Origin of the sequence: Hymenobacter plasmatis (assembly GCF_020711255.1) — a bacterium.
Taxonomy (GTDB): domain Bacteria; phylum Bacteroidota; class Bacteroidia; order Cytophagales; family Hymenobacteraceae; genus Hymenobacter.
Genome location: NZ_JAJFAW010000011.1, coordinates 1 through 55,240, shown reverse-complemented (window position 1 = coordinate 55,240; position 55,240 = coordinate 1). Strand labels below are relative to the sequence as shown.

The following is a 55,240-nucleotide window of genomic DNA, read 5'->3' as shown; positions in this document are numbered from 1 at the left end:
GTGGTGGAACTTGGCCAGCGTGGCGCTGGGCGAGAGCAGGTGCTCGAGCACGTCGCCCATGTAGGCGAGGTCAAACTGGTTTTCGTGGAAGTCCTCGGTGGTTTCGATGTTGCCGGTCACCACGGGCAGGTTGAGCTCGCGGCGGGCAAAGTCGGCGGCGTGCTCGGAGATTTCCAGGCCGTGCGCTTCCCAGCCCAATTTCTCCAAGCTTTTGAGGGTGTAGCCGGGCCCGCAGCCCACATCCAAGTAGCGGAACTTGCGGCCAGGGTACTTGGCCAGCATGTAGTTGGTGAACTTGTCGGGCCGAACCTGGTTTAGAGCGTTCTGCTTCTGGCCCTCTTCGATGAAAACGACGTCTTGCTGCGTGCGGTCGTAGTTGGGCCGCTCCGTGAAATAATCCTTGCCGTACAGCCGCTCCAGCTGCGCGGGTGTGGGCTGAGGGTCCAGAAACATCAGGTCGCAACTGCGACACTGGGTGCCTTGTAGCTTTTGGCCTTCAAATTCGTAGTAAAAGGGCAGCTTCTTAAAATCGGTGCCGCCGCACAAGTCACAGGTACGCATGGCGCAAAGGTAGGGGTGGGGCTTGTCCCCGCCCGGGCGTTTGTGCCAGTTGCACCGTTAATCAACGCTTATCGTTCAACGACGGGCGGGGACAAGCCCCGCCCCTACATCATATGCTCGACGTTCTCATTATTGGTGCCGGCCCCGTGGGCCTGGCCTGCGCCCTCGAAACCCAGCGCCGCGGCCTGCGCACGGCCGTGGTAGAAAAAGGCGCCCTCGTCAATTCCCTGGTGGGATACCCCACCAACATGGAGTTTTTCTCCACGCCCGAGCTCCTCGAAATCGGCGGGTACCCTTTCCCTACCAGCCACTACAAGCCCCTGCGCGAAGACGCCCTCGACTACTACCACCGCGTGGCCGCCGCCGAGAAACTGGAGCTGCGCCTGTACGAGAAAGTGTTGGCCCTGAAAGGCGAGCAAGGCAACTTCACCGTCGAAACCGACAAAGGCGAAATCCGCACCCGCAACGTCATCGTGGCCACCGGCTTCTACGACCTGCCCAACCGGCTCAACGTGCCCGGCGAAGACCTTCCACACGTCAGCCATTACTACAAGGAGCCCTACCAGCACGTCACCCAGCACGTGGTGGTGGTCGGGGCTAAAAACTCTTCGGCCAAAGCCGCCCTGCAGCTCACCCGCGCCGGCGCTAAGGTCACGCTCATTGTGCGCGGCCCCGCCGTGAGCGACTCCGTGAAGTACTGGATTCGCCCGGACCTCGTCAACCGCATCGCCGAAGGCCGCATCACGGCGCACTTCAACACCACCATCACCGCCATCCGGCCCGATGCGGTGGAAGTCCTCACGCCCGACGGCCCGCTCACCATTGCCACCGATTTCGTGTACGCCCTCACCGGCTACCATCCCGACGAAGCCCTGCTCGGCCGCCTCGGCATCGAGCCCAACCCCGACGACGAGGCCTGCGCCCCGCTCTTTGACCCGGCCACCCACCAGACCACCCGGCCGGGCCTGTTTGTGGCCGGTACCGTGTGCGGGGGCCGTGCCACTAGCCGCTGGTTTATTGAGAACGGACGCCACCACGCGCAGCTTATCGCGGCGCACCTGGCCGCTCAAGTGCCAGCTCAACTTGCGTAGGCCGACTGACGCTAGCTCAATTTTTGCTGCTCGCAAGGCCCCAAAACAAAAGCGCCTTCCCCAGCTAGGGAAGGCGCTTTTGTTAAATAAACCCGTTGTGCGTTAGCTTACTGGGGGAATACCACGCCGCGGAAGCTGTTAGGATTCACACCCTGGAAGGTGCTGCCGTACTTGGCGTTGATAACTTTCAGCATTTCGTTTGCAATAACGGCGTAGCCGCGTGGCGTGGGGTGCACGCCGTCCAGGCCGAACAGATTGCCCGATAGGTAGCCGGCCGTATTGTTCACGGCGTTGGTGGCGTAGCCACTCACGGCAACTGACCTGAAGAAGGTATTAGCATCGAACACGGCCAGGCCCCGGTTGGTGGCTGCCGTAGTTAAGGCAGTGTTGAAGGCGGTAGTAGCCGTTAGCACTTGACCTTGCTCCACATCGTCGAGGATAAAGGCGCTTGGAATAGGATTGGCGGCCGTTGTACCAAAAGCCTGGAGGGTGTCAATACCAAACGAAGCTAGATAAGGCCCAAGCGCAGCCTTTGGCTGGTTTGCCTGAGCCAGTAGATAGCGCCATGGAGCGCCAGTAGGACGGTTAAACAGGCCCAAAAAAGGCGAAGAAGTGAGGGTAAACAACTGACGGCCGTTGCCGGCGGCATCGCGAATATCTATTGTAGCAATCTGCTTGCGATTGCCCGAGGTAACACCACCAGCCGCAGCGCCGGTCAAAGCGACGAGGCCAGCCGCATTGTTGGCCGTAAGCGTGGCCTTAAAGGTGGGGCCCACGGTGGTAAAGAATGGAATGTTCGCCACGTCCGGAATGGTCGATACCATGCCCTTTGCGCCTCCAGCTATCAGCGCGTCCAGTATCAGGCCGGTGTTGGTGGTAAAGGTGGCAGTGGGTGTAATGGAGCTGGCGGCACCCCCGGCCGTGGCGTAGCCCAGCACGTCGTTGCTGCCCAGCCACTCGGTGAAGAACGTAGGATTAATCGATGCCACCGTAGCCTTCACGCGGTCTAGGTAAGTTTGGCTGCTACCAGCTGGGGTGATTCGTTCGAAGTTGGCGTTGAAGTTTGCCGCGTTAGACGTGCTGCTAAAGTTGCCAAAATCCGGAATTGTGATGCTCGACATGCGAATGCCGTCCACGCCCAGGTTGTTGATGGGGTCAAGATACTTGGTGTAGAGTGGAATTTGGGGGGTGCCGCCCCGCACTCCCAGGTTCGTCGTTACAGGAGCCGTGACGGGTAAGCCCGCCGCCGTGAAACCGGTCAGGCGCAGGTAACCCGAGCCGTTGGCCTGGGCTTCGCTGTAGAGAGGCTGCACAAAATCGCCGCCGCCCGCCAGGCGGAACTGACCGGCCAGGATGTTGGGGTACGAATTGAGCTGGCCTTCGCGGTACAGGCCGCCGTCGGTAACGCCGATGGTAAGCGAGTTGCCAACGGAAATGTAGCGCGCAAAATTGGCCGTACCTGCTGACACCGAAGGGGCCTCAATATCGGGCTGGCAACCCGCCAGTCCCAAGCCCAACAAGCCAAGTACGGGTGCCGAACGTTTGATAAACAATTTCATATAAGCAAAGACTTAGGTCGAGTGGGAGGGATTAGAATTTGTAGTGCAGGCCGATGCCGGGGATGTACACGTTGGTGCGGTAGGTGCCCGCTACCCGGTCGGTGGTGCCGTTGTTGAGCAGGTCCTGCTGGGTCTGGGTCTGCTTGCGGAAGGCCTCAAACATGAACGACGCATCCACGCCGAGGTGGTCGGTGACCTGGTACGACAAGCCGGCCGTGCCAATGGCCCGGTCAGCATCCGGCGTTTCGGGGCCTACGTAGCCCGCACGCACGGCCGAGAAGTCATAGGCGGCGCCGGCGCGCACCGCCAGCTTGTCGCTCACTTGGTACTGGCCGCCCAGGCGGAAGGCCAGCGCATCCTGGTAGTAGCGCTTCGACGTGCTGGTGGTGTTGCCGCCCACCAGACCGGTGTTCGCATCGGTGGCGGCCCCGGCGTTGCCGTTATTGCCGCTGAACTGGAAGTCCAGGGTGCGGTAAGCGCTCCAGAACGTAAGCGAAGCATCCACGCCGATGGTTAGTTTTTCGGTGGGGTTGATGCCAATGCCCGCGCTGGCCACGGCGGGCAGCGGCAGGGTGGCGGAGAACTTATCGGCCGTAAACCCGCGGTTGATGATGGCCGCGCTGGCGCCCGTGGGCAACCCGGAGAACGTAACCGAGCCGCTTTCCACGGTGGCGTCAATCTGCGAGCGGTAGCTCACGCCCGCGCTCAGCTTGTCGGAGGGCTTGAAGAAGATGCCAGCGTTGTAGCCAAAGTGCGTTTTGGTTTTGCCGTCGAGGGTGACGTGGCCGGGGCCGGTGGGCAGCGGCAAGTCCTTCTGCAGGTTTACCGAGCCGTGGGCCAGAATCATCAGGCCCGCGCCCACGCTCAGCTGCGGCGTGATGGCGTAGGAAAAAGTGGGCTGCACGTACACCGCTTCCAGGTCAATTTCGGTGAGGGCGTAGCGGCCTTCCCACCCTTCGGCGTACTTCAGCTTGCTGCCGTAGGGCGTGTACACACCCACGCCAAATTTAAATTTCCCCTCCGCGGGGCCAAAGCTGGCGTACACGTTGAAGGGCGTTACCACGCTATTGTCCAACGAGCGCAGCTCGCCGCCGTTTTCGCTGCGGTAGCTTACCCGGCCCAAAGCGGCATTGACGCCTACCTGCACGCCGTTTTCGCGTACCATGGCCAGGGCGCCGGGGTTATAAAACATAGCAGCCTGGTCCAGCGACAAGCCCACGCCCACGCCGCCCATGCCAATATTTTTCTGCCCGCCCAGGTTCACTTGAAAGCCGCTGGCCGACGCAGCCGACGCGCTGACTAGCAGCGTGCCCCCCGCAAGGAGTAGTGTTTTTACCGTCATATAAAAAAGAAGAATTAGGTGGGTTTGATTGTGGAGGCTAAAAGTAAGGAAAAATTCAAATCATTTGTTAGGCACGCCTACCATTGATTCTATATCGCGTGCGATTTGTACACCCTGCCTGGCTTGGTACAAGCCGTTACCTTTGTGCTTATGATTCTTCGCGCCGACCACCTCATTAAAAAATACAAAGCCCGCACCGTCGTCAACGACATGTCGGTCACGGTAGAGCAAGGGGAAATCGTGGGGTTGCTCGGCCCCAACGGTGCCGGCAAAACCACCTGCTTCTACATGATGGTGGGCATGGTGAAGCCCAACGGCGGCCGCATTTTTCTCGACAGCACCGAGATAACCAACATGCCGATTTACCAGCGGGCACGGCTGGGGGTGGGCTACCTGGCCCAGGAGGCCAGCGTATTTCGCGACCTGAGCGTGGAGGAAAACATCATGGCCGTGCTCGAGATGACCAGCATGCCCAAGCCGGCCCGGCGCGACAAAGTAGAGGCCCTGCTCGACGAGTTCAGCCTAACCCACGTGCGCAAGAACCTGGGCAAGGTGCTGAGCGGCGGCGAGCGCCGCCGCACCGAAATTGCCCGCGCCCTGGCCGTCGACCCCAAATTCGTGCTGCTGGACGAGCCTTTTGCCGGCGTCGACCCCATCGCCACCGAAGAAATTCAGGGCATCGTGTCCAAGCTCAAGCACCGCAACATCGGCGTGCTCATCACCGACCACGACGTGAACGCCACCCTCAACATCGTGGACCGCGCCTACCTGCTTTTTGAAGGCAAGTTGCTCAAAGCCGGCACGGCCGAAGAGCTGGCCGGGGACGAAACCGTGCGGCGCGTATACCTGGGCAAGAACTTCGAATTGAAACGGACCATCTAAATCATCAATGAGGAATGGAGAATGAGGAGTGAAGAATTAGCTCAACCCCTGATTCTTCCTTCCTCATTCGTCTTTCTTCGTTTCCCTCTATGCTCGACCAGCTACTCGCAACCGCCGTTCAATGGGGGAGCTTGCCCCGGCTGGCCCGCATTCGGCAGCAGCCGCACGAGGTGCAGGCACGGCTGCTGCGCCAGCTGCTGGCCCGGGCGCAGGCCACCGAGTGGGGCCAGCGCTACGGGTTCCGGGAGCGCATGGCGGCGGACGACTTTGCCCAACGGGTGCCCGTGAGCACCTACGAGCAATTGTATCCGGAGCTGGAAAAGGTATTGCGCGGGCAGCCCAACGTGCTGTGGCCCGGGCGGCCCCGCTGGTTTGCCAAGTCGAGCGGCACCACCAACGCCCGCAGCAAATACATCCCCGTCACGGCCGAGGCGCTGCACGCCTGCCACTACCGCGCCGGCCGCGACATGCTGGCGCTTTCTACGCATTTTTACCCGCAGGAGCGGCTGTTGGCGGGCAAAACGCTGTCGTTGGGCGGGGCGCACCTACCCAATCCCTTTCGGCCGCAGGAGCCGGCCTCCCGCATCGGCGACGTATCGGCCCTCATCATGCAGCAGCTGCCGTGGTGGGCCGAGCAAATGCGCACGCCGCCGCTCGCCCTGGCACTACTGGACGAGTGGGAGGAGAAAATTGAGCGCATCGCGGCCCACGTCCTCACGCAGGACGTGCGCACCCTGGCCGGCGTGCCCACCTGGATGGTAGTGCTGCTGCGCCGCGTGGTGGCCCTGGCCGGTGCCGCCGACATCACGCAGGTGTGGCCCAATTTGCGGTTGTTCCTGCACGGCGCGGTCGCCTTTGGGCCCTACCGGGAGCTGTTTCGCCAGCTGATTCCGGATGTGCGCATGCGCTACCTCGAAATCTACAGCGCCTCCGAAGGCTACTTTGCCCTGCAGGACCAGCCCGATAGCGAAGACCTCTTGCTCCTGCTCGACCACGGCATCTACTACGAGTTTCTGCCCGCCGACCAGTGGGCTGCGCCCGACCCGCGCCCCGTGCCCCTGGCGGAAGTGGAGCTGCACCGGCCCTATGCCCTGGTCATCAGCACCAACGCGGGGCTGTGGCGCTACCTCGTGGGCGACACCGTGCGCTTTACCTCCCTGGCGCCGTATCGGGTGCGCATCACGGGGCGTACTAAGCACTTTCTCAATGCCTTCGGCGAAGAAGTGGTCATCGAAAATGCCGAAGCCGCCGTGGCCGCCGCCAGCCGGGCCACCGGCGCGGCCGTGCGCGACTTCACCGCCGCGCCCGTGTGGTTTGCCGTGGATAGCGCGTCGTCGCGCGGGGGCCACGAATGGGCAATCGAATTTGCCTCCGATGCTTGCCTTCCGGACCTGGCCAAGTTCGGCGCCGTTTTGGATGCCACGCTGTGCGAGCTGAACTCCGACTACGCGGCCAAGCGCCACCGCAGCCTGGCCCTGGCGCCGCCCCGGCTGCGCGCTGTGCCTGCCGGCACATTTGAGGCGTGGCTGGCCAGCCAGGGAAAGCTGGGAGGGCAGCACAAAGTGCCGCGTTTGCTCAACTCCCGCGCTGTGCTGGAGGCCGTACTGCAGTCGGCGGCAGAAGCCACAACCAGGCAAGCCTAACGCCCACTTTCCCAACAGATAGCCGCCCTGGGGAAGAAAAAAGCACTCTATTAGTCAAAAAATATATTTGACTGGACAGTTGCGGCTTTATTTGGAGAATACTTAGTAATATTACGGTAATATTCCCGCCTATGTCCTACACTGCTACTGCACCTGCTTCGAAGAAATCGGCTTATCAGCGGCCGTACAAATCCCGCCACCAGCGCCGCGAAACCGACCGGCGCAAGAGCGACGAAGCCAGCGATTACAAGTTTCTAATCCGGGTAGGCGTGGCCATTGGCCTCGTGGTGGCGCTGGCCTTGGGCATTGCTGCCAAAGGCATGGTAGGCTAAGGCGTCGCCGACGATTGGCCAGCTTAATTTGATGAAGCCTCAGCTACTGAGGCTCCAGTTGTCGCGCCGTTTATTCGTCCATTAAGCTGCCCATCAGGCCGCCCAGTACGCTGCCGCTTTCTTTTTGCGCATTGCCGCCACCCGGGGCCAGGGCGCGGATGAGCTTCTTGACCGGCATGGATTGTATCCACACCCGGCCGGTACCGCGCATGGTTGCCAGGAGCAGCCCCTCGCCGCCAAAAATCATCGATTTTAACCCGCCCGCCCGGGCCACGCTGAAATCGATGCTCGGCTCGAACGCCACGACGCAGCCGGTATCGACGCGGAGCAGCTCATTATTCAGCCGTTTCTCGATGATGGTGCCGCCGGCGTGCACGAAGGCCTTGCCGTCGCCGGTGAGCTTTTGCAGGATAAAGCCCTCGCCACCGAACAGCCCGGCCCCGAACTTCTGATTGAAGTGCAGGCTGATTTTGGTGCCCCGCGCCGCTGCCAGGAAACCGTCTTTCTGCACGATAAGGCCGTTGGGCATGTCGCCCAGGTTGATGGGGATGATGGTGCCGGGGTAGGGGGCCGAGAAGGCCACGCGGCTCTTGCCGTAGCCGCCGCGGTGCGTAAAGTGCGTGAGGAACAGCGACTCGCCCGTAATGAGCCGGGTGCCGGCCGAGAACAGCTTGCCCATCAGGCCCTGGTCGGGCTCCGAGCCATCGCCCATCTTGGTTTCGAAGGCAATGCCTTCCTCCATGTATACCATGGCCCCGGCCTCGGCAATCACAGTTTCATTCGGGTCCAGCTCAATTTCGAGTACCTGAATGTCGGAGCCGAGGATGCGGAAGTCAACGTCGTGAGAAAGCATAGGGAGCAGAAAAGAGAGTTGGGCTGAATCAAAGGTAAAAGCGCCGGGCGATTCTATATCATTTCTTCTATACACATCCCGAAAGCCACAATAATTTGGGGAAGTAGCGTTGGGTAATTATCTTAAACTAAATTTATAGTTAAACCTAACGCCTTCTAATCATGCGTCTTCAGGTGTTTCTGTTGCTTCTCTGCTCGGCACTGCTGAGCGCCTGCGCGGCTAACAATGGGCCGCGCGGATTTTGGAAGCCGAACCGTTACGACCGCAACAGCCTGGCCAAAGGGCGCTGGCGCACTTACTACGATGCCGAGAGCAAACAGCCCTTCACCACAGGGAAGTACCGGCACGGCCGCCCCGTGGGCACCTTCCGCTACTTTGACCCCACCGGGGCCCTCGACCACTCCGAGCGCTACGGCCAGGACGGCCTGTGCGAGGTAACGTACTGGCACCCCGGCGGCCAGGTAGCGCGCCGCGGCCATGCGCAGTGGGTCACGGGGAAAAAAGGAGCGCGCTTCTATTGGTACGGGCCCTGGACGAGCTTCGACGAGAACGGCCAAATCACGTCCATCCAAACCTATACCAATGGCACCATCAGCCGCGCCGAAACCTACAACTTGGGCAAGCTGACTAAGGTAGAAACCTACGCCGGCAACCAGCTAAACCGGGTAGAGCTATACGACAATGGCTTGCTAATCAAAGTGGAGACCTTCGAAAACGGCCGCCGCACTGGCTCGTCTCTCACGCTGTAGCCAGCGGTTGGGCTACCCCCGGTTGAGCTATTCGTCGGGCGGCAGGTCGGCGCGGGTTTCGGCCGCGGCGGCATCGGGGTCCAGGGGGGCTTTCTTGCGCTTGGCTTCCCGGCTGGTGCGCTTCATGAAGTCTTCCTCGGTCTCTTCCGGCTCGGGGGCGTGCTCGGCGTCGGCAATGGGAAAGGCTTCATCCTCGGTTTCGCCTTCCCCGGGCTTTTCCCCAAACTGCCCGGCGCGGTCCACCAACTTCTTGTCGCGCACGTGGCGCCCCAGAAACTGGTTGATTTGCTCGATGCTGTAGTTGGAGGTGATTTCCCCCAGCGGGTTCACCCCGATTTCAAAGCCTTCCAACTCTTTATGGACGCGGGCTTTCTTGTCGGGGTCAGTTTTTTGCTTGGGCTTGACAGGTTTTTTGGCCATGATAAGGAGAGTTGATGCAGGTACCAATCTCCACGCTTTACGCGAATAAACGGCGACGGGTGGTGTGCGGCCCGCCTTATGCCCACAAAAAAGAGGCTGACCATCGGCCAGCCTCTTTTGGTTTGCTTATCGAGCTTACCAAGCTAAGAATTAGCCCAGGGTTTTCACCGCTGTCTGCAAGCGGGCCGCTACCTCGGCCGTGCCCAGAATGGCCAACGTTTCGAAAAGGTCGGGGCCCGCGGCTCCGCCGGTTACGGCTACGCGCAAGGTCTGCAGCACCTGCCCAGGCTTCATGCCCTGGGCCTCCACGGTCTGGTTAAACAGCGCTTTCAAGCCTTCGGCGGTAGACTCGGCAGTGCCAGCCAGCGCCTCGGCGTAGGCCGTGAGGGCGGCGGCTACCTGCGGGTTCCACTTCTTGCTGACGACCTGCTCGTCGTAGCTATCCGGGGCCTGGAAGAAGTATTTGGCCTCCTGCCAGAAGTCTTTGGGGAAGCTCACCCGCTCCTTCATCACGCTCACAATTCGCTCGGCCTTGGCCTGGTCGCAGGCAATGCCGTGCTCGGCTAGGGCCGTAAGTAGGTAGGGCGCCAGCTCGGCGTCGGACTTGGCGCGCAGGTAGTGCTCGTTGTACCACTTCACCTTGTTCTGGTCGAAGCGGGCCGGCGACTTGCTCACCCGCTCGATGCTGAAGGAGGCAATCAGCTCGTCCATGGAGAAAATCTCCTGCTGCGAGCCGGGGTTCCAGCCCAGGAAGGCCAGGAAGTTGATGAAGGCTTCGGGCAGGTAACCGTCTTCGCGGTAGCCGCGGCTCACGGTGGGCTCGCCGGTTTCGCCGTCGATGCCGTGCCACTCCAATGGGAACACCGGGAAGCCGAGCTTGTCGCCGTCGCGCTTGCTGAGCTTGCCCGTGCCGTCGGGCTTGAGCAGCAGGGGCAAGTGGGCAAACTGCGGCATGGTGCTTTCCCAGCCCAGGTAGCGGTACAGCAGCACGTGCAGCGGGGCCGAGGGCAGCCACTCTTCGCCGCGAATGACGTGCGAAATTTCCATCAAATGGTCATCCACGATGTTGGCCAGGTGGTAGGTCGGCATGCCGTCCGACTTCATCAGCACTTTGTCGTCGATGGCCGAGGAGTGCACCACCACCCAGCCGCGAATCAGGTCCTGGAAGCGCACTTCTTCCTTGCGCGGCACCTTCAGGCGAATCACGTACTGCGCGCCGCTGTCGAGCAGCTGCTTCACCTCGTCCTCGGGCAGGGTGAGGGAGTTGCGCATCTGGGCGCGCGTGATGCTGTTGTACTGCGGGTTGGGCACCTTGGCGGCCTGCAGGCGGGCGCGCATGGCGTCGAGCTCCTCGGGCGTGTCGAAGGCGTAGTAGGCGTGGCCGCTGGCAATGAGCTGGTCGGCGTACTGCTTGTACATGGGCTTGCGCTCGCTCTGGCGGTAGGGCGCGTGCGGGCCGCCGGTGCCCACGCCTTCGTCAATCACGATGCCGCACCAGGCCAGGGCTTCCAAAATGTAGTTCTCGGCGCCGGGCACGAAGCGGTTCTGGTCGGTATCCTCAATGCGGAGCAACATCTTGCCGCCCAGCTTGCGGGCCAGCAAATAGTTGTAAAGTGCCGTGCGGACCCCGCCGATGTGCAGCGGCCCCGTGGGCGACGGTGCAAAACGCACCCGAACTTCTCTCTCAGTCATAACGCAAAAAAAGCGCGCTCCGTAGGCCGAAGCGCGCCACAAAGGTAACGCCAGTAGTTAGTAGCACGAAGCACTGCGTCACGAACCGTTTCGCGCTATCACCAGGAGGGCGCGTAACGACTTATTGGCCTTACTCGCCCCACGGGTACAGGTCGGGTGGCCCTTTTTCCTCGGGATGAATCGCCAGCGGGTGTAGCGCCTTGGTGCGGTCTAGGAACATAAACGCGTCGTAGCGTTCGGGTATGACCGAGGGCACGTAGTTGCCAAACTGCTCGAGCTGGGGCCGGTACACCACGCCAATGGCCCGGTGGCCCTGCGACTGCCGCAGCCCCGTTTCCTGCTTTAGTTCTGATGAGAGAAGCAAGCCGTTGGCTCCTTTCAGCTGGCGGTGCAATTGCTCTTCCCAAGAGTTGCGGATAGCAGCCGGTACCGGCATGTTTTCGAGCGGCGCGCCCCAGGCCTTGCCCGCTACCACACTGCCCTGGTAGGAGCCAAAGCCGACGCTGAAGACCTGCTCGCGGCCCAGTTGCTCGCGGGTCAGTTGGCCGATGTTCACCATGTCTTCGCGGCGCATGTCGGTGTAGCGGGCATCGCCCACGTGCGTGTTGTGGGCCCAGATGATGGCCTTGCTGTTGGGCCCGTGCAGGTTGAGCAGGCGGGTCAGGGTCTCCATCATGTGCGTGTCGCGCACGTTCCAAGACGCACCGCCGCCGCGTATCATGGCCTTGTAATAGCGTTCAGCGTTTACGGCCACCAAGGCATTCTGTTCGGCCCCGAAGGCTTGCTCGCGTTCGGGCAGGTTGGCGGGCTGGCGCTCCTGTGCTTGGTGGCGCAGGGCTTTGAGTACCGCAATTACTTCGTCCTGGCAATCTTCCGACACGAAAGCGACGGCCCGGGCGTATTCCTGCGGGTCGGTGCTGTAGGGCTCAAAGCAGTGGAAGGCCCGGCGAGCGGCGGTCACAGCCCCATCGCCTTGCTTCTCCACGTAGTGCAGCACGGCTTCCAACGACTCCCAGAGGCTGTACACATCCAGGCCGTAGAAGCCCACGCGGCGCTCCATGGGCTGGGCCTGATTGTGGCGGTGCAGCCATTCCACCAGCGCCGCAATTTCCCAGTTGCCCCACATCCAGGTGGGCCAGCGGTTGAAGGTTTGGAGCAGCTTGGCGGCCGAGCCGTGCGCCATCTGTTCCTGCTTAATAGCGGCGTTTACCTCGAAGCAGTCGGGCCAGTCGCCTTCCACGGCAATAAACTGAAACCCTTTCTCCTGAATCAGCCGCTTGCTCAAAGCCGTGCGCCACGTGTAATACTCGTGGGTGCCGTGTGACGCTTCGCCGAGCAGCACCACGCGAGCGTCGCCAATGGCCGCCAGCAGGGTATCAAGGTCGGCCGGGGAGTGCAGGGGGTGGGTGGGAAGTATCGAAGACATGGCCAAGAGCGAAATGGCGCGGGGTGCGCCACGCCTGAACAAGCCCGCCACGTGTTGCTGGAGGGGCTTGTCATGACTACGCCCTTATATGCCAATTGGTTAAGGCCGAGCATAGTCTGTGCTCGGCCTTAACCAATTGTTTGTTAGCGCTTGCTCTTCAGTACCAACTGATGCATCGAGGCACAATGGACACTGATTGCTCCCTAGTCGCGGTTTCTAAAACCGAGCCAGAGCACGAGCCCTACTAAGGTGATACCGCCTCGTATGCCCCAAGCTACTGTCGGGCCCCACTGGTCAATCCACTTCAGAAAAACATAGTGCACGTTGGGGTTGATGAGCGGCAATACCAGCGAAATGAGCCCAATAATGAGCAAGCCTAGCCCAAGTTCTTTCATGTGCCGGGAGAGTAAGAGGTGAGGGGTAAGGCAGGCAGCCGTACCCGGGTTAGTTATTATGCTTCAATTATTAAGCTCCAACTGCAATGCAGGAAATTTCTACGTCCACGTCACGTGGCAAGCGGCTCACCTCTACTGTTTCGCGGGCTGGGGCCGTGGCATCGTCAAAGTAAGACCCATACACTTGATTGATGGTGGCAAAGTTGCCCAGGTCTTTGACGAAGATGCTGCACTTTACTACATCGGTCAGGCCAAGGCCGGCGGCTGCCAGTACGGCCGTCAGGTTTTTAAGAACCTGGTGGGTCTGAGCAGCTACATCGCCATCAACCAGTAGCCCAGCGGCATCCAGGGGTATCTGGCCCGAAACGTACACGGTGTTGCCCGCACGTACGGCTTGCGAATAAGGGCCAATCGGCGCCGGGGCCTGGTCAGTAAGAATAATCTGGTGGGGCATGAGCGGAAGAGGTTAGGGTATCTTTGGCGCCAAAGTAACAACCGAAACCATGCATATTCTGGTCCTCGACGGCAACCACATAGAAACGGAGTTCCGCGCAAAGTTTGGCCCAGCACATGAGTACACATTTCTGGAAAACGCTTTGGCCGGTAGCGCGACTTCCGACGAGAATTTTCAGGAACGTGGCCAAGCCGCCATGGCCAGTGCCAATGTCGTGTTCAACTTCAGTAACTCAACTTCCCATTTTCTATTGGCGAAGCCAACGGCCGTACCGCTTTTTCAGGAGGCAACGACATCGGCGATGTACTCCCGACATCCCCAGCTTTCTGGTTTCGGTTTTTGCGGCCTGCCCACCCTGCTGAACCGTCCTCTGCTGGAGATTGCCCTCTCCGACAAGGCCGATGCCACCAAGCTAGCCGAAGTGTGCGCGGCCCTTGGCACCGACTACCGCGTAGTGGAAGACCGAGTTGGGCTGGTAACCCCGCGCGTGGTTTGCATGATTATAAACGAAGCCTGCTACACCGTGCAGGAAGGTACCGCTACCATGCAGGATGTGGACCTGGGAATGAAGCTGGGCACCAATTACCCCAAAGGCCCTTTCGCCTGGGCTAATGCCATGGGGGTGGAACGGGTCTATGCAGTACTAGAAGCCCTGTGGAACGATACCCACGACGAGCGCTACAAAATATGCCCCCTTCTGAAGCGGCAGGCGCTGCGTGGGGAGCTCTTTGCAATATAGAGTGGTCGAGAAGGCTCCATTTTGCGCCCTTAAGCATCAACTGCGTCCGGAAACCTTTTCCCGCGTCAATGGGCCGCTACTTCCGAGATGACTTGCTTCGTGCCGAAGTATTGGGCATAACCCTTTAAGAATTCCGGGTTGTCTGTTCCAACTATATCGAAGCTGTACAGTAAGTCAGGCCGGTAAGCTAAGGGTCGGATGGTTACCACCGGGGCTCCACTCTGCAGCGCCTGGTATCGGGCGCGAAGTTCGGCGTCATAGCCGGCGGCTTCGCCGTCCAGCCACTGGCGGTAGGCCCGTATCGCGTTGTTGCTGCCCTGACCCAGCATCGTCGCGCGGGTTTGCACGTTGTAGTCGGCGAAAAAGAAAAGTACCAGCATTGCGGTCCACATCGGGGAGAGCCGTCCCGTTACCAGCATCCTAAGTATAGGCGAGGGTTCACCCAAACGCGTTTGCCTGCAACACCACGTCAGCAATACCGCAAACCAACCGAGCAGAAATAGAAGGTACAGCGTTGTACGGGCTCTCAAGGGTAGTCCAGTACCGCTTGCATAATAAGCCGGGCAACTCGCCAGTGCCATTAACCCAGCCATTCCTATCGTCAATAGCCCCGCCGGAATCCGCGACAAGAGTTGCACAACCAGTTGGTCGCGCTGTTGGGCTATTCTGTGTATCCCGGGAAGCAACAGCGCGGATAGTGCCAGTAGTACGGGGTTGCCCACCCACGTCAGCAGCAGGTACCCGGTAGTAGCTGCCGAATAACACAGCGTTTTCAGGAAGCTAAACTGGCCTCCCATGCTCGCAATTCGCGCAAAGTTGCCTGGCGCTGAGAACGAAACCAAGCACCCCACAGCCGCTAGCCCAGCCAGCAGCCACACTACCCGTCCCTCTTTCAGTCGCCAGCTTACAAAGGCTGCTATTGCCAAGGCCATTAAAAAAGGCAGCGCAACGGGTTCTATTGTGCCCGCTACAGCCAGGGTTAGTACGACTAACGCCGCTAGCCAGGGCCAGGCTCCGTTGTTGGACAGTCGGGCTTTCGCATAGCGATTCAGCACCACCAACCACAAGAGCAGGAGCCAAACCGCCATTATATAGGTGTAAGCCCCCGTAAACCAGTACAATCCTTCGGCCTGTCCGGGTGCATACGCCAACCACAAACTCAGAAAGGATGCTGCTGCAATCCAACCCGCCTTGCCCGGTAACACTAGCAATTCGCTAAGGCTAAAGCGCAATACGAGTAATGTGCCGAAGATAAAAATCAAGGCAACCCACCAGTGGCTTTCCAGTCGGATATACAGCAAGGGGTTAACCAAAGCTAGCAGCACGGTAGTGGTGTAGCGTCCGGTGTGAGTGAGGTAAAAGTGTTTTTGGGCCTGCCAAAACCCCAGTTCTTTTACCGTAACCGCATCCAGATAATCATCAAGTGAAGGATGATTATAAAGAGCCAGCCCCACAAATGGCAACACAACCAAAACCAGCCCAAGCGTAATCAGAAGAGTACGGTAGCGGAGTAGTACACGCATGAAAAGGCCCATGATACTATTACTTAAATGCCTTATTTAAGTAATAGTATCATGGGCCTAGCCAATCAACAAAAATTATTCTACTGTTACCGACTTCGCCAAGTTACGTGGCTGGTCTACGTTGCAACCGCGCAGTACCGCAATATGGTAGCTCAATAACTGCAGCGGAACTACCGATACTAGGGGCATCAGGATTTCGCTGGTGTGAGGCACTTCAATTACAAACTCGGCCATAGCAGGAATTACCGTGTCGCCCTCGCTCACCACGGCGATGATGCGGCCTTTGCGCGCTTTCACCTCCTGAATATTGCTCACCACTTTCTCGTACGAGCTGTCGCGGGTAGCAATTACCACAATGGGCATGTTCTCGTCGATGAGCGCAATCGGGCCGTGCTTCATCTCCGCGGCTGGGTAGCCTTCGGCATGGATGTAGCTGATTTCCTTGAGCTTCAACGCACCTTCCAGTGCCACGGGGAAGTTATAGCCCCGGCCTAAGTAGAGGAAGTTGGTCGCATCCTTGAAAATTTCAGCAATGGCCTGAATCTCAGTGTCAAGCTCCAAGGCTTTTTCAACCTTGGAGGGAATCGTATCCAACTCCACCATCAACTCGCGCAGCTTGGTGTCGGTGATAGTGCCGCGCTTCTGTCCCATAATCATGGCCAGCAGCGTCAGCACCGTTACTTGGGCTGTAAAGGCCTTCGTAGAAGCCACCCCAATTTCGGGGCCGGCATGGGTATATGCACCGGCATCGGTGGCACGGGCAATGCTGCTGCCCACCACGTTGCATACGCCAAAAATGGTGGCGCCCTTGCTCTTAGCCAGCTCAATAGCTGCCAGCGTATCGGCCGTTTCGCCGCTTTGCGAAATGGCAATTACAATGTCACGCTCCGTGATGATGGGGTTGCGGTAGCGGAATTCCGACGCATATTCCACTTCCACCGGAATGCGGGCCAGGTCCTCAATTAGGTACTCGGCCACCAAGCCGGCGTGCCACGAGGTACCGCACGCCACAATGATGATGCGCTGGGCATTCACAAACTTTTGCTCGTAGGCCCGGATGCCGCCCATGTTCAAGTGGCCAGCTTCCAGTTCCAGGCGCCCACGCATGGAGTCCAAGATGGAGCGCGGCTGCTCGAAGATTTCCTTCAGCATGAAATGCTCATAGCCGCCTTTCTCGATGCTGTCCAGCTCCATCTCCAGCTTCTGGATGTAGGGCGTCTGGCTAACATCTTCCTTGCTGCGGATTTCCAACTGCCCATCGCGGATAACTACGATTTCGTAGTCATTCACATACACTACTTCGTTGGTGTACTCAATAATGGGAGTGGCGTCCGAAGCAATAAAGAACTCTCCTTCGCCAATACCAATCACCATTGGTGAGCCTTTGCGGGCGGCAATAAGCTGGTTAGGAGCATCCTTGCTGAGGACCACAATGGCATAAGCACCTACTACTTCATGCAGAGCCAAGCGTACGGCTTCCTCCAGCGAGCATGCATTCTCCTTCTGGATTTCCTCAATCAGGTTAACAAATACTTCGGTATCGGTATCAGAATGGAACGTGTGCCCTTGCTTCTGCAGGTGCGTTTTCAGCGCAGCGTAGTTCTCAATAATACCATTGTGAATAATGGCAATCCGCTGCGACGTAGAGTAATGCGGGTGGGCATTCTCGTCGTTGGGCTCGCCGTGCGTGGCCCAACGCGTGTGGCCCATGCCAACATTAGCATGCGTGTCTTTTTGTGCAATAAATGCTTCTAAATCACTGACTTTGCCCTTTTTCTTATAAACATTCAACTCGCCGTTGAGCAAGGCAACACCGGCTGAGTCGTAGCCACGGTATTCGAGGCGATGCAATCCTTTGAGGATAATAGGGCAGGCCTCACGATGGCCCAAATAAGCAACAATGCCGCACATGGCAGGAAGGGGTTAAGTACTTGAAATAATAATGAAGAGAGGGTGGCTGATGATTCCTTTTACGAGACACCAGCCTCGGGTTACCGCTTAGAATAGTAAACGCGCAAGCTAATGTTAGCGGCGTCGAGTACTGCTCTGTTTAGCGACAACGCAGTCGACGTGCGAATGTTCGGCACGAGCACCAGCGAAGTGGGCTGGCCCTCCAATTTATTAGCTAGGTATGCCTGCAAATAACTGGTGATTAACAGGTTGTAATAAGGCTGCGTGGTGCTGGCGTCTACCAGATTACCGATGGCCGGGTTGCTTATCCCCAGTTGATTGGTGCCATCTGCCTGCACCACCCGGTCGGAGGGCAGAAAGTTGACTATGCGCTGCAATACCTTGTTACTGGCGTCCACCTCCAAAGCGTAGATATACTGAGGATTCGGGTAAAGCGAGTTGCTAAACGGCTTTATCGGTGCCCGTAACTCGGCCCGGTTGATGGTCAGGCCAGGGGTACTGAGTAATTTGTCCAAACCTTTAAACGTCACGCGGGTACCGAGGCCAATTCCCTCCTGGACATAGCTGGTGCCGTTCAATGTAACGGAGGTAACGGCCTGCGTGGCGTCGGAAAGGGCGCTGAGCGGAGTGCCCGTCTGATTATTCTTTAGGCTGGTATAGTAGCGCGGGTCGCTGGCCCCGGCTCCACCGGCACTACTGAAGACCGGCCCGAGAAATATGGAATACGAGTTCCAGTGCCGGCGCTTGGGAGGCGCAGGCGCCGCCACGGCATCATCGTGAAAAAAGAAAGCCAGACGGGCGTTGTACGACCGCCCAAAGCTGACAATGCCCGACGAATAGCCAGCGCTTGGCTCAATGGCCAAGCCTTTCAACAGGCCGTCAAGCTGCGTCTGCGTAAAGCTGGTACCAGCACTGCGCAGCTTCGCAAAGAAGTCGGTGAAGAACGGAGAAGCAACCGCAGGCGCTGGCGCAAATGGGGCCGCGGTGGCCGCCGTGCGCAGCATTACCAAACGGAGGGTTTGGTCGGCGACAGTCTTCGTGGTTGCTGGCTTCGTAGTGGTATCCGTTACTACCTGAACGGTGCGGTCGAGGCGGCTAACCAGGTTCTGGCCCAATGCCGCGCCAATAGGCGTAACAGACTCACTGTTATAGGCCAGGCGCTCATCCAGTGGAGCTTGCAGGCTGGAGACATCGAAGCGGGCGGGCGTGGTGGAGCTGCCGTTCACGTTGTCAAACCCCATCACCAGCACCACAGAATCGAGGACGGGCGTCGTCAGCTTGGCCGGCAACGAATCGTTGGCGCTGCCGGTTACGACATTCAGGTAAGCGCGCGCCTCCGTAGTGCCGGCGACGTTGTCAGTCAGCCGGCCTACCAGGTAATGGTCTGTTTTGAGGGTTTGTACCGGGGCGATGCGCACGGTGGTCACATCCAGGAGCGGGTCCTTGTACTCGGTATACTCGGTGCTGATAGACGTGGTATCGGGCAGGTCCACGTTCAAGTCAGTGCCTTTGTCGCAGCTGGCCAGGGCCAGGGCGGCCAAAGCCACGATGGGAGCACTGCGGCTAGTTAGCCAATTCATTGTAAAGCGCTAGGTAAGAAGAATGCAGATTTTCGTCGGTGGCTACCTGGCTGAGCCGGTTGTGCAGGGCGTATTCGGTAAACATGCCATTCATGTTGTCGCTGAAGTCCTCGTCGGACCGCACTACCGTGTCGGCATATTCCATGCCCATCTTGATAAAGCCGCTGAAATCTGCCGTTTTGAGCGAAGCCAGCATCTGGTCGTCGATGTCCAGCATCTTGGCTTTCTCGAGGATGTTGCCCTCAAACTTGTCCGTGAATTCGTTATTGTAAATCGAAAACACCGACTTGGCGTCCTTGAACACCGGGTCTTTTTTGTAGGTGGTTTTCAGGTAAAGCGGAATCAGGCCCGTCATCCAGTCGCTGCAATGCACGATGTTGGGCGACCAGCCCAATTTCTTTACCGTCTCGAGCACACCTTTGCAGAAGAAAATGGCGCGCTCGTCGTTGTCGGCGTAAAACTTGTCGTTTTTGTCGACCAGGGCCGACTTGCGATGGAAATAATCTTCGTTGTCGATAAAGTAAACCTGCAGCTTGGCCGTCGGGATAGAAGCGACCTTGATAACCAAAGGCTTCTCGTCGTCACCCACGGCGATATTGATACCGGAGAGGCGCACTACTTCGTGCAACCGGTTTTTGCGCTCGTTGATAATGCCAAAACGTGGTACGAAAATGCGGATTTCGCATCCCATCTCCTGCATGCTGGCGGGGAGCCGACGCAGCATTTCAGCCACTTTCGTGGTCTGCAGAAACGGGTCAATTTCGGTGGCCGCGTAAAGGATTCGTAGCTTCGACATAAGGGATTATTGAAGAGAATGGGACAAGGCCATACTATGGGTGCACAAAATTAAACAATTTTGAGCGGAAAATCAATAAAACCTACTTTGGGGGCCCTTCCAGTTGCCTTCCTCTTTTATGCAGATACTTACTACCGCCGCCGGGTTGCAAGCTTACACGGAACAAGCTCGCCAGGCCGGCCAACGGATAGGCTTAGTGCCAACGATGGGCGCCTTACACGACGGCCACCTTCAACTGGTACAAGCAGCGCGCTCCGAATGCGACGAGGTGATTACCAGTATTTTCGTTAACCCCACGCAGTTCAATAATGCCGAGGACTTTCGGCTGTACCCCCGCGTGCCCGAAGCCGACGCGGCCCTGCTGTTACCGGCCGGCTGCACGGCTCTCTTTGTCCCTTCAGTGGCCGAAATGTACCCCCAGCCCACCGTGCTCCGGTTCGACTTTGGGGCCTTGGAGCGGGTGATGGAGGGGGCCCACCGGCCTGGTCATTTCAACGGGGTGGCCACGGTGGTGAGCAAACTTTTTCACATGGCGCGCCCCCACCGCGCTTATTTCGGCCAGAAAGATTGGCAGCAAGTAGCCGTGATTCGTCAGCTGGTCGCCGACCTGTCCTTTGACCTGGAAATCCTGGCATGCCCCACCATTCGAGAGGCCGACGGGCTGGCCATGTCTTCCCGCAACCGCCGGCTGGACCCAGCATCCCGCGCCGCCGCGCCTCTACTGCACCAGGTACTAGCCGCCGCGGCCGACCAAGTGCGGCAAGGTGTGCCCCCCGCCCAGGTGCGCGCCGAAGCAGAAGCGGCCCTGACGCGCGAGCCCCTGGTTACCCCCGAATACTTTGAGGTCGCCGACGCGCAGACTCTGCAGCCGTTGGAAGCGTACGTGGCCGGCCGGGCCGTGGTGCTGTGCCTGGCGGCCCACCTGGGTGGGGTGCGGCTTATCGACAACGTGGTAGTGGAGGCCTGAATAGGACGCTATGGCCGTTTACCTTTGTCAATTATTGATATACAGTAATTGGTCATCCTTGTATTTTTATTCTATTGAAGACCTTTCTCACGACCTTTAAATATGCGTTGCTGCTGAGTATCTCGGTGGCGCTGATGTGGTATGCAGTGCGGGGGCAAGACCTATCGCGCATAGGCCACTACATCGCTACGGCCAACTACTTCTGGCTGGCTTTGACCATGACGCTCTCGGTGTTGGGCTATTTGAGCCGCGCCTACCGGTGGCAAATGCAGCTCAAGGCTTCGCAGACCCCCGCGCCCTACTGGTCTGTGTACCATGCCATGATGGTTGGTTACTTAGCCAATCTGGTGCTCCCGCGCATGGGCGAGGTCATCCGATGCTCTGTGTTGCGGCGCACGAGCGGTGTGCCAGTGCAGGTGGCCTTGGGTACCGTTGTGACCGAGCGCGTGATTGACGTAGTCGTTCTCTTAGGGCTGCTCGGAAGCATATTGCTATTGGACTTCAACACCTTCTGGGATTTTGTGACCAAGCAACTGCTGGGGGGGAAATACGATACCCTTGCCCGCAACCGTACGCCCTTGCTTATTGCCGCCGTGGTCGGGGGCATACTGCTTCTGATGGTGGGCTATGCCCTATTTCGCAACTTGGAGCGGCTACGGCAAAATGCCTTTTTTAATAAGGCAATACTATTTATAAAAGGCTTGCTGGCAGGGGTTTTTAGTATTTTGAAGATGGAGCGCAAGGCCGTTTTCCTGCTGCATACGCTGTTTACCTGGCTGGTGTACTACCTGATGGATTACCTCGCCTTCTTCTGCTTCCCCGAAACCTATAGCCTTGACATGAGGGCGGGGCTTGCGGTGCTCACTTTCGGAGCCTTTGGCATGGCGGCACCCGTGGCGGGCGGCATCGGGCCGTTTCACGTTATGGTACAGGGCATATTGCTGGCATATGGGGTGAGCAAGGAGGCCGGCATTGCCTATGCGTTGGTGGTGCACGGTGCCCAGACATTACTGGTAGTCGTGATGGGTGGCATCAGCTTTGTTGCGGTGGCAGCTACCGATAAGGGCAATATATTAACGGAGGCAGAAGCGCTGGCGGATGAACCATTGACAACAAACAATGAGTAAATACCAATAAGGCACTGCCCAATGTGCCATTCCTAAAAAACCAGCGTGCCATGTGGACGAAAGACAAAATCATGACCCGGGAAGCCCTGCCCGCTACTCTGGCTAACTGGCGGGCGCAGGGCCGCAAAGTGGTGTTTACCAACGGCTGCTTCGACTTGCTGCACCTGGGCCATGTCGATTACCTCGAGCACGCCCGGCACCTGGGCGACGCCCTGGTGGTCGGCCTTAATACGGATGCTTCGGTGGGCGCCCTCAAGCCCGGGCGGCCCATTCAGGACGAAGAGGCGCGGGCCCGTATTCTGGCCTCGTTGGCCTTTGTCGATGCCGTGGTACTGTTTGGCGAGCCCACGCCGCTGGCCCTCATTGAGCTGGTGCAGCCCGACGTGCTGGTGAAGGGCGACGACTACGCTATTGACGGAATTGTGGGCCACGAATCTGTGTTAAATAGAGGCGGGCAAGTACTAACCGTGCCGCTGGTGCCGGGCTATAGCACCTCCCGCATCGTCGAGCGGATTCTGGGCTCGTAGAACGCGTGGCGCAGCGTGCTGGCTTGCAGCAAAGTGCCGTCGTTAAATAGCCCAATTCAGCTCAATTTTGTTTGCAGTAGCTCGCCGCAACCAACCCTAACTCTCAACACATCAACACCCATGTATCTCCTTCTCATTCTGCTCATGCTGGTCAGCTTCGGCATTCAGTGGCGGCTGCGAAGCAAGTTCAAGCAATACGCCCAGGTTGGGCTGAAATCCAACCTGTCGGGCGCCCAAGTTGCGGAGCTTATGCTCGCCGACCACGGCATTACCGATGTGCGCATCATCAGCACCCAGGGCCGCCTAACCGACCATTACAACCCCACCGATAAAACCGTGAACCTGAGCGAGGGCGTGTACGCCGAGCGCAGTGCGGCCGCGGCTGCCATTGCAGCCCACGAATGTGGCCACGCCGTGCAACATGCCACAGCCTACTCCATGCTCCAGTTTCGCTCGGCCATGGTGCCGGCCCTGAGTGCCGTGTCTACCTGGATGCCCTGGATACTGCTGGCCGGCGTGGTGATGATTAACCGCAGCCTGATTCCACTGGGCGTGGGCATTGCGCTGTTCTCGCTCACCACGCTCTTTTCGTTTGCCACGCTGCCGGTAGAGTTCGATGCCTCGCGCCGGGCCCTGGCCTGGATGGACAAGCGTGGCGTGGTAACCGCCCAGGAGCACGCCATGGCCAAGGACGCCCTCTGGTGGGCCGCCATGACCTACGTGGTAGCCGCCATTAGCTCGCTGGCCACGCTGCTGTACTACGTCAGCATCTTCATGGGGGGCAGCCGGCGCAACTAATCGAACCGACCGTTTTGCCCAAAAGCCGTTCTGGAAACAGAACGGCTTTTTTATGGCTCTGGAGGAATGGGCAAGAGACTAACGCATTACCTCAACCCAGCCCCGCAGCCGCTGGCCGGAGCGAGGATGGCGCAGCAGGTAGAAATAAATTCCGCCGGGTAGGCCTTGACCATTCCATCTGTTGTCGTAACCTTCTTTACGATAAACCAACTGGCCCCACCGGTTGTAAATTTCCAAGTGCCATTCGCTGATTTTCACGCCTTGTAGACGAAACGTCTCGTTTTTCAGGTCCCCATTGGGGGTGATGATATTCGGCACTAGGCAAGGGGTGAAGACAACCGTGTCAGCACTTGTGCACCCTTGGTAGCTGCGCACTTCCACCCAGTATTTGCCGGCGCTGGTTACCGTGAGTTGTCTATCCGTGGAGCCATCAGACCACCGCACGGTGGTGCCAAATAGCTGAGCAGGTAGCTGCAGCACCGACGAGCCCGAGCAAAGCGCGACCGTGTCGGCTGGCAAAGACACCACTGGCAACGGGGTAATCACTAAGTACCGGCTCAGCCGGTAGTACTGGCCCCTGGAAGTAGTGGAAAGCGTGACCGAAAACGTGCCGGCCGTGGGATAGGTGCGCGTGGCGTTGACGCCCTGCACGGAATCAGCTATGCCGGTGGCGGGGTCATAGAACGTCCACGTGAGCGGACCCGTACCGGTGGGGATGTCGTAGGGCGCAAACTGCACCGTGGACCCCGCGCAGGCCGTCTCTGCCATAAAATCCAGCGCTGGCGGCTGCATGCGCACAATGTTCTGGATGGATGAGATGAAGCCAGCGCCGTTTGGTAAGGGCACGCCCAGCGCCCGAAAGCTTGCTGCGCTGCCCCGTCGATTGGGCCTGTCGATAACGCCCACATGCGGCAAAGGCGAGGTGTAGATGCGCCCGTCGGGTCCGAGCTCCAGATAGTAATAGTAAAAGCCCTTCTCGAAAACCAAGCGGGAGTTCTGGATAGCCGCCACCGAGCCAGCCTGCAAGTCAAATTGCAAACACACGTTTTCATTAGCAGTGCTTGCACCTGACGCGTTGATATCAGACTCCTTCGTGTAAAGCTTTCGGGCATCGGGCGAAAACTCGAGGTCCCCTCTATATGCGCTGCTGCGCGCGGGAGCTATCTCCTGCAGGTTGGACACCTGCCCCGTGGTACTGCTAAAGTCAAATAACTCTATCGGAGCAGCGAGGCCGCCGCAGCGGGCCAGGCGCCGCCCGTCTGGTGCAAATTTCATGATGCTGAGCCGGTTGCCAACGTTGCCGACGCGACTGGCAACGGGCGCCGCACTAACACCCGCGGCGGTAACCAGAAAGCTGTAGAATGAATCGTTTGCGCCCTGCCCGTGCACCAGTACCCAGACATCGCGCCGGTTGGCGTGCTGCATGCCCGCAATGCCTTCGGTGACTTTGCCGGTGAGCGTAGGGGTTGGCAGGCGCACGTTCTGCACCGCCGTTATTCCGCCCAGGCCGCCGCGTAGCGACATGTCAACCTCCGTGTAGGTGAGCCCGCCAGCAAACTGGTTTTCGAGCGCGTCGGTGGTGAAAATGTAGTACAGTTGGGTGCTGCCCGGTTTTTTAACAATAAGGGTCCCCTTGGCTGACGATATATGCCCGCTCAATACGCCTTCGGCGCCGTTGCAGCTCGCGCACGCGTTGGTCATGCGTTGGCCTTGCCGGTCCCAAACCGTGACCCCATTCGTATAGAACAGGCGTTGGCCTTGCGCGTCGGAGATGGTTGCGTTTGCCTCCGAGACAACTACCATCGCACTGCTCTCGAACACCGGGCCGGAAGGCGTGAAGCTAAGCCCCTGCGACAAGGTAAACGCCCAGTGGTTGTTTTCGCCCTGCGCCCACGCCTGAAAACCGCCTATGAGAAGGATAACAAGCGTGCAGAGGCGCATAAGGTTAAAGTAGAGGGCTATATTGAAAAAATGCAGGTGGGCTTCAGCCAGTGAAACCAACGACAGTGCCTTTAGCCCTTGTGGCCGGACTCTTAATAGGACAAGCTAATGTAATCAGAAAGAACAGCGGGTGGTAAGTAAGCCAGAAGAGCCGCTGAACAGGCGTTCCGCGGCTCTTCTGTGGCTGAATCAGCTGTTACCCCAGCTTCTTGTACCGCACGCGCTTCGGTTCTACATCGCCGAGGCGCTTGCGCTTGGCTTCCTCGTAGTCCGTGAAGTTGCCCTCGAACCACACTACTTCTGAGTCGCCTTCGAAGGCGAGGATGTGGGTGGCCAGCCGGTCCAGGAACCAGCGGTCGTGGCTGATGATGACGGCGCAGCCGGCAAAGTTCTCCAGGGCATCTTCCAGCGCGCGAATGGCGTTCACGTCCAGGTCGTTGGTAGGTTCGTCAAGCAGCAGTAGGTTGGCGCCTTGCTTCAGGGTCATGGCCAGGTGCACGCGGTTTTTCTCGCCGCCCGATAGCATGCCGACCTTCTTCTCCTGGTCGCCGCCGCCAAAGTTGAACTTGCTCACGTAGGCGCGGGAGTTCACCGGCCGGCCGGCCAGCAGCATGGTTTCGGTGCCGCCCGTGATGGTGTCGAACACCGTCTTGTTCGGGTCCAGCGTGTCGTGCTGCTGGTCGATGTACGCCGTCTGGACCGTGGGGCCCACTTCGAAGGTGCCCGCATCGGGCTCCAGCTGGTGGGTGATGAGGCGGAACAACGTGGTTTTGCCCGCGCCGTTGGGCCCGATGATGCCCACGATGCCGCCCTGGGGTAGCGAGAAGCTCAGGTTTTCAAACAGCAGCTTGTCGCCAAAGGCTTTGGTGATGCCCTCGGCTTCAATCACCTGGGCACCCAGGCGCGGGCCATCAGGGATGAACAGCTCCAGCTTCTGCTCCTTGTCCTTGGCTTCTTCGCTGGCCAGCTTGTCGTAGTTGGCCAGGCGGGCTTTGCCTTTGCTTTGCCGGGCTTTGGGAGACATCCGTACCCAGTCCAGCTCGCGCTGCAGGGTTTTCATGCGCTTGCTTTCGGTGTTTTCCTCGCGGGCCATGCGGTCGGTTTTCTGCTCCAGCCACGACGAGTAGTTGCCCTTCCACGGAATGCCCGAGCCGCGGTCGAGTTCCAGAATCCAGCCGGCCACGTTGTCGAGGAAGTACCGGTCGTGGGTTACGGCGATGACCGTGCCTTTGTATTGCTGCAGGTGCTGCTCCAGCCAGAGCACGCTTTCGGCGTCGAGGTGGTTGGTGGGCTCGTCGAGCAGCAGCACGTCGGGCTCTTGCAGCAGCAGGCGACATAGGGCCACGCGACGCTTCTCGCCGCCCGACAGGTTGCCGATGATGGCCTCCTGCGGCGGGGTGCGCAGGGCATCCATGGCGCGCTCCAGCTTCGAGTCCAGGTTCCAGGCGTCGAGCTGGTCCAGCCGCTCCTGCACCTTGCCCTGGCGGTCAAGCAGCTTGTCAAAGTCGGCGTCTTCGGCCCCGAAGGCTTCGTTGATTTCGTCGAATTCCTTCAGCATGGACACTGTTTCGGCCACGCCTTCTTCCACTACTTCGCGCACCGTCTTGGTGGGGTCGAGCAGGGGCTCCTGCTCGAGGTAGCCCACCGAGTAGCCGGGCGAAAACACCACTTCGCCCTGAAACTGCTTGTCGACGCCGGCAATGATTTTCAGCAAACTCGACTTGCCCGAGCCGTTCAGGCCGAGCACGCCGATTTTGGCGCCGTAAAAAAACGAGAGATAAATATTCTTAAGTACTTGCTTTTGGGGCGGGTAAATTTTACTCACGCCGGCCATGCTGAAGATGATGGTCTGGTCACTCATGGGAAGGGCTGGGAAGGGGCTAATAGACGGATTGAAGACGCAAAGAACGACAGCCGGGGCTTGTGGGCCATGCCCGGGCCCGCCGGTTTTGCCCCGTCTGGCCCAGGCGGCCGTACTGGGTGGGTTCGGCATTCGGCGGCGTTCCCGGATTTGTACATCGCATCATCACCTTTTTACCGTAAACTTGTAATTCCTTCCTGTTCCACGTTTCAGCTGCACACACGTATTCTACACTCCTACCCACGAGCTTAATTTTTAGTATGGAACCAACCGACCCCTTGCTGGCCGAAGCCAAGCGCTACGGCTACGTGGAAGCCGGCGGCGTGTGGCTACGCCCAGTGCTGGGCCAGCCCGCCCGCCAAATAGGCCTGGTCAAAGAATCGGACGATGCCGCGCTGCTCTACTTTGCACAGCGTTTCGAAGCCCTGCGCGCCAAAGTTGACGCGCTGCTGGCCAAAATGGAGGCGAGCGACAACAAAGGCTCGTTTCTGATGAAGGCCCTGCACCTGAAAGAGCAGCTGCTGACTTACGACGGCCTGGGCGACTTTGCCGCCTTGCAGCGCCGCCTGACCGAGGCCGAGGAATCCATTTCTGTGACCGTGGCCCGCAACCGGGAGAAAAACCTGGCCACCAAGATTGGCTTCATTCACGAGGCCGAAGCCCTGCGCGACAGCGTGGAGTGGATTTCGGCCAGCGAGAAAGTGAAAGACCTACGCCAGGGCTGGCTCAAGACCGGCCCCGTGGACAAGGCCATGACCGACGAGCTGGAAACCCGGTTCCAAACGGCCATCCAAGAGTTCTTCGACCGCCGCAAAGCCTTCCAGTCCGACAAGAAGGCGATGACCAACCGGGTGCAGAACCGCTACCGCGAGCTCATTCAGCAAGCCGAAAACCTAAAGAATTCCGACCAGTTCGAAACCACCTCGCGCCAGCTCAAGCAGCTGCAGCAAGCCTGGCGCGAAGTGAACGGCACCCTGCCCAAAAAGCAAGCCTCCGAGCTGTGGACGCGCTTCCGGGCCGCCAACAATCATTTCTTTGAGCGGCTCAAGGTGCACATCGCGGCCCAGCAAGCCAGCGCCGGCAGCCCCGGTGCGCCAGCCTCGCCCGAGGAGTTGCTGGCCCGCAAGCGGGCCTTGGCCGAACGGGCCGAAGCCCTGATGAACATTCCCCCGCAGGAAGCCATTCACCAAGCCAAGGCGTTGCAAGCCGAATGGAAGCAGGTGGGCACGGTGCGCGGCGAAGAGTCGGACCGCATCTGGCAGCGCTTTATGGTGGCCTGCGACAAGATTTTTGAGCTGAGCGCCCTCGAGTACCACCTGCGCAAACGCGTGGGCGGCGAGCCCGCCACCTCGCCCGCCGAGCGCGCCCGCTTCCGGGCCAGCACCCTGCGCGAGCTGCTCAAAGACGACCAGCAGGAGCTGGAAGTACTGCGCGATAACCTCGACAAGCTCAGCCCCAGCGCCGCCAACGACGCCTTTCGCCAGATGCTGCAAACCAAAATCCGGTCGTTTGAGCGCAAGATTCGCACAAAAAACGACTTAATTGCCTTATTTAGCCAGCAGGCCCAAACCGCTAGCTAACCTTGCCCCGGGTTTTTCGTTGTCGTTTTCAGCGCAAATCCCGGCTTGCATTTTCGCAGGAAACTGTTACCTTCGCCAACCTTTTTTTATCCTCCTCACTATGTATTGGACACTCGAACTCGCTTCCTACTTGGAAGATGCTCCCTGGCCCGCCACCAAAGACGAACTGATTGACTTTTCTATCCGCTCGGGTGCGCCCATGGAAGTGGTTGAGAACTTGCAAGCCTTGGAAGACGACGGCCAGCCCTACGAAAACATCGAGGAAGTATGGCCCGACTACCCGACCAAGGAGGACTTCATGTTCAACGAGGACGAGTACTAGAATTAATTATGAGTTCTGAATTATGAGTTATGAGTTGAATGACGATTCGTCCTCCAAACTCATAACTCCTAATTCAGAACTCCTGACTCCTGCGCTTAGCGCAGAAAATCTGGTTGCGGGCTACCCCGGAAGGGTGCTGGTCCGCAACCTTTTTTTGTGCCTGCCCGCGCCCGCCTTCGTGGCCATCGTGGGCCACAATGGCAGCGGCAAAACCACGCTGTTTCGGGTGCTCACAGGCCAGCTGCCCTACCAGGGCAGCGTCCGGCTGTTTGGGCAGGAAGTGCGCGGCCTACGCCGGGCCGCCGCAGCCGGATTATTGGGCTATTTGCCCCAGCGTGGGCGCGTCGATTTTTCCATCTCAGCGCGGGAATTGGTGGTGATGGGCCGCTACCGCCACCACGGCCTGCTAAGTGCCTACGCCGCCACCGATTATGCCTTGGCTGATGCCGCGTTGCAGCGCGTGGGGGTAGCGCATCTGGCCCAGCGGGACTTCACCGAACTTTCGGGTGGCGAGCAGCAGCTGGTGTGGCTGGCCCAACTCATCCTGCAGGATGCGCAAGTGTACCTGCTCGACGAGCCCACCCAGCAGCTCGACGTGTACTACCGTCGCCAGGTATTCGGCCTCGTGCACGGTTGGGCAAAGGAGCAGGGCAAAACTGTGCTCTGCAGCACCCACGACCTCGACAATCTGCCGGAACTAACGGGCTACCTGCTGAACCTCTCAGAGCCGGAGCCGCAGCTACGGCCCATTTCCCCCGCCACGGTGCAGGCCGCCCGTGAGTGGTTGGAACAACCCCCGCAGTTACGCTCCGCTTAATGAGGAATTAAGAATTAGGAATGAAGGATTGGTGCGCTGTGCCCGAACTTCCTCATTCGTCATTCCGTGTGCCCGGCTTGCCGCGCAGGACTTGCGCGATGGAGCGCATGAACGGTCCCGGCGTCACCGAATTCATCACTCGTAGGTTGTCGGCCCAGGAGGTGGTTTCGTCCAGGAAGCGGAAGATGCGCTCCACGGGGTTCCGCTCGAATAGCTGCCGGAAAATGTCGCGGGTGGTTTCGCCCCGCCGCTGCATAATATCCAGAAGCAGGGTGTCGAAGAGGCGGAACTGCCACTTGTCGCCCGTTGGGTCCGCGGGCGGGTGGCCGGTGCTGGCCAGGGCCGCCACCAGCCGGGCCGACTGCTGCTGAATGCGTTTGAATGCGTAGCCCGTGCTTGGCTTGGCGCGCCCGCCGCGGGTACCCAGGTTGATAATGTGCGCCCCGCTGCGGGCTGGCAGCGGGTGGTCAGTCATAGGGATGGCACCCACTTCTTCGGCCACAACGCGGTAATCCTGCACGCCCAAAGTATGCTCCAGATACTGCCGAATGGCCCCTTCGTATTCCGCTTTGGGCAGCCGTTTGCCTGAGAACAACGTGTACTCTACCAGTGCCTTGCGCGGCGTGAAGGGCAAGACGTACATGAAGCGGGCTTCCTGGTGCTGCTCGCCCCGAAAGTCCATGAATTCCACCGTAGCCGGGTCGAACGCGTCGGCTGCCGTTTCCACTTCCCAGCCCACAAAGTGCTGCAAAAGGTAACGGTGCTTGCCCGGGACTTGCGCGATGGTGGGCGGCCGGCTGTCAAAGCCGTAGCGCGCAGTGAATTCGCCCGCGCTGCTGCTGACCCGAACGCCCTCAGTTGTGTTTTCCAGGCTTGTCACGGCGCCCCGCACGAAGGTGAATTGGCTGTTTTTTACTAGGGCTTTGCGAACGAACTGGTAGTAGTCCAGCCCGCGAATCATGCGGTAGCGGTAAGCTCCTAAGTCAATTACTTTCTCGAAGCCTGGGCTGCGGAAGGCTATCTGGCGCCATTCGTGGGCTGCAATACCATCAAATACCATCGGCGTATCGGCCCAATAGGACCAGGTGCGGTCGTTCTGGTCCTTGGCCTCGGGCTCAATGAGCAAGACCTTTTTATGGGCCAGGCGAGGCTCTTGCGCCAGGTGATAGGCCAGGCTCAGGCCCGCCGCCCCACCGCCCACAATGAGGTAGTCGTATTCGGCAGCGGTACTTGGAACGGGCATAGCGGCGGTATCAGAGAGCAAAAGTGGCGAATCAGCCCACAAAAAAAGCCGAACCTCCCGGTTCGGCTTTCCTCTCGCTTGCAAACTGGCGAGTGCCTTAGAAGTTCGGCGACAGCAGGTACTTGTGGTAGAAGTCGTCGATGATTTTCACCGCCTCGCTGGCATCATCTACAATCTGCACCAGGTTCATGTCCTCGGCCGAGATGTTTTTCTCCTCGTGCAGCATCACGTCGTTCACCCACTTAAATAGGCCGTTCCAGTAGGCCGAGCCCACCAACACGATGGGGAAACGGCTGATTTTCTTGGTTTGAATCAGCGTCATGGCCTCAAACAGTTCGTCAAGGGTGCCGAAGCCGCCAGGCATGCCCACAAACGCCTGGGCATACTTTACAAACATCACTTTCCGCACGAAGAAGTAATCGAAGTCGATGCACTTGTCCTGGTCAATGTAGATGTTGTGGGTCTGCTCGAAGGGTAGCTCAATATTAAGGCCCACCGACTTACCACCTTCCGAGCGGGCACCTTTGTTGCCAGCTTCCATGATGCCGGGGCCACCGCCCGTGATAACGCCGTAGCCGTGCCGCACCAGCTTGGCCGCGATTTCTTCGGCCATTTGGTAGTACGGATTCTCGGGCTTAGTGCGCGCCGAGCCAAAGATGCTGACGCAGGGTCCGATTTTGGACATCTTCTCGAAGCCCTCCACGAACTCCGCCATCACCTTGAAAATCTGCCAGCTGTCGGCAATCTTGATTTCGTTCCAGTCTTTGTCAACGAAGGCTTTGCGTAGGCGCTGCTCGTCTTCCACGGCCATGGCGGGCTCGCCGTTGGCCTGCTGCCGCATCTCAGTGATGGTGGTCAGCTTGTCGTCGTTGACGTTGGGCTGCTTAATGGTTTTGCCGCTGCCGGCATTCAGCAAGTCGTCGGAGACCTTGGTCTTGCTGGTTTTTGCTTTTTTCAGAGTAGACATAAATTCAGTGGGAATTCCTTCCAAAACAAAATCGCCCCGAGAAAGGGGCGACGAAAAGTAGGGCGTCAAAGATAACCAATTGTTACCAAATAAAAATGCGGGCAGCTGAAAGCATTTTGACCTGGTAAGCCAATGGAGTTATCATCTCCTGTTGAGCTAATTAACCTGCCACTGCTACCCGGGCAAGGCAAGCCGAGCAGGCCACGTAAGAAGCCAGCTCAACAGGAGGCACCTGCCAGAGGGGGATTATACCAGCTGGCGCAACGCCATCTCAAACGAGCGCTGGGCGATGCCGGTGGGCTGGCTGTTTTCCTGGTGCGTGCGCTCCAGAGCGGCCCCGATGATGCGTGAGGTATCGGCAAAGATGGCTTGGTCGGTGATTTCGGCGCCGGTTTCCATGAGGTAGGCAAACACCCGGGCCATGCCGCAGTTGGCAATAAAATCGGGAATGACGGCCGTGTGTTGGTCAGCGTATTCGCCGGTGGGGCCGAAGAAAATTTCCGGGTCGGCAAAGGGCACGTTGGCCCCGCAGCTTATCACCTTCAGGCCACCGGCGAGCAGCTGCTCCACCTGCTCCCGGGCCACCAGGCGCGACGAAGCCGCCGGGATAAATATCTCGGCCCCGATGGACCAAATCTTCTCGTTAACCTCATCGAACGAAAGCAGGTTGTCTGCGGTTAACGTATTGCCTTGGCGTGCAAGGAGTAGTGCCCGGATTTCTTCCAAGCCGAAGCCATCGGGGTTGAGCAACCCGCCAGACCGGTCAATGATGCCCACGATGCGGGCACCCTGCTCGGCCAGGTAATAAGCCGCGGCGGCGCCCACGTTGCCCCAGCCCTGCACAATGGCGCGCTGCCCGCGTACACTGCTGCCCGCCCAGAGGCGGTAGTAGTGGCGCACGGCCTCGGCCACGCCGTAGCCGGTGATGAGGTCGGCCACGGTGTATTTGCGAGCCAGGTTAGGAGAAAAACTGGCGTCTTCTACCACTTTTACCACGCCCTGCCGGAGCTGCCCCAGTTTCTGTATTTTTTGAGGTTCGGTGGCGTGGTAATGACCAGTGACAACTCCTTCCTGAGGATGCCAAAGGCCGTACTCCTCGGTGATGGGAATAACCTCGTGTATTTCATCAATATTAAGGTCACCACCAGTGCCATAATAGTTCTTCAACAAGGGGAAAACCGCCCGGTACCACCGCTCCAATACGCCCCGCTTGCGCGGGTCCTGCGGGTCGAAATTGATGCCAGACTTTGCCCCTCCAATTGCCGGCCCCGACACCGTGAATTTTACTTCCATCGTTTTTGCCAGGCTCTCCACTTCGCGCTTATCTAGGCCCTTGCGCATGCGCGTGCCCCCGCCGGCCGCCCCGCCGCGCAGGGAATTGATAACTACCCAACCTTCGGCGTCGGTCTCCGAATCTTTCCATTCAAAAACAATTTCCGGGCGTTTGTTTTCAAATTTGGTCAGCAGGTCAAGCATCAGGCAGTTGGGCAAAAGAATGCCTGCCAATAAAAGCAGGAACGCAAAGGTAGACAGAAACCGTACGGCGGAGGCGGCCTAAAAATTGCACTTTTACTACAAGCCGAACGGGTAAATACTTAAGTATCGTTGAACTAAGTGAACTATTTCTGCCTGATTTGCACCATACTAAGGAACTACCACAGGAACGCAAACGTATTGTTCTTATTATACCCTTTCATATCTACCCTTACATCATTACTCTTTCATTACCCTTTTTTCTTTTCACCCATGAAACCATTGCATTCGCGTGTAGAAGCGCAACAGTTGGACCGTGCCGCGGCTATGCTCAAGGTTCTCTCGCACCCAAAACGGTTGGCTATCGTTGATTTACTTGGCAAGACCAAGGGCAAAGACAGCCAAATGTCCGTAACTGATATTTACCAGGCTCTCGACCTTCCCCAGGCCATTGCCTCCCAGCATCTCATCACCCTCAAAGACCGGGGTGTATTGAAGTCGAGTAAGATTGGCACCAAGATTTATTACTCCCTGGCCGTGCCCCAGCTGCTCAAGGTGATTGACACCCTGGAAGATTATTCCGGCAAACTCTAATTCCGATATCCAGAAGGTAGTGGCGTAGGCTACCCCGCGAAGGAGGCTGTTTCGAAAGAAGCAGCCTTTTTTTATGCCGGCGGTGCGGCGCTGAACGCCGCGTGCAGGGCCAGCACTTGCGGCAGCAGCGGCTGCACATCGTCGTTCGTCAGCACGTAGTCGGCGCGGGCTACCTTCTCCTCCTCGCTGAGCTGCTTGCCCATGATGGCTTCCACGTCGGTGGCCGAGCGGTGCGGGTCGCGGCGGAGCACCCGGGCGGCACGCACAGCCAGCGGCGCATACACTGTAATGATGCGGTCAAGCTGCTTGTAAGAACCGGCTTCGAAAAGCAGAGCGGCTTCCTTGAGCACGTAGGCGTGGCCCGCCTGCTGCTGGGCCATGGCCCACCGCTCAAAATCGGTGCCCACGTGCGGGTGCACCAGGGCGTTGAGCTGAGCCAGCAGGGCGGGGCTGCGAAACACGGTGCCGGCCAGCACGGGTCGGTTCAGGCGGCCGGTGGCATCGTAGGTATCGGGGCCAAAGGCAGCGCTCAGCTGCTGGCGCAGTTCTGCGTCGTTTTCCATCAGCCACCGGGCCCGGGTGTCGGCATCGTAAGTAGGCACCCCCAGCGCCTGAAACAAGCGGCTGACGATGCTCTTGCCCGAGCCGATGCCGCCCGTAATGCCAATGCGCAGCATAATAATCAGTGAGTGGGTGAGGCCGAGCGGCGGTGCCGGCCACGCGCGGGGGGCGAGGTGCGCGGCAAAAGGCGCATGCGGACCACCGACGTGGAAGCGCGTATCCTTGCCGGCGCCTGCAGCGGTAGTTCGATTTCTTCGTCGCGGCCGTTGGCCGAGTTGGCGGGCATGGCTACGGGGTAGGGGGCGGGCAATGCATTTACCAGGCTGGCGGGCCCCCGGAAGGTAACCGTGGCCGGAGTGAACTGTGCCGTATAGCGCCGGGCCGAATCCGAAGGTAGCCCAAGCGGGAGCTGGCGGGTCGCGTAGCGGTCGAAGGTGAGGCGTAGGGTATCGCCGGCCGACTCGTTCACTTGCAGGCCTTCCAGCGCAAGCTGCAGGCCGCGGCGCCAGGCATCGGCGGGCAGGTAGCGGGTACCGGGCAGCGGTACGGGCCGCAAGTCGGCGGGGTGCGTGCCCCAGCCTAAGTTAGCCCGCAGCAAGCGCCAGCCCTGCCCCGTGACAGATACCGGCAGGGCCTCCGGCAGCGGGCGCAGCGGCACGTAGTGCACAGAGTCGTAATGCCACGCCAGCGGCAGGTTGAGCCGGGTGGTGTAGGTCTTGTTTAAGGCATTCATTTGCCAGAAGACCCCTGCCGCGAGGAGGCACGCTGTTATGGCCCGGTAGAAACTGGGCTCCTGGCCTGCGAAAGGGCGCACAAACCAGCTCACCAGCCGGCCGGCCCGGTTCAGCGGCCCGTCCATGGCTAGGTGGTGGCGATGCCGTCGGAGCCGGAGCTGGTCTTGTTGCCCACTTCGCGGGCAATGGCCGAACGGTCGAAGCGCAGCTTGGTGCCACGGTCTACTTCCACCACCACGGTGTCGTCGGTCAGGTCAACCACCAGCCCGTGCAGGCCACCAATGGTGACAATGCGCGACCCTTTGGCCAAGGACTGGCGGAAGGCCTTGGCATCGGCCGTGCGCTTCTGCTGGGGCCGAATCATGAAGAAATACACCACCAGGCCAATGGCAATCGGAAAGAGTAGCTGTGTAAAATCCATTCCTCCGGCGGCTTGCAGTAATAAGGTCAAAAACATGGCGTTGAGCGAATTGGGCTAGAGAGGGTTGGCGCCTTTGGCAGCGTCGAGCACGTTGCCTTTGATAAGAATGGTGGTGATGTTGGGCTGGGTATTGGCCCGCACCGCTACCTGCTTGCTGATGATGCCGTGCTTGCCGCGGCTGTCAAACTGCACTTCCATGGTGCCCTGGCCGCCGGGGAGCACGGGGGCCTTGGTCCAGCTGGGCGTGGTGCACCCGCAGGAGGCGGTGGCGTCTTCAATCAGCAGCGGCGACTTGCCGGTGTTGGTGAAGGTGAAGGTATGGTGCACTTTGCTATCGGCCTTGATGTCGCCGAAATCGAACTCCGCCTCCGTGAATTTCATCACCGGCGCGTTGGGGTTGGGCGCTTCGTTTTCGCTCACCACGTTGGGGTTGTCAATCGTGGGGTTGGCCGCCGCATCGGAAGCAGCGTTGGCCGCGGCGTTCATGCCTTCGGTGCCTACTTCAGCGGTTTTGTCGCGGTTGCAGGCCGTAAGCAGCAGAGCTGCAGCAAGGATAATCTGGTATTTCATGCAAGGAAAAACGCGCCGCGGCACGTTTCAATAATGGACTTAGTAGTGATTGGATGCCTGCAGCAACAAGCTGTTGTACAGGAGAGTGCCCGCAGTCGCGCCTTTAGCGGGCGGCCACGGGCACCTCGCAGTGGTACTGCTACAGCTTGGCGATGATGTTCTGGGCGAACTGGCTGGTACTGGCGTTGCCGCCGAGGTCGCCGGTGCACTCTTCCTGGTGCAGCAGGGTGCTTTCCAGGGCCCGCTCAATCTGGTCGGCCTTGGCGTGCTCGCCGAGGTAGTGCAGCATCATCAGGGCCGAGCGGAGCAGGGCGGTGGGGTTGGCTTTGCCCTGGCCGGCAATGTCGGGTGCCGAGCCGTGCACGGCCTCAAACACGGCCATGTCGTCGCCGATGTTGGCACCGGCTACCACGCCCAAGCCGCCCACCAGGCCTGCGCACAGGTCGGAGAGGATGTCGCCAAACAAGTTGGTGGTCACCACCACGTCGAACTGCTCGGGCTTATTCACGAGCTGCATGCACATGTTGTCGATGATTTTATCCTCGAACACAATCTGCGGAAACTCAGTCGCGGCTTCTTTGCAGGCGTTGAGCATCAGCGTGCCCGCCATCTTCAGGATGTTGGCTTTGTGGGCCAGGGTTACCTTCTTGCGGCCGTGCTTAGCAGCATAGGCAAAGGCCGCGCGGCAGATTTTGCGGGAGCCCGCCACCGTAATGCGGTTGAAGGAGTCGGCAATGCCCAGGCGCTCGTCGTATACCTCCAGGCCCGAATACAGGCCCTCGGTATTTTCGCGGAACAGCACCAGGTCGATGCCTTCGTACCGCGTCTTAATGCCCGCAGTAGTTTTGCTGGGCCGCACATTCTGGTAGAGGTCGTACTTCTGGCGCAGCGTCACGTTGATGCTGCGGAAGCCTTTGCCCACCGGGGTGGTAATTGGGCCTTTGAGGGCCACCTTATTCTTTTCCAGCGACTTGAGCAGCGAGGTGGGAATCAACTCGCCGGATTGGTCGAACGTGGTCTGGCCGGCGTTCTGCTCTTCCCATTGCACGGGCACCTGCGCCGCGGCAAAAATGTCGGTTACTGCTTTGGTGATTTCGGGGCCAATGCCGTCGCCGGGAATAAGGGTTACTAAGTGCATTCTTTTTGGAGTGACTGAGCGGCTGAGCGCCTGAGTGTGAGGGGCAAACGAATGATTCTTCGTCAGCTCACTCAGGCACTCAGCCGCTCAGTCACTCGTTTAAAATTAAGCGCCCTTGCGGGAGTTGATTTGGTTGATGAGTTGGTCAACGTCGCCGAGCAACTGCTCAGCTTTCGATTTGGCATCGGAAATGACGCGCTGGCCTTCGCTTTTGGCCGAGGAGGGGCCAGCGGCGGCTTCGCGGCTGGTTACCAGGCTGTCGGTGAGGTCGGCGAGCACGGAGCGGTATTTCTCCAACTGGTAGCTGAGCCAGGAGCGGGTTTCGGTGCCGGTTTCGGGGGCATAGAGCAAGCCAAGGGCTGCGCCGGTGAGGGCGCCGCCCGCGAAGCACAGGATGCCGGTGGTGGTTTTGCTGGCCATGGTCGTCGGAATGAGGAAGAAAGGTGGAAGAAGGTTCGGGCTTGAGTACGGGAAAACGCGTCAGTAGATACAAAGGTGGCCAAAGCCGCCCAATCCGCAGCTAGCCGCCGCGGGTTCGTCCGTGCCAAGGCCCGGCCGCCGGCTACTGGTTGTCGAGTAGCCCCCGGCCCGATTTGCGAATGTCGCCACTGGCCGCCAAATCCTGCGCCAGCTTATCCAGAATACCGTTTACAAACTGCTTACTCTTCGGCGTGCTATAAAGTTTACTAATTTCAATGTATTCATTGATAGTAACTTTCACAGGAATGCCCCGGAAGAGCTGCATTTCGGTAAGGGCCATTTTCAGGATGATTTTATCCAGCAGCGCCACCCGTTCCACGTCCCAGTTTTGCACGGAACCGGCAATGAGCTTCTCCATTTTGTCGTCCTCCACCAGGGTCTGCTTGTACAGCGTCTCGGCGAATTCCCGGTCGTCGGCCCAGTTGGCCGAGAGGTTCATCAGTTCCTGCTTTTCGTCGGCCGCGTAGGGCAGCATCTTTAGGGTCTTAAGCACCAGGTTGCGCACGATGGGCCGGTTTTCCTCCCAGTTCAGGTCGTCGGACTCCAGCTGGCGCGGCAGGGCTTCGCCTTTGAATACATAGTCCTTGTAAATGGTCCGCAGGATTTCCATGTCGGCGTCGTAATCCAGCTCAGGCGCATCGGTCGGCTTGGCCGCCAAGTACTCGCGGAGTGGGCCGTCGGCCTTCATTTCCTGCCAGGCGGCCCGCAGGGCTTCTACTTCCTCGGTACCTTCCCAGGCCAGCTTGCGCCGAATGGTCAGGTCCTGGAGCTGCTCGTTGGCCATGAGCTTCGCAATGGCCGCGTTCTGGTGCAGGCGGTTGGCATCCAGGGCGTCCTCGCGGGGGCCCAGGCGGCGGCGCTCTTCGCGGCTTTGCTCTTCCTCAATCACGCCCAGCAGGGCCGCGGGCAAGTTGAGCAAGTGCAGGTACTGGTCGTGAATGCTTTCGGCGCCGGCCAGCAGCTGGCCCCCGAAGAAGGCCGCGTCTTTCTTGACCTGAGCTTCGAAGTAGCTGATGGCATCGGCCACGGCCGCGTCCACGGCTTTGTCGTCGGTCTTTTCGGGCTGGGTGCCCGTTTTGTACCACTCGCGCAGTTGGGCTTCGCCCAGCTTGCGCTGGCCTTCCAGCTGGCGCCGGTCCGGGGCTTCCTTGGCCGTCAAGTCGGGCTCAAATGCAGCCGCAATGCGGTCCTGTGCCAGCAGCAAATCGGCTCCCACCGCCTGGTGGTAGGAGTAAAGGGACTGCATGACTTTGATACGAAGGAGGCGGCGGTTAAGCATAGTGGTCTGGAGAAGCTAGGGGTTAGAAGCTAGGAGCTAGAAGAAGAGCAGAACCAATATTCTAACTCCTGACTTCTAGCTCCCAGCTCCTCAAAAGAAATTAATAGGTTGACTTCACCTTGCCCACGCTGGCGATGCGCTCCTTGGCCTGCTTGATAGCGGCGGCTTGGGGGTGCGTGCCTTCTTCTTCGGCTTTCGCCAAAACCTGGAGGGTGTAGTCGTAAATTTTTTCGGTTTGGGTGAGGGCGCCCTGGCGGCTGGTGCCCACCACCTCGGAATATACATTGATAAGGCCGCCCGCGTTGATGAGGAAGTCGGGGGCGTAAACGATGCCGCGGCGGACCAGCTCAGGCCCGTGCTGGTTTTCCACCTTGAGCTGGTTGTTGGCGCAGCCGGCCACTACGCGGGCCTTCAGTCGCGGAATGGTGTCGTCGTTCAGGGTAGCTCCCAGCGCGCACGGCGAGTAGATGTCCATTTGCTGGTCATAAATCTCATCCAGGCCCACAGCCGTCGCGCCGAAGCGGGCGGCGGCTTCCAGGGCCCGGTCCTCGTAGTAGTCGGTCACGATGAGCTTGGCACCTTCTTTCTGCAGGTACTCGAGCAGGTAGGTGCCCACGTGGCCCACGCCCTGCACGCCAATGCGCTTGTCTTTGAGGCTATCCGAACCGAACGCCTTTTTGGCGGCGGCTTTCATGCCCATGTAGGTGCCGAAGGCCGTCACCGGCGAGGGGTCGCCGGAGCCGCCCATGCTCTCGGGTAGGCCCGCTACGTGCTTGGTTTCCATACGGATGTACTCCATGTCCTTGGTGGTCATGTTCACGTCCTCGGCCGTGATGTACTTGCCGTTCAGGTTCTTTACGAAGCGGCCAAACTTGCGCAGCAGGGCTTCGGTCTTCAGGGTTTTGGCGTCGCCAATGATGACGGCCTTGCCGCCGCCCAGGTTCAGGCCCGAGATGGCCGCTTTGTAGGTCATGCCGCGCGAGAGGCGGAGCACGTCGTTCAGCGCTTCCATGTCGCTGGCGTAGTGCCACATGCGGGTGCCGCCCAGGGCCGGTCCCAGCACGGTATTGTGGATGCCGATAATGGCCTTCAGGCCCGTCTCGTGGTCGTGGCAAAACACGACCTGCTCGTGCTGGTGTTCGGCAATTTGACCGAAAATGGCTTCGGGAGCCAGGGTTTGGGCTTCAATCATGTGGGGTAATTGAAAGTGGTGGGAATTTAGGGTTGGGAAGAGTGTGGCGTAACTTTGTTAGGTTCTTATACGGAGAAGCCGGCCCGTCATGCCGCGCGCCGCGAAGCATCTCTACTGCGTAAGCAATTGAATTAGCTCAACGAAGCCGATAAGGTACTTTTCGGCGCGCGGCATGACGTTCTGACTTCTCTTTCAGGCCGCAAAAGTACCCCTATTTTCCCATACCGGTCTCTTTCCCACCCAGCCTGTGCGCGCACTTTCCGCCGTTAACCCCTTCATCTTTCGCTACAAATGGCACTTCCTTGCCGGGGTGCTTTTCGTGGCGCTGAGCACCTTGCTGGCCATTTTTCCGGCTCAACTGGTGCGCTACGCCTTCGATTTGGTGAACGAAGGCATCGACCTTTACCACCTCTACGCCGGCACCCGGGCCCAGAGCAGCGTGTACCAGCTGTTTGGGCGCAACGTGCTGTTCTATGGCGTGCTCATTATCGTCCTGGCGCTGCTGCGCGGCATCTTTCTTTTCTTCATGCGCCAGACGCTCATCGTAATGTCGCGGCACATCGAAAACGACCAGAAGAACCAGATTTACCAGCACTACCAGTCGTTGCCGCTCAGCTTCTACCGCCGCCACAGCACCGGCGACTTGATGTCGCGCATTTCGGAGGACGTGAGCCGTGTGCGCATGTACCTCGGGCCGGCCATCATGTATTTTCTGCAGCTGGTGCTGCTGTTCCTGCTCATCGTGCCGCTCATGCTCATGGTGAACGTGAAGCTGACGCTGTATACCCTGCTGCCGCTGCCGGTGCTGTCGGTCAGCATTTTCTACGTCAACAACTTAATTGAGCGGAAGTCCGACGAGATTCAGAAAGCCCTGTCCGGCATGACCACCTTTGTGCAGGAGGCCTTTTCGGGCATTCGGGTGCTCAAGTCCTTTGTGCGGGAAGCCGATTCGCACGCGCAGTTTGCCGCGGCCAGCAACGAGTACAAGGAAAAGTCGCTGAGTCTGAACTTCGTCAACTCGCTGTTCTTCCCGCTCATCCTGTTCCTCATTGGGCTGAGCACACTCATTACGGTGTGGGTGGGCGGCCAGGAGGTTATCCGGGGCACCATCACCACGGGCACCATTGCCGAGTTCCTGATTTACGTAAACCTGCTGACCTGGCCGGTCACGGCGTTGGGCTGGACGTCGTCGTTGGTGCAGCGGGCCGAGGCCTCGCAGGCGCGCATCAACGAGTTTCTGGACCAGAAAACCGACATCGTTTCGCGTCAGAACGTGCAGCGCGAACTGGTAGGCGACATCGTGTTTGACCACGTTTCCTTCACCTACCCCGATACCGGCATTCAGGCCCTCAAAGACGTGAGCTTCCGCGTACGGCCGGGCCAGACGCTGGCCGTTATCGGCAACACCGGCTCGGGCAAAAGCACGGTAGCCGCGCTGCTTTGCCGCTTGTACGATGTATCGGCCGGCGGCATCAGCGTCGATGGCACCGACGTGCGGGACTATTCCCTCCAGGCACTGCGCGGCCAGATTGGCTACGTGCCGCAGGATGTATTCCTGTTTTCCGATTCCATCCGCAACAACATCAACTTCGGGCTCGACCAGCCCAACGAAGCGCGCATGCTGCAAGCGGCCAAGGATGCCGACGTGTATGAGAACATCCTGGCGTTCCCGGAGGGCTTCGACACCAAAGTAGGGGAGCGGGGCATCACGCTCTCCGGCGGCCAGAAGCAGCGCGTGAGCATGGCCCGCGCTCTGGTGAAAGAGCCCAAAATTCTGATTCTGGACGACTCGCTCTCGGCCGTGGACACCAAGACCGAGAATGCCATCCTAGGCAGCCTGCAGCGCATCATGGCCCAGCGCACCAGCCTCATTATCTCGCACCGCGTGAGCTCGGTGAAGCTGGCCGATGAAATTCTGGTGCTCGACGACGGCGTGATTGTGCAGCACGGCACCCACGAGGCCCTGATGGCCGATGCCAACGGCTTGTACCGGGCACTTTACGAACGCCAGCTGCAAACGGAGGAAGCATAGCGCCGGCTCCAAGAGTCCGCAAATAGAACAGTCCTTGGCGGACGCCCGTGTCCGCGCCCCAATCCCATGAACCAGCGCATCGCCCACGTCACCCTCCTCGTGCGCAACTACAACGAGGCCATCGCCTTCTATACCACCGTGCTGGGCTTTGCCCTAGTCGCTGACCAGGATATGGGCGGGGGCAAGCGCTGGGTAGTGGTAGCGCCGCCTGGCCCTGCCGGCTGTGCGCTGCTGCTGGCCGAAGCCAAAACCGAAGAGGAAAAGCGCGGCGTGGGCCAGCAGGGAGCAGGCCGCGTCTGGCTGTTTCTGCACACCGACGATTTCTGGCGCGACTACGCCGTGCTACAAGCCCGCGGCCTGCGCTTCCTCGAAACGCCCCGCAGCGAAGCCTACGGCCATGTCGCTGTATTCGAAGACCTGTACGGCAATAAGTGGGACCTGCTTGAGCCGTTGGGCTAAGTCCCGGTTGTAATTAGGGTTGGTCCTTGCGCGCCCAATAAAAAAGCGCCCCGGCAACTGCTGCCGGAGCGCTTTTTTATTGGGGTAAACCACCCGGAAGGGGCACCCGGGTTACTCAGGTTGGGCTTCGGGCCTATTGCCCAATCATAACCCGGCGGGTGCCGGTTTTTTCGTAGGCGGTGCAATGCACGATGTACGCACCGGCCGGCAGCTGGCTCACGTTGAGCACTGCGGCGGTCTGGCCGTTCATCATGGTGTGCGTAATCACGGGCCGGCCGCCCACGTCGGTAACTTCCACGCGGGTGGGGCCGGGGTTATCGGTCTTCACGGTGAGGTGGCCCGCCGCAGATTCGGCCTTTATCTTGATGGCGTTGGGATTAGCCGCGGGCGTCTCGGGAGCAGGCGCGATGCGGGAGGCGTTGGCCACTGGAGCGGTAGCAGCGGTCTTAGCCGGGGCAGCCACTACGCCGCTGGGCAAGATGGCTTCCTGAGCAGATTCGGGGACGGGGGCAGCGGCGGGAGTGGCAGCAGCAGGCGCCGGTGTTCCCTGAGCCCAAGCGGCGGCCGGCAGCAGCATGCCAGCGAGTAGAAGTAGTAATAGATGTTTCATAAATCAGTATACGAATTGACGAGTTTAAAATTGCTAGCGTAAAGCTAATAAATTCTCGGACTCGTAAGCGCCTACGGTTGAGCAAGGCACGTGCCAAGGATGCCGGCTTTGAGAAGTTGACAAACTTTATTTGCCCTCAGCTTGCACCAAACCCCAAAAAGCTCTTACCTTTGTCGCTCCAATACCAATCGGGGTGTAGCGTAGCCTGGTATCGCGCCAGCATGGGGTGCTGGAGGTCGTAGGTTCGAATCCTGCCACTCCGACGGAAGAGCAGCCGCTCTCAGAAGCCTCCGAACTTACGGGTTCGGAGGCTTTTTTCGGCCGCTAAATTGGAAATAGAAACAGGCCGCCCCATCGGCCTGCTTTCGGGGTGTAGCGCAGCCCGGTAGCGCGCGTCGTTCGGGACGACGAGGCCGTAGGTTCGAATCCTGCCACCCCGACACAAAGAGCGTCACCAACAAAAAGCCCGCTGAACCATCGTTCAGCGGGCTTTTTGTTGGTGACGCTCTTTGTGGCTGTTCTCACTGGAAGCCTGCCTGCCGGCAACACACCCCCAGCGGAAAGGCCTCCGCGTTTAGCTCCATTGCGGGTTCCTTTTGTAGCGGGCCTGGCTGGAGGGGCGGCGCTTGCCGTTGTTCTGGCTCAGCAGCACCACGGTGCCGCCAACCACGGCCGCCAAGGTGGCCATTTTCAGTATCAGGCTTTTCTTGTCGTATTTCCATTGGGCTTTGTAGCCCTTTTCGGCAAAAATATTGGGCACGGTGCCATGGGCAAAGTCATCCAAAATGCCTTCCACCACATTCACCTTGTCGGCCATTAGCAGGGGCAGCCAGTGCAAGTACTCGTTTTCACTGTACTTAAACGCGAACCGGCGAATCATCCCGCTTAGGCCGCTTGGTGGTACGGAATTGCCAACCACGGCCGTGTAGTCGGGCCGCTCGATGGAGTGTAGCACCTCGCGGTCGAGGACCTGTTGGGTGGGCCGTACCCAGGAGCGGCCGTCGTGTTCTTCGCCGGTCCGGTGCCGGTTCGGATAGGTGGGTTCGTTTTTGGGGTCGGCATCGATGCCCCAGCCGGGGATGTGGGCAAAGTCTTGAGCTGTCTTTTTCATGATGCGCGGCTTAGCTATTGGCGGTTGGGGGAATGAGCACAGGCTTGATGCAATTGTCAAGCTTGGCCGAGAAAATGCGGTAGCCGTCGGCCACGTCCTCAAGCGGGATTCGGTGCGTAATCAGCTCGCTGGGTTTGAGGATGCCCTTCATGACGTGGTCAATCAGGCGGGGCAGGTGGCGCTTCACCGAGGCCTGGTTGCCGCGCATGGTAATGCCCTTGTTTATCATGTTGCCAATGGGCACCAGGTTATCGGTGGGGCCGTACACGCCCACAATGGATACCACGCCGCCTTTGCGCACCGAGTTGATGGCCCAGTGCAGTGCCGTGGCCGAGCCGGCCTGCAGCAGCAGCTTGCGCCCGGTGATGGTTTGCATGGCATTGCCGGCGGCCTCGGCCCCCACGGCGTCGATGCAGGCGTCGGCGCCAATCCAATCGGTCTGTTTCTTAATGAACATAACCGGGTCTTCCATGTCGCTTTCGAAGTTGTAGGCTTCGCACTTGGCGAAATTCTTGGCGAATTCAAGTCGGTAGTCTTCTTTGTCGATGATGATGACGCGGCCCGCGCCGAACAGCCAGCAGCACCGCGCCGCCATGATGCCCACCGGGCCCGCGCCAAACACTACCACCGTGTCGCCGGGCTGAATGCCGGCCATTTCGGCGGCCTGGTAGCCGGTCGGGGTGATGTCGGTGAGCAGCACGGCATCGTCGAGGCTCATGCCTTCCGGAATCAGCGTGGGACCGAAGTTGGCGTAGGGCACCCGCGCGTACTCGGCCTGGCCACCGTTGTGGCCGCCCCCCGTGTGCGCATACCCTAAGAAGCCGCCCACGGCCGTGGCCTCGGAGTTGGATTCGTGGCAGTTGCCGAACATGCCCTGCTTACAGAAAATACAGCGCCCGCAGGCAATGTTGAACGGCACCATTACCCGGTCGCCCACTTTTACATTGGTTACCTCGGAGCCGATTTCCACGATTTCGCCAACAAATTCATGCCCAAACGTCATTCCGACACGGGTATCCGGCACGTTGCCGTTGTACAGGTGCAGGTCAGACCCGCAAATACAGGTGCGCAGTATCCGGACAATTGCATCCTCGGGATGCAAAATTTCGGGCATGGGCTTTTGAACAGCGCGGACCCTTTTCGGGCCCCTGAAATCCATTGCTAGCATAATACTTATCCTTTAGGGTTAGGGGGTGCCACGTACTTCCAATTGCAGCTTTTCCATGCTTGACCGGGAGTGCAGTTGCCTTTAAGTGCTCGTGGAATTAGCCCTAAGCTGTACTTGGCTAAATATTTTAAGTTTCTAAATCTCCTCTAATAGGATTTAATTAGGTGTTTATACTTGTTATTTACAAAGCCATATCCGTATTAACACTAGGCCGGCTTCCCCACTCCAGGGTGCTCGATTGGGCGGGTGGTTCTGCATAGGAAAAAAAGCTGCCCTATAAGGGCTGTCGGCGTAGGGCACCAGCAATTGAGTGAGGGTAATACATGGGCCACTGGTTTCACTGCGCGGCCCTCGGGCTTACTTTGGACGCTGTATAAATTGCTGCTTAATAGTATAATGCGGTGTGGCAAGGCATAGCAGATTCTGCTTAGCGTTCCGCTTTGCGCGTGGCCTATACCTTTACGGCTTCACGCATTCTACTATTTATTCAAATGAAGAAGTTTCTCCTCCTCGCACTGCTGGCTGCAAGCGCCGGCGCTGTACAGGCGCAAAGCATCGCCGCGGGTACCATCTCGCTGGGCGGCAACGTAGGCTACAGCCGGAACACCAGCAAAAGCAGCAACACGCAGAACGGCAGCGCTTCTTCGCAGGAAACCACGAGCAGCCAGTTTACCTTCTCGCCTTCGGTGGGCTATTTCCTGGCCGATAACCTGGCCGTGGGGGTTAGCCTGGGCTACGTGGCTGCCCGCCGGCCGTACACCACCTACTCGCCGGCACCGGCAACGGTGCGGGCCGAACTAGACCCCGCCACTACTCTGCGGGTGGGGCCCTACGTGCAGTACTACAAGATGATAAGTGAGCAGTTCGGCGTGTTGGGCACGCTAGGGGCGGGGTACCAGGTAGCCAAGGACTACGCGTACGGCAGTAACAGCGGCAATGCCACGATTATCAATTTCAAAGGCTCAGGCTACTACGCGGAGCTGACGCCCGGCATCATCTTCTTCCCCGTGCCGAAGTTTGGCCTCAGCGCTTCCATTGGCTCGCTGGCCTTCAACCGGTACAAGTACGACTACCCCAATTACCCCAACACCACTACCCCGGCCGGGTACGAGAGTACCTCCAGCACGTTCGGCGCCGGTTTCGGCTTCGACCGCTTGTTGTTTGGCGGCACCTACTACTTTGGCCGCTAAGCCAGGCAGCGCTTTGAAATTGAGCTAAAACACAAAAAAACTCAGCCGTTGGGCTGAGTTTTTTTGTGCGGTTTGTTCAGGTAGTTGCGTCCAGTAGGCTTGCCGACCTGCGGAGGCGTGGGCGCTATTTCACGCCCACCCAAACTTCGGAAGCATCGTCGGCCCCAAACCGTTCGAGGTAAAAATCGCCGCGCTGGGTGAGCTTCTGCTTTTTTATGGCTTCCAGAGCGGCGGGGTAGAGCTTATTGGGAGCCAATAGGTAGCTCACGCCCGTGAGGCGGGCGGCCACGATGCGCTGCCCCGCTGGCACGATGCGGTAGCGAAAGCCAGCCGGCAGCGGGCGCGTGGTATCCGCCACGGTTAGCCCAATAAACGCCGTGATTGTGTCGTGGGCCGTTTCGGGGTCGTTGAAATAGAGGTTGGCCAGGTCGCCGCGGCGCTGCTGAGTCTGCACCTCTTTGGCGCGGCGAAACAACTGGCCGAACGCATCGCCCCGCACGGAGCCGTGGTAGAGCTGGCCCGCCAGGTAAAGTGGCGCAGCCGTGGTTTCGAGCGCCACCTTGGGCTCGCGGGTGCCCCCCAGGTAGAGGTAGGTGCCCGCAGCGGCCAGGGTGAGCAGAATAACGGCGAGGAAGAGGTAGCGCATGAAAATTATATGTAGGAAACTATATGTAGGTTTGAAGGCAAGCCAACAACCCCAATGAATGCAGGACGTGCCCAGCTTACCTGACTGCAAACTTACCCCTCAGCCTGCGCGGTTGGGGCAACGGCTCTTTTTCTTGCTAATGCTAAGCGGCAGCGCCAGCCAAGCACAGACGGCTCCCACAGCGCCCGGCGGGCCGGCCACGCGCTGGGCCGTGGGCCTGCAGGCCGCCGCTTATCCCCGCATTGCCTTCGTTAACGCGTATGCCGGCCAGAGTCAGGCCGCGTACGTGCGGCCCTGGCCCGTGATGCCAACGCTGAGCTACCGCCTCGAGGCGCGGGGCGCTCTGGAAGCCGGGCTGCTGCTGCGCCTTTCGCCAACGCACACCACTAGCGAGGTCAATAGCACCGGAACCTACCTCACCACCAGCCACGCCAGCACCTGGATGGTGCCGTTCGTGGTGCGGGCACAACTGGCCCCACAGCGCGCCGAACGCTGGCAGCTCGATGCAGTATTGGGGGTAATGCCGTTGTCTACGAAGTATACCGAAGAAAATACGTTTGTCGACGTCAGAACCGGGCAAGCCAGTAGCTACGGCGACAGCCGGCAGGCTTACAGCGACCTTCCGCTGCTGGCGGGTATCGGCGGCGCGTATGCGCTGACGCCGCACCTAAGCCTGACCGCTGACGCCCGGTTCGCCTGGTCTATTCTGGGTACTATAGTGGGCAGGGCGTTGTCGCAGCGCGACGATTTTGTGGCTCCAATTTGGCCGGCCCTCAGCGCGGGCCTGAGCTACCAATTCGGCAAGCCCTTGCCCTAAAGCGCCAGTGGTTGTGGTTGTTGCGCGGCTTATCCTTCGTTGGCCACGATGTACTGCATGCGGTAGAGTTGGGCATAGTAGCCGCCCTCAATGCGCAGGAGCTCCTCGTGGGTGCCGGTTTCCTTGATTTCGCCCTTGTCCAGGACAATGATTTTGTCGGCTTTCTGGATGGTGCTCAGGCGGTGGGCAATAACGAGCGAGGTGCGGCCCTGCATGAGCTTTTCAATGGCGGCTTGAATCAGCTCCTCGGTTTCGGAATCGACGGACGAGGTGGCCTCGTCGAGCACGATGACGCGGGGCTGGTACACCATGGCCCGCACGAAGCTAATGAGCTGGCGCTGGCCCACCGAGAGCGTAGCGCCGCGTTCCATCACGGGGTAGTCAAGGGCGCCGGGCAGGCGCTCGATGAAGCGGCGGGCGCCCACGAGGTCGGCCGCTTCCCAGATTTGGGCGTCGCCGATGGTTTTGTTGCCCAGGGTGATGTTGTCGCGGATGGAGCCGGCGAATAGGAACACGTCCTGAAGCACCACCCCGATTTGGCGGCGCAGCAAGCTCAGGTCGTACTCGCGCAGGTCGCGGCCATCGATGCAGATGCTGCCTTCCTGAATGTCGTAAAAACGGCTCAGCAGGTTGATGATGCTGGTTTTGCCCGCGCCGGTGGCGCCCACAAAGGCGATGGTCTGGCCCGGCAGCACGCGGAAGCTGATGTCCTTGAGCACCCACTCGGGCTCGTTGTAGGCGAATTTGACGTGCTTGAACTCCACCTCGCCGCGCAGCTCAGCGGGGGCGTAGGTGCCGGAGGTCGCCACCAGGTCTTTGTTGTCGAGCAGCTTGAGCAGGCGCTCGGTGCTCACCAGGCCCAGCTGCAACGTGTTGAACCGGTCGGCAATCTGGCGGATGGGCCGGAAAAACAGCGCATTGTACATGATGAAGGCGATGAGCGCGCCCTTGGAAATGGTGCCTTCAATCTGGCCCTGGGCCGCGTACCATACCAGCAGGCCCACGCCGATGGCGCCCAGCACTTCGGCCACCGGAAAGTAGATGCTGTAGTAGAGCACCGAGCGAATGTTGGCGTCGGTGTGCTCCTTGTTGATGGCCTCGAACTTGCGAAACTCGCGCTCTTCGTTGTTGAAAATCTGCACCACGTTCATGCCCGTAAGGTGCTCCTGCACAAAAGAGTTGAGCTTGGCCACGGCATTGCGCACGTCCTGAAACGACTTCTTGATTTTCTCCTTGAATACGTAGGTCGAGAAGAGCAGCGGCGGAATCACGGACAAGCTGATGAGCGTGAGGCGCCAGTCGATGTAAAACATGAAAGCCATGATGAAGAGCAGCTGCAGAATGTCACCTACCATGGCCGCGAGGCCTTCGCTGAACACGTCAGACAGGGTTTCGACGTCGGAGATGTTGCGCGTGACCAGCACACCGATGGGCGTGCGGTCAAAGAAGCTAAGCTTGAGGTTGAGCAGGTGGCGGTAGAGGTCGGTGCGGATGTCGCGCACGATGTACTGGCCCAGCCAGCCGCCATAGTACGTCTGCAGATAGCTCACGCCGGCGTGGGCCACCAGCAGCACCAGCAGCAGCATGAACATGGCGTTGAGGCTCTTCATGTCGCCCTGCTCGATGCTCACGTCCACCATGCGCTGAATGAGGAACGGCCGCAGCGTGCCCAATACCGCCGTGGCCACAGTCAGAAAAATCAGCCCAATAAATACGCGGCGATAAGGCCGAACGTAGGCCAGCAAGCGGCGCAGCACCGTCCAGTCGAATACCTGGCCGGTTTTAGTAGCAGTAGTGGGGTCCATAAGTGGGGCAAAGGTCGGGAGTAAACCGCGCCGGGACGAAAAAGTCTGTACGAACCATTAGAACGTCCTGCTGAGTGCCGCCCATGCAGGGCGTTCTAGAAGCGCTACCTCTCCTTAGCTTTCTGCTTCCGGTACCACGCCCGGCCCATATTCCACCTTGCTCAGAAACAGGCCCCGGGCCGGCGCGGCTCCACCGGCATCGACGCGCCGCTGGGACCAGAGCAGCTCCTGAAACTGGCGCGGCGTCATCTTGCCCCGGCCCACTTCCAGCAGCGTGCCCACCACCAGCCGCACCATGCCGCGCACAAAGCGGTTGGCCCGGATGCGGAACACCAGCCCGCCGGGGGCCGGGTGCCAGCCCGCCTCGTAGAGGTAGCACACGTAGTGGTCCACACCGCCCTTCACTTTCGAGAACGAGGTGAAGTCGAACTGCCCGACGAGGTAAGCGGCGGCCTCGTTCATGGCCGCCACGTCGGGCGTGCGGTCCAGGTGCAGGGCGTGGTCGCGCCGGAACGGGTCGGGGTGGGGCGTGAGCACGAAGTATTCGTAGCTGCGCTCCTCGGCCGAGAACCGGGCGTGGGCGTCGTCGGCCACGGGGTGCAGGCGCAGGGGGGCAATGTCGGTGGGCAGGGCCCGGCGCAGGCGGTAGAGCAGCAGCTCCAGCGTCATGCCTTCGGGCAAGTCGGCGTCGAAGTGGGCTACCTGGTGGCTGGCGTGCACGCCCGTGTCGGTGCGCCCGCTGCCCAGGCTGTGGATGGGCTGGCGCAGCACCTGCGAGAGGCAGCGGTCGACCTCGGCCTGCACGGTGAGGGTGTTGGGCTGCACCTGCCAGCCGTGGTACTGCGTGCCGTCGTAGGCTAGGTGAAGGAAGTAGCGCATGGGCCGGCAAAAGTACGGACCGGGCCCTGCCAGTGGCTCATCCCATAAAAAGCCCCCGCTGCCGTGAGGCAACGGGGGCTTTGGTAGCCAAGCTCAACTCCTGGGTAGAGGCTGGGCTGCCGGCTATTTCCGGCGGCGCTCCTTTAGGCGGCGCATGCCGTAGACCACGCCGCCGGCTAGCAGCAGCGAAACGCCCCCGTCGAGGGGGATGGCGGTGGGAGCTGTGGGGGTGGTAGGTGTGGGACCGCCCGAGCCAGGTTGGGCCAGGGCCAGCGAGTACGAGGCCGCAAAGAGGGCCGCCGTCAACAGAAACGATTTCATGGACAAAAGAAGGTTAAAGGGTAATGCCGGCCCCCGCTCGTGGGGGCCGGCCCGCCCGATGAGTTATTGAAGGACGACGCGCTTGGCCAAGGTAGTGGAGCCGGCCTGCAGGCGCAGGGTGTAGACGCCCGCAGCAAGGCCGCTGGTATTGAAGCCGAGGCGGGCCCCAGCGGCGGTCGTGGCCGTCGCCTGCTGGCGCACTGCCTGGCCCAGGGCGTTGAGCAGCGTGCCTTGCACCAGCGAGGCACCGGCCACGGCCGGCACGAGCACCGTGAACTGGTCGTGGGCCGGGTTGGGGTAGAGCGTCACCTCAGCCGCCGTAAGGGCCGGGGCCGTGGCCAGGGGCGAGGAGGCCGCGAAGTGCAGCACGAAGCGGCCGGCCATCACGGCCTGGGCCTGGGCGGCCGTCACGGCGAAGGAATAGCTGGACTGCCGGCTTAGGTTCACGGTCTGGCCGGTGGTGGCGTCGGTGAGCAAGGCGTCGAGGCCGGCGGGCAGGTTGCTCAGGGCCGCGGCCGTGAGGGTGTAGGTGCCGGCGGCGGGCACGCCCACGGTCAGCGGCAGCACCGTTGTGGCGGTGAAGGCCGGGCGGCCATCAATGGCCAGGGCTTCGCTGCTGGTGGCGATGCTGGCCAGGTTTAGGCCGGTGGTGTTGGGCAGCTTCACGGCGTCAAAGGCGGCGTCGAAGGCGGGCGTAGCGCCGGCTTCGGCGTAGGCGTAGAGCGCGTCGACCGGGCCGGTAGCGCCCCGCAGGTTCAGTTGCACCAGGGGCCGCAGGTCGGCCGTGGAGCGACGGAAGGGCACCTGTGCGGTGGGGTCGGTCACGCGCTGGCTGTTTTGGAAGGTGAGCGTACCGCTAGTTAGGCCGGGGCTCACCCGCACAAAGAAGCCCTGGGCCGTGCCCACGAAGCGGTTGGCGGCGGGCAGGCCGTTGACGTAGCTGCGGTACGAGCCGGTGTACTGGCCGGCGCTTTCGTACACGTACATGGCCGCGTCCAGCCCGGCGCGGTCGGCCGGGGCCACCAGCGAGTAGTCCAGCGGGGCGGGGTAGGGGTTGCCCACCAGGTGCCAGCCGGCTTCGCTTTCGTTGGGCGTGCCGGCCGCGTTGCGCGCCAGCGTGAGCGAGCGGGGGCCGTTGTTCAGCGTGCCAACAAAGTCCACCAGCGCGGTGGCGTTGATGTTGACGGCGTAGCCCTGGCCCACGGCCAGCGGGTCGGCCGTGGAGGTGGCGGCCACAAAGCCGCGGTCGAAGGGCGCGTACGTGTTGCTTAGCTGCACGCGGGCCTGGTCGTAGCCGAACACGTTGGGGAAGGGCGTGACCGTGCCCGGCGTGGCCGAGTTGTTATAGACCGTGCCCTGGCTTACCTCCGGAGTGAAGTTGGACGTGGTCAGGTCGGCCACCGTCGAGCCACTCACCGGGGCGCTGTAGTGGCGGTAGCCCGGGCCGGGGTTCTGGCTGGGGTCGATGTAGCGCTGCACGGTGGCCGGGCCCACCACCACGCCGGTGCTGCTGTTGCGGGCCAGGGCCGTGCCGCTGGCGCTAGAAAGCAGCGTCAGCATGTTGCCGTTGAGCACCAGGTTGCCCGCCCCGCCCACACCCACGGCGGCCGCCACGGCTACCGGGTTGGAGAGCGTCACGTTGCCGGCCGTGTTGATGGCCAGGCTGGCCACGGTGCTGGGCAGGCCCGAGCCGGTCAAGGCCGCCGCCCCGGTGTAGCCGTAGTTGGCGGCCGTCGAGAACGAGCGGGCGCCCGTCACCTGCACCGGGCCGCTGGCGCCGCTGGCCGCGATGCCCTGCGGCGAGCAAATGCCCAGGATGCTGCCCGCGCCCAGCGTGAAAGTGCCCGCCCCGCTGATGACGGCGCAGCCGTCGCTCAGGCCGCCGCCGGGCTCTACCGTGAAGAAAGAAGTCACGCTCACGTTGCCGGCCAGCACGGCGTTGCCGCTGCTGGTCACGCGGATGCTGTTGTAGCTGCCGGCCGGAATGGGCGTCGGGCTGAGCTGCGTGCCGGTGCTCACCACCAGGTCGGTGACCACGGTAAACGCCACGCCGTTGCTGGTGCCGCCGGCCGTGGTCACGGTCACGTTGCCGCTGGTGGCACCCGTGGGCACGTTGAGCACCAGTTGGGTGCCGTTGTTGCTGGTGAAGGTGCTGGTCACGGTGCCGTTGAAGCTCACGCCCGTGGCCCCCGTCAGGTTGGTGCCCGTGAGCGTCACGCTCGTGCCCACCGGCCCGCTGGTGGGGCTGATGCCCGTGAGCGTGGGCGCGGTGCCCACGGTAAATTGATTGGTATTCGAGTTTGCGCTCACAGTCGAGCCGGTGCTTTGGGCCGTGGCCCGCACCGTGTGGCTGCCCTGGGCCAGGGCCGTGGGCTGCAGCAGGCTAAAATCGCCGCCGGTTGTGGCCGTCGTCGTGCCAATGGACGTGTTGTCCACGTATACCGTGACCGTGCTGCCGGGCACCGCCGTGCCCGCGTAGGTGGGCGTGGTTGTGTTGACCAGGCTGCCGTCGGCCGGCGCCGTCACCACCGGGGCGGCCGTCGCGTTGGGCGTGGTGGTAAAGGTTTCCACTGCTCCGTAGCGGGTGCCAAGGCTGTTGGTGCCGTAGGCCTGCACGTAGTACAGGGTGCCGGGCGTCAAGCCCGTAACGTTCTGGCTAAACGAGCCCGTACCAGTAGTACCCGTCACGATGAGGACATTGGTGCCACCGGTACTGGGGGTAGGGTTGGTGGCGCTGTACACCACGCCCCGCGAGGTGACGGGGTCCTCGCCAGTGCTCACAATGGTACCGCCCAACGTGGCGCTGGTCGTCGTAATGGCGGTCGGCGTGGCAGTGGTCACGGTCGGCGCCGATACGGTCCGGAACTGCTGCAGCGCACCGTAGCTGGTGCCGGCGCTGTTGGTGGCATATGCCCGCACGTAGTACGTGGCCGAAGGCGTGAGGCCCGTGATGGATTTTGAAAAAGAGCCCGTGCCCGTGCCGTTGGCATCCTTCGTGTCGAAGATGGTGGGCGTGGTGTTGGTGGTGCTGTACACCACGCCCCGGTCGGTTACAGCCGCGCCGCCGTCGGCCGTCACGTTGCCGCCGAGCATGGCGCCGGTCGTGGTGACGTTAGCGGGCACGGACGTGGTTACGGTGGGCGCAACTGCCGTGGTGTTGAGCAGCACACTCACGGTGTTGCTGGTGTAATTGGCCGTGAGCAGGTCGGGCTTGCCGTCGCCGTTCACGTCGGCCGCCGCCACGCTCAGGGGGTTGCTGCCGGTGGCGAAGGCGGCCTGGGCGGCAAAGCTGGGCGTGGCCGCGCCCGTGGCCGTGGCGTTGAGCAGCACCCCAACGGTGCTGCTGGTGTTATTGGCCACGAGCAGGTCGGGCTTGCCGTCGCCGTTCACGTCGGCCACCGCCACGCTACTGGGGCTGCTGCCGGTGGCGAAGGTGGCCTGGGCGGCAAAGCTGGGCGTGGCCGCGCCCGTGGCCGCGGTGTTGAGCAGCACGCTCACGCTGTTGCTGTAGTAATTGGCCACGAGCAGGTCGGGCTTGCCGTCGCCGTTCACGTCGGCCGCCGCCACGCTGTAGGGGCTGCTGCCGGTGGCGAAGGTGGCCTGGGCGGCGAAGCTGGGCGTGGCCGCGCCCGTGGCCGCGGTGTTGAGCAGCACCCCAACGG

52 protein-coding genes and 2 tRNA genes (1 of these 54 cut by a window edge) are annotated in these 55,240 nt (G+C 60.2%); 20 read left to right on the top strand and 34 right to left on the bottom strand.

Annotation, left to right across the window (positions count from 1 at the left end; translation table 11 throughout):
* Positions 1–561, bottom strand: the 5' portion of a protein-coding gene (locus tag LJ738_RS09875; protein ID WP_227786157.1) for a class I SAM-dependent methyltransferase. 354 nt of this gene lie to the left of the window's left edge; 561 of the gene's 915 nt are visible here — the first part of the coding sequence; the start codon lies at positions 559–561; its stop codon lies off the left edge, out of view.
* Positions 562–674: 113 nt separating this feature from the next.
* Between LJ738_RS09875 and LJ738_RS09870 the strand changes: the two genes are divergently transcribed.
* On the top strand, positions 675–1,652 hold the full coding sequence (locus LJ738_RS09870; protein WP_227786156.1) for a YpdA family putative bacillithiol disulfide reductase: 978 nt from the start codon (positions 675–677) through the stop codon (positions 1,650–1,652).
* A 107-nt stretch (positions 1,653–1,759) separates the two neighbouring features.
* Here LJ738_RS09870 and LJ738_RS09865 read toward each other — a convergent pair whose 3' ends face one another.
* Positions 1,760–3,211: an SGNH/GDSL hydrolase family protein gene (locus LJ738_RS09865; protein ID WP_227786155.1), complete on the bottom strand. Its 1,452-nt coding sequence runs from the start codon at positions 3,209–3,211 to the stop codon at positions 1,760–1,762.
* A gap of 31 nt (positions 3,212–3,242) precedes the next feature.
* On the bottom strand, positions 3,243–4,553 hold the full coding sequence (locus LJ738_RS09860) for an OmpP1/FadL family transporter (RefSeq protein WP_227786154.1): 1,311 nt from the start codon (positions 4,551–4,553) through the stop codon (positions 3,243–3,245).
* 150 nt (positions 4,554–4,703) lie between these two features.
* Here LJ738_RS09860 and lptB point away from each other — a divergent pair, with 150 nt between their 5' ends.
* From lptB to LJ738_RS09845, 3 genes are all read left to right on the top strand, one after another.
* Positions 4,704–5,435 carry an LPS export ABC transporter ATP-binding protein gene (lptB, locus tag LJ738_RS09855; protein ID WP_068198208.1) on the top strand — a complete coding sequence of 244 codons (732 nt, stop codon included), beginning with the start codon at positions 4,704–4,706 and terminating at the stop codon, positions 5,433–5,435.
* Between the two features lie 89 nt (positions 5,436–5,524).
* Complete coding sequence (locus LJ738_RS09850; protein WP_227786153.1) at positions 5,525–7,078, top strand: GH3 auxin-responsive promoter family protein; 1,554 nt, start codon at positions 5,525–5,527, stop codon at positions 7,076–7,078.
* 131 nt (positions 7,079–7,209) lie between these two features.
* Positions 7,210–7,410, top strand: a complete 201-nt coding sequence (locus LJ738_RS09845; protein WP_068190330.1) for a hypothetical protein — start codon at positions 7,210–7,212, stop codon at positions 7,408–7,410.
* Between the two features lie 70 nt (positions 7,411–7,480).
* Here LJ738_RS09845 and LJ738_RS09840 read toward each other — a convergent pair whose 3' ends face one another.
* The gene (locus tag LJ738_RS09840; protein ID WP_227786152.1) at positions 7,481–8,263 is read right to left on the bottom strand and encodes a TIGR00266 family protein; all 783 of its coding nucleotides are present in this window, start codon (positions 8,261–8,263) and stop codon (positions 7,481–7,483) included.
* A gap of 161 nt (positions 8,264–8,424) precedes the next feature.
* On the opposite strand from LJ738_RS09840, the gene LJ738_RS09835 reads away from it, so the two are divergent.
* Entirely contained in the window at positions 8,425–9,012 is a 588-nt protein-coding gene (locus tag LJ738_RS09835; RefSeq protein WP_227786151.1) for a toxin-antitoxin system YwqK family antitoxin, read from the top strand.
* 27 nt (positions 9,013–9,039) lie between these two features.
* Here the strand turns inward: LJ738_RS09835 and LJ738_RS09830 are convergent, their stop codons facing one another.
* The 5 genes from LJ738_RS09830 to LJ738_RS09810 form a co-directional block, all read right to left on the bottom strand.
* Complete coding sequence (locus LJ738_RS09830) at positions 9,040–9,432, bottom strand: hypothetical protein (protein ID WP_068190322.1); 393 nt, start codon at positions 9,430–9,432, stop codon at positions 9,040–9,042.
* Positions 9,433–9,582: 150 nt separating this feature from the next.
* On the bottom strand, positions 9,583–11,124 hold the full coding sequence (gene gltX, locus LJ738_RS09825; protein ID WP_227786150.1) for a glutamate--tRNA ligase: 1,542 nt from the start codon (positions 11,122–11,124) through the stop codon (positions 9,583–9,585).
* Positions 11,125–11,254: 130 nt separating this feature from the next.
* On the bottom strand, positions 11,255–12,550 hold the full coding sequence (locus LJ738_RS09820) for an erythromycin esterase family protein (protein WP_227786149.1): 1,296 nt from the start codon (positions 12,548–12,550) through the stop codon (positions 11,255–11,257).
* Positions 12,551–12,753: 203 nt separating this feature from the next.
* On the bottom strand, positions 12,754–12,945 hold the full coding sequence (locus LJ738_RS09815; RefSeq protein WP_227786148.1) for a hypothetical protein: 192 nt from the start codon (positions 12,943–12,945) through the stop codon (positions 12,754–12,756).
* 70 nt (positions 12,946–13,015) lie between these two features.
* Entirely contained in the window at positions 13,016–13,399 is a 384-nt protein-coding gene (locus LJ738_RS09810; RefSeq protein WP_068190315.1) for a RidA family protein, read from the bottom strand.
* A gap of 49 nt (positions 13,400–13,448) precedes the next feature.
* On the opposite strand from LJ738_RS09810, the gene LJ738_RS09805 reads away from it, so the two are divergent.
* Entirely contained in the window at positions 13,449–14,138 is a 690-nt protein-coding gene (locus LJ738_RS09805; protein WP_227786147.1) for a 3-hydroxyacyl-CoA dehydrogenase family protein, read from the top strand.
* Between the two features lie 65 nt (positions 14,139–14,203).
* Here LJ738_RS09805 and LJ738_RS09800 read toward each other — a convergent pair whose 3' ends face one another.
* The 4 genes from LJ738_RS09800 to LJ738_RS09785 form a co-directional block, all read right to left on the bottom strand.
* Complete coding sequence (locus LJ738_RS09800) at positions 14,204–15,661, bottom strand: DUF6056 family protein (protein WP_227786146.1); 1,458 nt, start codon at positions 15,659–15,661, stop codon at positions 14,204–14,206.
* A 75-nt stretch (positions 15,662–15,736) separates the two neighbouring features.
* Positions 15,737–17,572, bottom strand: a complete 1,836-nt coding sequence (glmS, locus tag LJ738_RS09795) for a glutamine--fructose-6-phosphate transaminase (isomerizing) (RefSeq protein ID WP_227786145.1) — start codon at positions 17,570–17,572, stop codon at positions 15,737–15,739.
* 80 nt (positions 17,573–17,652) lie between these two features.
* A complete protein-coding gene (locus tag LJ738_RS09790) occupies positions 17,653–19,152 on the bottom strand; it encodes a DUF4270 family protein (protein WP_227786144.1) in 1,500 nt (499 codons plus the stop codon).
* On the bottom strand, positions 19,136–19,948 hold the full coding sequence (locus tag LJ738_RS09785; RefSeq protein ID WP_227786143.1) for a glycogen/starch synthase: 813 nt from the start codon (positions 19,946–19,948) through the stop codon (positions 19,136–19,138). Before LJ738_RS09785 ends, LJ738_RS09790 begins: the two co-directional genes overlap by 17 nt.
* Positions 19,949–20,066: 118 nt before the next feature.
* On the opposite strand from LJ738_RS09785, the gene panC reads away from it, so the two are divergent.
* From panC to LJ738_RS09765, 4 genes are all read left to right on the top strand, one after another.
* A complete protein-coding gene (gene panC, locus LJ738_RS09780; RefSeq protein WP_227786142.1) occupies positions 20,067–20,915 on the top strand; it encodes a pantoate--beta-alanine ligase in 849 nt (282 codons plus the stop codon).
* A gap of 74 nt (positions 20,916–20,989) precedes the next feature.
* Positions 20,990–22,042 (top strand): lysylphosphatidylglycerol synthase transmembrane domain-containing protein, encoded by a 1,053-nt coding sequence (locus tag LJ738_RS09775; RefSeq protein WP_227786141.1) that lies wholly within the window; start codon positions 20,990–20,992, stop codon positions 22,040–22,042.
* Positions 22,043–22,092: 50 nt separating this feature from the next.
* Complete coding sequence (gene rfaE2, locus LJ738_RS09770) at positions 22,093–22,569, top strand: D-glycero-beta-D-manno-heptose 1-phosphate adenylyltransferase (RefSeq protein ID WP_227786140.1); 477 nt, start codon at positions 22,093–22,095, stop codon at positions 22,567–22,569.
* Between the two features lie 120 nt (positions 22,570–22,689).
* On the top strand, positions 22,690–23,367 hold the full coding sequence (locus LJ738_RS09765) for a zinc metallopeptidase (RefSeq protein WP_227786139.1): 678 nt from the start codon (positions 22,690–22,692) through the stop codon (positions 23,365–23,367).
* A 78-nt stretch (positions 23,368–23,445) separates the two neighbouring features.
* On the opposite strand, the gene LJ738_RS09760 is transcribed toward LJ738_RS09765, so the two are convergent.
* Both LJ738_RS09760 and ettA read right to left on the bottom strand, forming a co-directional pair.
* On the bottom strand, positions 23,446–25,308 hold the full coding sequence (locus LJ738_RS09760; protein ID WP_227786138.1) for a T9SS type B sorting domain-containing protein: 1,863 nt from the start codon (positions 25,306–25,308) through the stop codon (positions 23,446–23,448).
* Between the two features lie 196 nt (positions 25,309–25,504).
* The gene (gene ettA / locus LJ738_RS09755; RefSeq protein WP_227786137.1) at positions 25,505–27,169 is read right to left on the bottom strand and encodes an energy-dependent translational throttle protein EttA; all 1,665 of its coding nucleotides are present in this window, start codon (positions 27,167–27,169) and stop codon (positions 25,505–25,507) included.
* A 260-nt stretch (positions 27,170–27,429) separates the two neighbouring features.
* Between ettA and LJ738_RS09750 the strand changes: the two genes are divergently transcribed.
* The 3 genes from LJ738_RS09750 (at position 27,430) to LJ738_RS09740 (ending at position 29,888) form a co-directional block, all read left to right on the top strand.
* Complete coding sequence (locus tag LJ738_RS09750) at positions 27,430–28,749, top strand: DUF349 domain-containing protein (RefSeq protein WP_227786136.1); 1,320 nt, start codon at positions 27,430–27,432, stop codon at positions 28,747–28,749.
* A 100-nt stretch (positions 28,750–28,849) separates the two neighbouring features.
* Complete coding sequence (locus LJ738_RS09745) at positions 28,850–29,071, top strand: DUF2795 domain-containing protein (protein ID WP_035561220.1); 222 nt, start codon at positions 28,850–28,852, stop codon at positions 29,069–29,071.
* A gap of 133 nt (positions 29,072–29,204) precedes the next feature.
* The gene (locus LJ738_RS09740; protein ID WP_227786135.1) at positions 29,205–29,888 is read left to right on the top strand and encodes an ABC transporter ATP-binding protein; all 684 of its coding nucleotides are present in this window, start codon (positions 29,205–29,207) and stop codon (positions 29,886–29,888) included.
* A 52-nt stretch (positions 29,889–29,940) separates the two neighbouring features.
* On the opposite strand, the gene LJ738_RS09735 is transcribed toward LJ738_RS09740, so the two are convergent.
* From LJ738_RS09735 to LJ738_RS09725, 3 genes are all read right to left on the bottom strand, one after another.
* Positions 29,941–31,131 (bottom strand): lycopene cyclase family protein, encoded by a 1,191-nt coding sequence (locus LJ738_RS09735; protein WP_227786134.1) that lies wholly within the window; start codon positions 31,129–31,131, stop codon positions 29,941–29,943.
* Positions 31,132–31,228: 97 nt separating this feature from the next.
* Positions 31,229–31,972, bottom strand: a complete 744-nt coding sequence (locus tag LJ738_RS09730; protein WP_227786235.1) for an LOG family protein — start codon at positions 31,970–31,972, stop codon at positions 31,229–31,231.
* Positions 31,973–32,344: 372 nt separating this feature from the next.
* Positions 32,345–33,574 (bottom strand): Glu/Leu/Phe/Val dehydrogenase dimerization domain-containing protein, encoded by a 1,230-nt coding sequence (locus LJ738_RS09725; RefSeq protein WP_227786133.1) that lies wholly within the window; start codon positions 33,572–33,574, stop codon positions 32,345–32,347.
* Positions 33,575–33,844: 270 nt separating this feature from the next.
* Between LJ738_RS09725 and LJ738_RS09720 the strand changes: the two genes are divergently transcribed.
* Entirely contained in the window at positions 33,845–34,165 is a 321-nt protein-coding gene (locus LJ738_RS09720; protein ID WP_046244304.1) for an ArsR/SmtB family transcription factor, read from the top strand.
* Between the two features lie 71 nt (positions 34,166–34,236).
* Here LJ738_RS09720 and coaE read toward each other — a convergent pair whose 3' ends face one another.
* The 8 genes from coaE to LJ738_RS09680 all read right to left on the bottom strand — a co-directional run bounded on the left by coaE (position 34,237) and on the right by LJ738_RS09680 (position 40,540).
* Positions 34,237–34,842 (bottom strand): dephospho-CoA kinase, encoded by a 606-nt coding sequence (gene coaE / locus LJ738_RS09715; protein WP_227786132.1) that lies wholly within the window; start codon positions 34,840–34,842, stop codon positions 34,237–34,239.
* Positions 34,843–34,847: 5 nt separating this feature from the next.
* A complete protein-coding gene (locus LJ738_RS09710; RefSeq protein ID WP_227786131.1) occupies positions 34,848–35,459 on the bottom strand; it encodes a YbbR-like domain-containing protein in 612 nt (203 codons plus the stop codon).
* A 128-nt stretch (positions 35,460–35,587) separates the two neighbouring features.
* Positions 35,588–35,881: a preprotein translocase subunit YajC gene (gene yajC, locus LJ738_RS09705; RefSeq protein ID WP_227786130.1), complete on the bottom strand. Its 294-nt coding sequence runs from the start codon at positions 35,879–35,881 to the stop codon at positions 35,588–35,590.
* Positions 35,882–35,935: 54 nt separating this feature from the next.
* Positions 35,936–36,451, bottom strand: coding sequence for a DUF1573 domain-containing protein (locus LJ738_RS09700; RefSeq protein ID WP_068190266.1), 516 nt, complete (start codon positions 36,449–36,451; stop codon positions 35,936–35,938).
* A 139-nt stretch (positions 36,452–36,590) separates the two neighbouring features.
* Entirely contained in the window at positions 36,591–37,589 is a 999-nt protein-coding gene (locus LJ738_RS09695) for an isocitrate/isopropylmalate dehydrogenase family protein (RefSeq protein WP_227786129.1), read from the bottom strand.
* 105 nt (positions 37,590–37,694) lie between these two features.
* A complete protein-coding gene (locus LJ738_RS09690) occupies positions 37,695–38,009 on the bottom strand; it encodes a YtxH domain-containing protein (protein ID WP_068190261.1) in 315 nt (104 codons plus the stop codon).
* A gap of 142 nt (positions 38,010–38,151) precedes the next feature.
* Positions 38,152–39,315, bottom strand: a complete 1,164-nt coding sequence (gene nusB, locus LJ738_RS09685; RefSeq protein WP_227786128.1) for a transcription antitermination factor NusB — start codon at positions 39,313–39,315, stop codon at positions 38,152–38,154.
* Positions 39,316–39,448: 133 nt separating this feature from the next.
* A complete protein-coding gene (locus LJ738_RS09680) occupies positions 39,449–40,540 on the bottom strand; it encodes a Glu/Leu/Phe/Val dehydrogenase dimerization domain-containing protein (protein WP_227786127.1) in 1,092 nt (363 codons plus the stop codon).
* A 247-nt stretch (positions 40,541–40,787) separates the two neighbouring features.
* Here LJ738_RS09680 and LJ738_RS09675 point away from each other — a divergent pair, with 247 nt between their 5' ends.
* Together LJ738_RS09675 and LJ738_RS09670 are read left to right on the top strand one after the other, a co-directional pair.
* Entirely contained in the window at positions 40,788–42,572 is a 1,785-nt protein-coding gene (locus LJ738_RS09675; protein WP_227786126.1) for an ABC transporter ATP-binding protein, read from the top strand.
* 66 nt (positions 42,573–42,638) lie between these two features.
* The gene (locus LJ738_RS09670; RefSeq protein WP_227786125.1) at positions 42,639–43,031 is read left to right on the top strand and encodes a VOC family protein; all 393 of its coding nucleotides are present in this window, start codon (positions 42,639–42,641) and stop codon (positions 43,029–43,031) included.
* Positions 43,032–43,164: 133 nt separating this feature from the next.
* On the opposite strand, the gene LJ738_RS09665 is transcribed toward LJ738_RS09670, so the two are convergent.
* Complete coding sequence (locus LJ738_RS09665) at positions 43,165–43,641, bottom strand: T9SS type A sorting domain-containing protein (RefSeq protein WP_227786124.1); 477 nt, start codon at positions 43,639–43,641, stop codon at positions 43,165–43,167.
* A gap of 189 nt (positions 43,642–43,830) precedes the next feature.
* Between LJ738_RS09665 and LJ738_RS09660 the strand changes: the two genes are divergently transcribed.
* Both LJ738_RS09660 and LJ738_RS09655 read left to right on the top strand, forming a co-directional pair.
* Positions 43,831–43,904 (top strand) — tRNA-Pro (locus tag LJ738_RS09660).
* 103 nt (positions 43,905–44,007) lie between these two features.
* Positions 44,008–44,081: transfer RNA gene (locus tag LJ738_RS09655), tRNA-Pro, on the top strand.
* A 134-nt stretch (positions 44,082–44,215) separates the two neighbouring features.
* On the opposite strand, the gene LJ738_RS09650 is transcribed toward LJ738_RS09655, so the two are convergent.
* Positions 44,216–44,752 (bottom strand): hypothetical protein, encoded by a 537-nt coding sequence (locus LJ738_RS09650; protein ID WP_227786123.1) that lies wholly within the window; start codon positions 44,750–44,752, stop codon positions 44,216–44,218.
* A 10-nt stretch (positions 44,753–44,762) separates the two neighbouring features.
* Positions 44,763–45,920, bottom strand: a complete 1,158-nt coding sequence (locus LJ738_RS09645; RefSeq protein WP_227786122.1) for a zinc-dependent alcohol dehydrogenase — start codon at positions 45,918–45,920, stop codon at positions 44,763–44,765.
* A 491-nt stretch (positions 45,921–46,411) separates the two neighbouring features.
* Here LJ738_RS09645 and LJ738_RS09640 point away from each other — a divergent pair, with 491 nt between their 5' ends.
* Positions 46,412–47,110 carry an outer membrane beta-barrel protein gene (locus tag LJ738_RS09640; RefSeq protein ID WP_227786121.1) on the top strand — a complete coding sequence of 233 codons (699 nt, stop codon included), beginning with the start codon at positions 46,412–46,414 and terminating at the stop codon, positions 47,108–47,110.
* A gap of 124 nt (positions 47,111–47,234) precedes the next feature.
* On the opposite strand, the gene LJ738_RS09635 is transcribed toward LJ738_RS09640, so the two are convergent.
* A complete protein-coding gene (locus LJ738_RS09635; RefSeq protein WP_227786120.1) occupies positions 47,235–47,756 on the bottom strand; it encodes a hypothetical protein in 522 nt (173 codons plus the stop codon).
* 139 nt (positions 47,757–47,895) lie between these two features.
* Here LJ738_RS09635 and LJ738_RS09630 point away from each other — a divergent pair, with 139 nt between their 5' ends.
* Positions 47,896–48,573, top strand: a complete 678-nt coding sequence (locus LJ738_RS09630) for a hypothetical protein (protein WP_227786119.1) — start codon at positions 47,896–47,898, stop codon at positions 48,571–48,573.
* A 29-nt stretch (positions 48,574–48,602) separates the two neighbouring features.
* Here LJ738_RS09630 and LJ738_RS09625 read toward each other — a convergent pair whose 3' ends face one another.
* The 4 genes from LJ738_RS09625 to LJ738_RS09610 form a co-directional block, all read right to left on the bottom strand.
* Entirely contained in the window at positions 48,603–50,378 is a 1,776-nt protein-coding gene (locus LJ738_RS09625; protein ID WP_227786118.1) for an ABC transporter ATP-binding protein, read from the bottom strand.
* A gap of 114 nt (positions 50,379–50,492) precedes the next feature.
* Positions 50,493–51,257, bottom strand: a complete 765-nt coding sequence (gene truA, locus LJ738_RS09620; protein ID WP_227786117.1) for a tRNA pseudouridine(38-40) synthase TruA — start codon at positions 51,255–51,257, stop codon at positions 50,493–50,495.
* A gap of 123 nt (positions 51,258–51,380) precedes the next feature.
* Positions 51,381–51,578, bottom strand: coding sequence for a PID-CTERM protein-sorting domain-containing protein (locus LJ738_RS09615; RefSeq protein WP_227786116.1), 198 nt, complete (start codon positions 51,576–51,578; stop codon positions 51,381–51,383).
* A 63-nt stretch (positions 51,579–51,641) separates the two neighbouring features.
* Positions 51,642–55,240: DUF8693 domain-containing protein (locus LJ738_RS09610; RefSeq protein WP_227786115.1), on the bottom strand; the 3,599-nt coding region annotated here is incomplete at its 5' end.

Excerpts from the sequence above, each read along its gene's own strand:
- LJ738_RS09785 (WP_227786143.1), bottom strand. The coding sequence starts at position 19,948 with ATGTCGAAGCTACGAATCCTTTACGCGGCCACCGAAATTGACCCGTTT.
- LJ738_RS09690 (WP_068190261.1), bottom strand. The coding sequence starts at position 38,009 with ATGGCCAGCAAAACCACCACCGGCATCCTGTGCTTCGCGGGCGGCGCC.
- LJ738_RS09765 (WP_227786139.1), top strand. The coding sequence starts at position 22,690 with ATGTATCTCCTTCTCATTCTGCTCATGCTGGTCAGCTTCGGCATTCAG.
- LJ738_RS09615 (WP_227786116.1), bottom strand. The coding sequence starts at position 51,578 with ATGAAATCGTTTCTGTTGACGGCGGCCCTCTTTGCGGCCTCGTACTCG.
- LJ738_RS09760 (WP_227786138.1), bottom strand. The coding sequence starts at position 25,308 with ATGCGCCTCTGCACGCTTGTTATCCTTCTCATAGGCGGTTTTCAGGCG.
- glmS (WP_227786145.1), bottom strand. The coding sequence starts at position 17,572 with ATGTGCGGCATTGTTGCTTATTTGGGCCATCGTGAGGCCTGCCCTATT.
- LJ738_RS09865 (WP_227786155.1), bottom strand. The coding sequence starts at position 3,211 with ATGAAATTGTTTATCAAACGTTCGGCACCCGTACTTGGCTTGTTGGGC.
- LJ738_RS09700 (WP_068190266.1), bottom strand. The coding sequence starts at position 36,451 with ATGAAATACCAGATTATCCTTGCTGCAGCTCTGCTGCTTACGGCCTGC.
- nusB (WP_227786128.1), bottom strand. The coding sequence starts at position 39,315 with ATGCAGTCCCTTTACTCCTACCACCAGGCGGTGGGAGCCGATTTGCTG.
- LJ738_RS09860 (WP_227786154.1), bottom strand. The coding sequence starts at position 4,553 with ATGACGGTAAAAACACTACTCCTTGCGGGGGGCACGCTGCTAGTCAGC.
- panC (WP_227786142.1), top strand. The coding sequence starts at position 20,067 with ATGCAGATACTTACTACCGCCGCCGGGTTGCAAGCTTACACGGAACAA.
- LJ738_RS09625 (WP_227786118.1), bottom strand. The coding sequence starts at position 50,378 with ATGGACCCCACTACTGCTACTAAAACCGGCCAGGTATTCGACTGGACG.
- LJ738_RS09820 (WP_227786149.1), bottom strand. The coding sequence starts at position 12,550 with ATGTCTTCGATACTTCCCACCCACCCCCTGCACTCCCCGGCCGACCTT.
- LJ738_RS09650 (WP_227786123.1), bottom strand. The coding sequence starts at position 44,752 with ATGAAAAAGACAGCTCAAGACTTTGCCCACATCCCCGGCTGGGGCATC.
- LJ738_RS09680 (WP_227786127.1), bottom strand. The coding sequence starts at position 40,540 with ATGATTGAAGCCCAAACCCTGGCTCCCGAAGCCATTTTCGGTCAAATT.
- LJ738_RS09665 (WP_227786124.1), bottom strand. The coding sequence starts at position 43,641 with ATGAAACATCTATTACTACTTCTACTCGCTGGCATGCTGCTGCCGGCC.
- LJ738_RS09670 (WP_227786125.1), top strand. The coding sequence starts at position 42,639 with ATGAACCAGCGCATCGCCCACGTCACCCTCCTCGTGCGCAACTACAAC.
- LJ738_RS09635 (WP_227786120.1), bottom strand. The coding sequence starts at position 47,756 with ATGCGCTACCTCTTCCTCGCCGTTATTCTGCTCACCCTGGCCGCTGCG.
- LJ738_RS09840 (WP_227786152.1), bottom strand. The coding sequence starts at position 8,263 with ATGCTTTCTCACGACGTTGACTTCCGCATCCTCGGCTCCGACATTCAG.
- LJ738_RS09810 (WP_068190315.1), bottom strand. The coding sequence starts at position 13,399 with ATGCCCCACCAGATTATTCTTACTGACCAGGCCCCGGCGCCGATTGGC.
- LJ738_RS09815 (WP_227786148.1), bottom strand. The coding sequence starts at position 12,945 with ATGAAAGAACTTGGGCTAGGCTTGCTCATTATTGGGCTCATTTCGCTG.
- rfaE2 (WP_227786140.1), top strand. The coding sequence starts at position 22,093 with ATGTGGACGAAAGACAAAATCATGACCCGGGAAGCCCTGCCCGCTACT.
- LJ738_RS09790 (WP_227786144.1), bottom strand. The coding sequence starts at position 19,152 with ATGAATTGGCTAACTAGCCGCAGTGCTCCCATCGTGGCTTTGGCCGCC.
- coaE (WP_227786132.1), bottom strand. The coding sequence starts at position 34,842 with ATGCTGCGCATTGGCATTACGGGCGGCATCGGCTCGGGCAAGAGCATC.
- yajC (WP_227786130.1), bottom strand. The coding sequence starts at position 35,881 with ATGGATTTTACACAGCTACTCTTTCCGATTGCCATTGGCCTGGTGGTG.
- LJ738_RS09835 (WP_227786151.1), top strand. The coding sequence starts at position 8,425 with ATGCGTCTTCAGGTGTTTCTGTTGCTTCTCTGCTCGGCACTGCTGAGC.
- LJ738_RS09735 (WP_227786134.1), bottom strand. The coding sequence starts at position 31,131 with ATGCCCGTTCCAAGTACCGCTGCCGAATACGACTACCTCATTGTGGGC.
- LJ738_RS09640 (WP_227786121.1), top strand. The coding sequence starts at position 46,412 with ATGAAGAAGTTTCTCCTCCTCGCACTGCTGGCTGCAAGCGCCGGCGCT.
- LJ738_RS09805 (WP_227786147.1), top strand. The coding sequence starts at position 13,449 with ATGCATATTCTGGTCCTCGACGGCAACCACATAGAAACGGAGTTCCGC.
- truA (WP_227786117.1), bottom strand. The coding sequence starts at position 51,257 with ATGCGCTACTTCCTTCACCTAGCCTACGACGGCACGCAGTACCACGGC.
- LJ738_RS09750 (WP_227786136.1), top strand. The coding sequence starts at position 27,430 with ATGGAACCAACCGACCCCTTGCTGGCCGAAGCCAAGCGCTACGGCTAC.
- LJ738_RS09725 (WP_227786133.1), bottom strand. The coding sequence starts at position 33,574 with ATGCTTGACCTGCTGACCAAATTTGAAAACAAACGCCCGGAAATTGTT.
- LJ738_RS09630 (WP_227786119.1), top strand. The coding sequence starts at position 47,896 with ATGCTAAGCGGCAGCGCCAGCCAAGCACAGACGGCTCCCACAGCGCCC.
- gltX (WP_227786150.1), bottom strand. The coding sequence starts at position 11,124 with ATGACTGAGAGAGAAGTTCGGGTGCGTTTTGCACCGTCGCCCACGGGG.
- LJ738_RS09800 (WP_227786146.1), bottom strand. The coding sequence starts at position 15,661 with ATGCGTGTACTACTCCGCTACCGTACTCTTCTGATTACGCTTGGGCTG.
- LJ738_RS09830 (WP_068190322.1), bottom strand. The coding sequence starts at position 9,432 with ATGGCCAAAAAACCTGTCAAGCCCAAGCAAAAAACTGACCCCGACAAG.
- LJ738_RS09710 (WP_227786131.1), bottom strand. The coding sequence starts at position 35,459 with ATGAATGCCTTAAACAAGACCTACACCACCCGGCTCAACCTGCCGCTG.
- LJ738_RS09845 (WP_068190330.1), top strand. The coding sequence starts at position 7,210 with ATGTCCTACACTGCTACTGCACCTGCTTCGAAGAAATCGGCTTATCAG.
- LJ738_RS09720 (WP_046244304.1), top strand. The coding sequence starts at position 33,845 with ATGAAACCATTGCATTCGCGTGTAGAAGCGCAACAGTTGGACCGTGCC.
- lptB (WP_068198208.1), top strand. The coding sequence starts at position 4,704 with ATGATTCTTCGCGCCGACCACCTCATTAAAAAATACAAAGCCCGCACC.
- LJ738_RS09850 (WP_227786153.1), top strand. The coding sequence starts at position 5,525 with ATGCTCGACCAGCTACTCGCAACCGCCGTTCAATGGGGGAGCTTGCCC.
- ettA (WP_227786137.1), bottom strand. The coding sequence starts at position 27,169 with ATGAGTGACCAGACCATCATCTTCAGCATGGCCGGCGTGAGTAAAATT.
- LJ738_RS09645 (WP_227786122.1), bottom strand. The coding sequence starts at position 45,920 with ATGCTAGCAATGGATTTCAGGGGCCCGAAAAGGGTCCGCGCTGTTCAA.
- LJ738_RS09695 (WP_227786129.1), bottom strand. The coding sequence starts at position 37,589 with ATGCACTTAGTAACCCTTATTCCCGGCGACGGCATTGGCCCCGAAATC.
- LJ738_RS09745 (WP_035561220.1), top strand. The coding sequence starts at position 28,850 with ATGTATTGGACACTCGAACTCGCTTCCTACTTGGAAGATGCTCCCTGG.
- LJ738_RS09870 (WP_227786156.1), top strand. The coding sequence starts at position 675 with ATGCTCGACGTTCTCATTATTGGTGCCGGCCCCGTGGGCCTGGCCTGC.
- LJ738_RS09730 (WP_227786235.1), bottom strand. The coding sequence starts at position 31,972 with ATGCGGCAGCAGGCCAACGGCGAGCCCGCCATGGCCGTGGAAGACGAG.